Annotated in this window: 46 protein-coding genes, 1 tRNA gene and 1 pseudogene (1 of these 48 only partly in view); 35 read left to right on the top strand and 13 right to left on the bottom strand. The window is 71.9% G+C overall.

All coding sequences use genetic code 11. The features are described from left to right. The first annotated feature begins 625 nt into the window (after positions 1 to 625). The 5 genes from TU31_RS00100 to TU31_RS00120 all read left to right on the top strand — a co-directional run bounded on the left by TU31_RS00100 (position 626) and on the right by TU31_RS00120 (position 6054). A complete protein-coding gene (locus TU31_RS00100) occupies positions 626 to 1465 on the top strand; it encodes a response regulator transcription factor (protein ID WP_042146988.1) in 840 nt (279 codons plus the stop codon). 24 nt (positions 1466 to 1489) lie between these two features. Beyond that, positions 1490 to 2515 (top strand): LacI family DNA-binding transcriptional regulator, encoded by a 1026-nt coding sequence (locus TU31_RS00105; RefSeq protein WP_026169660.1) that lies wholly within the window; start codon positions 1490 to 1492, stop codon positions 2513 to 2515. A gap of 116 nt (positions 2516 to 2631) precedes the next feature. Next, positions 2632 to 3726, top strand: coding sequence for a S1C family serine protease (locus TU31_RS00110; protein ID WP_042146994.1), 1095 nt, complete (start codon positions 2632 to 2634; stop codon positions 3724 to 3726). 124 nt (positions 3727 to 3850) lie between these two features. Continuing rightward, the gene (locus TU31_RS00115; protein WP_042146996.1) at positions 3851 to 4588 is read left to right on the top strand and encodes a response regulator transcription factor; all 738 of its coding nucleotides are present in this window, start codon (positions 3851 to 3853) and stop codon (positions 4586 to 4588) included. After that, positions 4585 to 6054: a HAMP domain-containing sensor histidine kinase gene (locus TU31_RS00120; RefSeq protein WP_245698361.1), complete on the top strand. Its 1470-nt coding sequence runs from the start codon at positions 4585 to 4587 to the stop codon at positions 6052 to 6054. Before TU31_RS00115 ends, TU31_RS00120 begins: the two co-directional genes overlap by 4 nt. A gap of 119 nt (positions 6055 to 6173) precedes the next feature. Here the strand turns inward: TU31_RS00120 and TU31_RS00125 are convergent, their stop codons facing one another. After that, positions 6174 to 7562, bottom strand: coding sequence for an LmeA family phospholipid-binding protein (locus TU31_RS00125; RefSeq protein WP_042146998.1), 1389 nt, complete (start codon positions 7560 to 7562; stop codon positions 6174 to 6176). Positions 7563 to 7861: 299 nt separating this feature from the next. Between TU31_RS00125 and TU31_RS00130 the strand changes: the two genes are divergently transcribed. Beyond that, the gene (locus tag TU31_RS00130) at positions 7862 to 8719 is read left to right on the top strand and encodes an SDR family oxidoreductase (protein ID WP_042147000.1); all 858 of its coding nucleotides are present in this window, start codon (positions 7862 to 7864) and stop codon (positions 8717 to 8719) included. Here the strand turns inward: TU31_RS00130 and TU31_RS00135 are convergent. Then, positions 8698 to 9258: a DUF3995 domain-containing protein gene (locus TU31_RS00135; protein WP_107070592.1), complete on the bottom strand. Its 561-nt coding sequence runs from the start codon at positions 9256 to 9258 to the stop codon at positions 8698 to 8700. The genes TU31_RS00130 and TU31_RS00135 overlap by 22 nt on opposite strands. A gap of 159 nt (positions 9259 to 9417) precedes the next feature. On the opposite strand from TU31_RS00135, the gene TU31_RS00140 reads away from it, so the two are divergent. Then, positions 9418 to 10344, top strand: a complete 927-nt coding sequence (locus tag TU31_RS00140) for an aminoglycoside phosphotransferase family protein (RefSeq protein ID WP_042147006.1) — start codon at positions 9418 to 9420, stop codon at positions 10342 to 10344. Positions 10345 to 10388: 44 nt separating this feature from the next. On the opposite strand, the gene TU31_RS00145 is transcribed toward TU31_RS00140, so the two are convergent. Next, on the bottom strand, positions 10389 to 12197 hold the full coding sequence (locus tag TU31_RS00145; protein WP_042147009.1) for a bifunctional metallophosphatase/5'-nucleotidase: 1809 nt from the start codon (positions 12195 to 12197) through the stop codon (positions 10389 to 10391). 155 nt (positions 12198 to 12352) lie between these two features. Between TU31_RS00145 and mshD the strand changes: the two genes are divergently transcribed. Next, entirely contained in the window at positions 12353 to 13291 is a 939-nt protein-coding gene (gene mshD, locus TU31_RS00150) for a mycothiol synthase (RefSeq protein WP_181018499.1), read from the top strand. Between the two features lie 54 nt (positions 13292 to 13345). On the opposite strand, the gene TU31_RS00155 is transcribed toward mshD, so the two are convergent. Continuing rightward, the gene (locus TU31_RS00155) at positions 13346 to 14035 is read right to left on the bottom strand and encodes a GNAT family N-acetyltransferase (RefSeq protein WP_078885472.1); all 690 of its coding nucleotides are present in this window, start codon (positions 14033 to 14035) and stop codon (positions 13346 to 13348) included. Positions 14036 to 14140: 105 nt separating this feature from the next. Here TU31_RS00155 and TU31_RS40750 point away from each other — a divergent pair. The 9 genes and pseudogenes from TU31_RS40750 to TU31_RS37760 all read left to right on the top strand — a co-directional run. Next, a pseudogene (locus tag TU31_RS40750) lies at positions 14141 to 14651 on the top strand (ATP-binding cassette domain-containing protein); the annotation flags it as partial. 571 nt (positions 14652 to 15222) lie between these two features. Continuing rightward, positions 15223 to 16269, top strand: a complete 1047-nt coding sequence (locus tag TU31_RS00165; RefSeq protein ID WP_042147015.1) for an ABC transporter permease — start codon at positions 15223 to 15225, stop codon at positions 16267 to 16269. A 725-nt stretch (positions 16270 to 16994) separates the two neighbouring features. Next, complete coding sequence (locus TU31_RS00170) at positions 16995 to 19277, top strand: RNA degradosome polyphosphate kinase (RefSeq protein ID WP_042147018.1); 2283 nt, start codon at positions 16995 to 16997, stop codon at positions 19275 to 19277. After that, positions 19240 to 20556 carry a CHAD domain-containing protein gene (locus TU31_RS00175; RefSeq protein WP_042147021.1) on the top strand — a complete coding sequence of 439 codons (1317 nt, stop codon included), beginning with the start codon at positions 19240 to 19242 and terminating at the stop codon, positions 20554 to 20556. Before TU31_RS00170 ends, TU31_RS00175 begins: the two co-directional genes overlap by 38 nt. 86 nt (positions 20557 to 20642) lie before the next feature. After that, a complete protein-coding gene (locus TU31_RS00180) occupies positions 20643 to 21062 on the top strand; it encodes an NUDIX hydrolase (RefSeq protein WP_042147024.1) in 420 nt (139 codons plus the stop codon). A 568-nt stretch (positions 21063 to 21630) separates the two neighbouring features. Further along, positions 21631 to 24207, top strand: a complete 2577-nt coding sequence (locus TU31_RS39465; protein ID WP_158894173.1) for a DUF6603 domain-containing protein — start codon at positions 21631 to 21633, stop codon at positions 24205 to 24207. Between the two features lie 119 nt (positions 24208 to 24326). Then, positions 24327 to 26534 (top strand): hypothetical protein, encoded by a 2208-nt coding sequence (locus tag TU31_RS00195; protein ID WP_181018500.1) that lies wholly within the window; start codon positions 24327 to 24329, stop codon positions 26532 to 26534. Positions 26535 to 26574: 40 nt separating this feature from the next. Beyond that, the gene (locus TU31_RS39470; RefSeq protein ID WP_245698362.1) at positions 26575 to 30027 is read left to right on the top strand and encodes a hypothetical protein; all 3453 of its coding nucleotides are present in this window, start codon (positions 26575 to 26577) and stop codon (positions 30025 to 30027) included. Positions 30028 to 30102: 75 nt separating this feature from the next. Beyond that, complete coding sequence (locus TU31_RS37760) at positions 30103 to 31710, top strand: hypothetical protein (protein ID WP_063770764.1); 1608 nt, start codon at positions 30103 to 30105, stop codon at positions 31708 to 31710. Positions 31711 to 31782: 72 nt separating this feature from the next. On the opposite strand, the gene TU31_RS00210 is transcribed toward TU31_RS37760, so the two are convergent. Then, a complete protein-coding gene (locus tag TU31_RS00210) occupies positions 31783 to 32790 on the bottom strand; it encodes an aldo/keto reductase (RefSeq protein ID WP_042147032.1) in 1008 nt (335 codons plus the stop codon). Positions 32791 to 32988: 198 nt separating this feature from the next. Between TU31_RS00210 and TU31_RS00215 the strand changes: the two genes are divergently transcribed. Further along, complete coding sequence (locus TU31_RS00215; protein WP_042147035.1) at positions 32989 to 33855, top strand: helix-turn-helix transcriptional regulator; 867 nt, start codon at positions 32989 to 32991, stop codon at positions 33853 to 33855. 6 nt (positions 33856 to 33861) lie between these two features. Here TU31_RS00215 and TU31_RS00220 read toward each other — a convergent pair whose 3' ends face one another. Continuing rightward, on the bottom strand, positions 33862 to 34698 hold the full coding sequence (locus tag TU31_RS00220; RefSeq protein WP_042147039.1) for a class I SAM-dependent methyltransferase: 837 nt from the start codon (positions 34696 to 34698) through the stop codon (positions 33862 to 33864). A 352-nt stretch (positions 34699 to 35050) separates the two neighbouring features. Here TU31_RS00220 and mshA point away from each other — a divergent pair, with 352 nt between their 5' ends. After that, positions 35051 to 36421, top strand: a complete 1371-nt coding sequence (mshA, locus tag TU31_RS00225) for a D-inositol-3-phosphate glycosyltransferase (RefSeq protein WP_042147043.1) — start codon at positions 35051 to 35053, stop codon at positions 36419 to 36421. Further along, complete coding sequence (locus TU31_RS00230; protein WP_245698363.1) at positions 36414 to 36974, top strand: type III secretion system chaperone family protein; 561 nt, start codon at positions 36414 to 36416, stop codon at positions 36972 to 36974. Before mshA ends, TU31_RS00230 begins: the two co-directional genes overlap by 8 nt. Positions 36975 to 37129: 155 nt before the next feature. On the opposite strand, the gene TU31_RS00235 is transcribed toward TU31_RS00230, so the two are convergent. Continuing rightward, positions 37130 to 38506, bottom strand: a complete 1377-nt coding sequence (locus TU31_RS00235) for an MDR family MFS transporter (protein ID WP_078885474.1) — start codon at positions 38504 to 38506, stop codon at positions 37130 to 37132. 253 nt (positions 38507 to 38759) lie between these two features. Here TU31_RS00235 and TU31_RS00240 point away from each other — a divergent pair, with 253 nt between their 5' ends. From TU31_RS00240 to TU31_RS00250, 3 genes are all read left to right on the top strand, one after another. Then, positions 38760 to 39521: a phosphoglyceromutase gene (locus TU31_RS00240; protein WP_042149646.1), complete on the top strand. Its 762-nt coding sequence runs from the start codon at positions 38760 to 38762 to the stop codon at positions 39519 to 39521. A 133-nt stretch (positions 39522 to 39654) separates the two neighbouring features. Continuing rightward, positions 39655 to 40005, top strand: coding sequence for a hypothetical protein (locus tag TU31_RS00245; protein WP_042147045.1), 351 nt, complete (start codon positions 39655 to 39657; stop codon positions 40003 to 40005). A 62-nt stretch (positions 40006 to 40067) separates the two neighbouring features. Further along, complete coding sequence (locus TU31_RS00250; protein WP_042147049.1) at positions 40068 to 40316, top strand: SCO4226 family nickel-binding protein; 249 nt, start codon at positions 40068 to 40070, stop codon at positions 40314 to 40316. Positions 40317 to 40410: 94 nt separating this feature from the next. On the opposite strand, the gene TU31_RS38400 is transcribed toward TU31_RS00250, so the two are convergent. Then, positions 40411 to 40566: a hypothetical protein gene (locus TU31_RS38400; RefSeq protein ID WP_158894179.1), complete on the bottom strand. Its 156-nt coding sequence runs from the start codon at positions 40564 to 40566 to the stop codon at positions 40411 to 40413. A 135-nt stretch (positions 40567 to 40701) separates the two neighbouring features. After that, positions 40702 to 41379, bottom strand: a complete 678-nt coding sequence (gene phoU, locus TU31_RS00255; protein WP_042147051.1) for a phosphate signaling complex protein PhoU — start codon at positions 41377 to 41379, stop codon at positions 40702 to 40704. Positions 41380 to 41911: 532 nt separating this feature from the next. On the opposite strand from phoU, the gene phoR reads away from it, so the two are divergent. Both phoR and phoP read left to right on the top strand, forming a co-directional pair. After that, on the top strand, positions 41912 to 43180 hold the full coding sequence (gene phoR, locus TU31_RS00260; protein WP_042147054.1) for a two-component system sensor histidine kinase PhoR: 1269 nt from the start codon (positions 41912 to 41914) through the stop codon (positions 43178 to 43180). Between the two features lie 5 nt (positions 43181 to 43185). After that, positions 43186 to 43857, top strand: a complete 672-nt coding sequence (phoP, locus tag TU31_RS00265) for a two-component system response regulator PhoP (RefSeq protein WP_465270490.1) — start codon at positions 43186 to 43188, stop codon at positions 43855 to 43857. 125 nt (positions 43858 to 43982) lie between these two features. On the opposite strand, the gene TU31_RS00270 is transcribed toward phoP, so the two are convergent. Then, positions 43983 to 44624 carry a copper chaperone PCu(A)C domain-containing protein gene (locus tag TU31_RS00270; RefSeq protein WP_042147061.1) on the bottom strand — a complete coding sequence of 214 codons (642 nt, stop codon included), beginning with the start codon at positions 44622 to 44624 and terminating at the stop codon, positions 43983 to 43985. Positions 44625 to 45453: 829 nt separating this feature from the next. On the opposite strand from TU31_RS00270, the gene TU31_RS00275 reads away from it, so the two are divergent. From TU31_RS00275 to TU31_RS00305, 7 genes are all read left to right on the top strand, one after another. Next, entirely contained in the window at positions 45454 to 45936 is a 483-nt protein-coding gene (locus TU31_RS00275; RefSeq protein ID WP_003953493.1) for a CarD family transcriptional regulator, read from the top strand. Positions 45937 to 46351: 415 nt separating this feature from the next. Next, a complete protein-coding gene (ispD, locus tag TU31_RS00280) occupies positions 46352 to 47098 on the top strand; it encodes a 2-C-methyl-D-erythritol 4-phosphate cytidylyltransferase (RefSeq protein ID WP_042147066.1) in 747 nt (248 codons plus the stop codon). Further along, positions 47091 to 47615: a 2-C-methyl-D-erythritol 2,4-cyclodiphosphate synthase gene (gene ispF, locus TU31_RS00285; protein ID WP_042147069.1), complete on the top strand. Its 525-nt coding sequence runs from the start codon at positions 47091 to 47093 to the stop codon at positions 47613 to 47615. The genes ispD and ispF overlap by 8 nt, the downstream gene beginning before the upstream one ends. A 143-nt stretch (positions 47616 to 47758) precedes the next feature. Further along, positions 47759 to 48163: a PPOX class F420-dependent oxidoreductase gene (locus TU31_RS00290; protein WP_042147072.1), complete on the top strand. Its 405-nt coding sequence runs from the start codon at positions 47759 to 47761 to the stop codon at positions 48161 to 48163. Positions 48164 to 48285: 122 nt separating this feature from the next. After that, positions 48286 to 49680 (top strand): cysteine--tRNA ligase, encoded by a 1395-nt coding sequence (gene cysS, locus TU31_RS00295; protein ID WP_042147076.1) that lies wholly within the window; start codon positions 48286 to 48288, stop codon positions 49678 to 49680. Between the two features lie 128 nt (positions 49681 to 49808). Continuing rightward, positions 49809 to 50765 (top strand): 23S rRNA (guanosine(2251)-2'-O)-methyltransferase RlmB, encoded by a 957-nt coding sequence (rlmB, locus tag TU31_RS00300; RefSeq protein WP_042147078.1) that lies wholly within the window; start codon positions 49809 to 49811, stop codon positions 50763 to 50765. A gap of 154 nt (positions 50766 to 50919) precedes the next feature. Further along, positions 50920 to 52557 carry a DoxX family protein gene (locus tag TU31_RS00305; RefSeq protein WP_245698364.1) on the top strand — a complete coding sequence of 546 codons (1638 nt, stop codon included), beginning with the start codon at positions 50920 to 50922 and terminating at the stop codon, positions 52555 to 52557. Positions 52558 to 52854: 297 nt separating this feature from the next. Here the strand turns inward: TU31_RS00305 and TU31_RS00310 are convergent, their stop codons facing one another. The 3 genes from TU31_RS00310 to TU31_RS00320 all read right to left on the bottom strand — a co-directional run bounded on the left by TU31_RS00310 (position 52855) and on the right by TU31_RS00320 (position 55398). Beyond that, positions 52855 to 53583 carry a nucleotidyltransferase family protein gene (locus TU31_RS00310; RefSeq protein WP_042147081.1) on the bottom strand — a complete coding sequence of 243 codons (729 nt, stop codon included), beginning with the start codon at positions 53581 to 53583 and terminating at the stop codon, positions 52855 to 52857. Positions 53584 to 53613: 30 nt separating this feature from the next. Further along, positions 53614 to 54033, bottom strand: coding sequence for a hypothetical protein (locus TU31_RS00315; protein ID WP_042147085.1), 420 nt, complete (start codon positions 54031 to 54033; stop codon positions 53614 to 53616). Positions 54034 to 54261: 228 nt separating this feature from the next. Beyond that, positions 54262 to 55398: an ABC transporter ATP-binding protein gene (locus TU31_RS00320; protein ID WP_042147088.1), complete on the bottom strand. Its 1137-nt coding sequence runs from the start codon at positions 55396 to 55398 to the stop codon at positions 54262 to 54264. 176 nt (positions 55399 to 55574) lie between these two features. On the opposite strand from TU31_RS00320, the gene TU31_RS00325 reads away from it, so the two are divergent. The 3 genes from TU31_RS00325 to TU31_RS00335 form a co-directional block, all read left to right on the top strand. Beyond that, positions 55575 to 55648, top strand: a tRNA-Thr gene (locus tag TU31_RS00325). Positions 55649 to 55963: 315 nt separating this feature from the next. Continuing rightward, a complete protein-coding gene (locus tag TU31_RS00330) occupies positions 55964 to 56608 on the top strand; it encodes a class I SAM-dependent DNA methyltransferase (RefSeq protein WP_042149652.1) in 645 nt (214 codons plus the stop codon). Positions 56609 to 56643: 35 nt separating this feature from the next. Further along, positions 56644 to 57671 carry the beginning of a SpoIIE family protein phosphatase gene (locus TU31_RS00335; protein WP_042147090.1) on the top strand. 1048 nt of this gene lie beyond the right edge of the window, so only the first 1028 of its 2076 coding nucleotides appear in the window; the start codon lies at positions 56644 to 56646; its stop codon lies beyond the right edge, outside the window.

Below are 57671 nucleotides of genomic sequence, written 5' to 3' on the forward strand. Positions count from 1 at the left end.
GCCGCAGGCGCAACGGCGAGAAAGCCGAAAACGCGGGCCGAAGGCAAAGCGCAGCGCACGGCGGGGGCACCGCGCAGCGGGCAACAAACGGCGAGCAACACCCACGGCGGGACAGCCGAAAACGTGGGAAGCAGTCCACATCGTGGGATGGGGAGGTCACGAAATTCGTCACGTTCGGCCGCGTCGGCGCACCCCGGCGCGAGGGGCCCGGCCGGGTGCGGGCCAAGGTGCCCCTGGCCCCGTCAAATGGGGGCTGAGCGGCGTTGGGGGCGGCCCGTCCGTGGGGCCGTCGGGTGGTCAACGACGAGCCCTCTTGACCACTCGAAGTGATCGACGGAATACAAAAAGCTGCAAAAACCGCCTCGGGTCCGGAACCCAGGTGAGCTATTCTGCTGGGCAAGAAGGATCCGGGCAGCGTAGCCCCCGGGTCCTTTTGTGCTTTCAACCGCCTGATGCGCGGTGGGAAGGACCGTACGAAGCAGTGCCGCAGACTCCCCCGGCCAGCGCCGGGAGGTGCCCCCGTCGCAGGGACCGAGGAGGAACCAGACGTCATGGGCGAGCGAAGCAGGCAGGACCGCACGCAACCGAGGACACAGCACCCCGAGAACCGGGTAGGTGGTCGGACGTGAGTTCACTTCTGCTGCTGACCAACGCACTCCAGCCGTCGACGGAGGTGCTCCCGGCGCTCGGCCTGCTGCTGCACAGCGTGCGGGTGGCTCCCGCCGAGGGCCCGGCCCTGATCGACACCCCGGGGGCCGACGTCATACTGATCGACGGCCGCCGCGACCTGCCGCATGTGCGGTCCCTGTGCCAGCTGCTGCGGTCCACCGGGCCCGGCTGTCCGCTGGTCCTGGTGGTGACGGAGGGCGGGCTCGCCGCCGTCACCGCGGACTGGGGCGTCGACGATGTCCTGCTGGACACCGCGGGGCCCGCCGAGGTCGAGGCGCGGCTGCGGCTGGCGATGGGCCGCCAGCAGATCACCACCGACGACAGCCCGATGGAGATCCGCAACGGTGATCTCTCGGTGGACGAGGCGACGTACAGCGCGAAGCTGAAGGGGCGGGTCCTGGACCTGACCTTCAAGGAGTTCGAGCTGCTGAAGTACCTGGCGCAGCACCCCGGCCGGGTCTTCACCCGCGCCCAGCTCCTCCAGGAGGTCTGGGGTTATGACTACTTCGGTGGTACGCGGACGGTTGACGTCCATGTCCGGCGGCTGCGCGCCAAGCTCGGCCCCGAGCACGAGTCGCTGATCGGCACGGTCCGTAACGTCGGCTACCGCTTCGTGACGCCGGAGAAGGCGGAGCGGGCGGCGGAGGCCAAGGCCACGGAGGACGCGGCGAAGGCGGCGAAGTCCGGCCGTGGCGGGGAGCCGGCCCAGGGCCGTGGCGACGGGGACGGTGACGGCTCCGGGAAGGCCGTCGCCGCGGGCGCGGACTCCCCGGCCGCACGACCTGCCCGCCGGTAGCACCACCCGCGTAGACTGCCGCGCGTGGCCAAGGTGACGCGGGATGATGTGGCAAGACTGGCGGGTACGTCCACCGCCGTTGTCAGCTACGTCATCAACAACGGACCAAGGCCGGTCGCCCCGGCCACGCGCGAGCGGGTACTCGCCGCCATCAAGGAGCTCGGCTACCGGCCGGACCGCGTCGCCCAGGCGATGGCGTCCCGCCGTACCGATCTCATAGGTCTGATCGTGCCGGACACCCGGCAGCCGTTCTTCGCGGAGATGGCGCACGCCGTCGAACAGGCCGCCGCCGAGCGCGGGAAGATGGTGCTGGTCGGGAACGCCAACTATCTCGACGAGCGCGAGGTGCACTATCTGCGTGCGTTCCTCGGGATGCGGGTCTCGGGGCTGATCCTGATCAGCCAGGGGCCCAGTGAGCACGCCGCCGCCGAGATCGATGCGTGGGATGCGCGGGTGGTGCTGCTGCACCGGCGGCCGGACGCCATCGACGATGTCGCGGTGATGACGGACGACGTCTGGGGCGCGCAGCTGGCGACCCGGCATCTGCTGGAGCACGGCCATCCGTATGTCGCCTTCCTCGGCGGTACGGAGGAGACCCCGAAGTCCGGCGACCCGGTCACCGACCATGTCGAGGGCTGGCGGCGGGCCATGCTGGAGTCCGGGCGGTCGCCGGAGGGCTACTACTTCCAGTCCCCGTACAACCGCTATGACGCCTACCAGGTCGCGCTGAAGCTGCTGGCCGGTCCGGAGCGGCCGCCGGCCATCATGTGCGCGACGGACGACCAGGCCATCGGTGTCCTGCGGGCCGCCCGCGAGCTGCGTATCGATGTGCCCGGCGAGCTGGCGGTCGCGGGCTTCGACGATGTGAAGGAAGCCGCGCTGACCGATCCGCCACTGACCACGGTCGCTTCCGACCGGGAGGCGATGGCGCGGGCGGCGGTGGATCTGGTGCTGGACGACGGGCTGCGGGTGGTCGGCTCCCGGCGGGAGCGGCTGCGGCAGTTCCCGTCGCGGCTGGTGGTCCGGCGCTCCTGCGGCTGCGGCGGCTGAGCGAGCCGGGGAAGCGCCGCTGATCCGGCCGTCTTTATACCGGGCATACCCACTTCTGTCGGGTCTCTCAGGACGTTCTCAGGCAGCTCTCATGGAGCGGTCGCAGAGTCATCACCATGACCCAGAGCTACCGCCGAAGCGGCGATGAGATGCCCCAGCACCGGCCGTACGCGTACGGCGACGACGAGCAGAGCCACGGCCAGACGTACGGCCAGGGCCACGGCCATGAGACGTACGGGGGGACCGCGGGGAGCCCGGGTGCCTCGTACGCCGCCTTCGGTGAGCAGGCGGTTCCGCCGCCGCCCCCGTACGCACCCGAGCCGCGGCGGCGGGCCCGGCGGCCGGTCGCGCTGATCGTGGCGGTGGCGCTGGCCTCGGGTCTCCTCGGGGGTGGCGGCGGGGCGCTGATCGCCGGGGTCGTCAACCCGTCGGCGCAGAACACCTCCTCCACCCCGCTGGTCAACGCGGGCAAGACCAGCGGCAGCGGGGTCTCGGGGGTGGCCAAGGCGGTCAGCCCGGCGATCGTGGAGATCAAGGCGCGGACCGCCGGCGGCGAGTCCACCGGCTCCGGTGTGGTCGTCACCAGCGGCGGCGAGATCGTCACCAACAACCATGTGGTGGCCGGCGCGGACTCGGTCACCGTCACCTTCAGCGACGGTAGCCGGAAGACGGCCAAGGTCGTCGGCACCGACCCCGACAAGGACCTGGCACTGGTCAAGGTGCGCGGTGCCAAGGACCTCACCGCGGCCTCGCTCGGCGACTCCAGCAAGATCACGGTGGGCGACCAGGTGGTGGCGATCGGCTCGCCCGAGGGTCTCACCGGGTCCGTGACCAGCGGAATAGTCTCCGCCCTCGACCGGGATGTCACCGTTCCCAAGGAGGACGGCCAGGGGCAGGGGCAGCAGGGCAATCCGGGCGACCGCGGCGGCTGGCCGTTCGAGTTCGGCGGGAATCAGTACAACGGCGACACCGGCTCGTCGAAGACCTCGTACAAGGCCATCCAGACCGACGCCTCGCTCAACCCCGGCAACTCCGGTGGCGCCCTGATCAATATGCAGGGGCAGATCATCGGCATCAATTCCGCGATGTACTCACCGAGTTCGGCATCGAGCAGCAGCGCGGGCAGCGTCGGCCTCGGCTTCGCCATACCGATCAACACCGTCAAGGCCGATCTCGACGCCCTGCGCGGCGGCGGCAGCAGCGGCGTCTGACCGCCCGCCCGCCGCCCTGCCCCCGCCCGGCACGAGAGGCTGCGTCCCCCTCTCGGATCGCCCGTCGTCGTGCAAGGCTGAGCACCAGCCGTCCGCACACCCGAGGTCCGAGGTAACCACGCACATGAGCCCCGCCGAGCACGGTGACCACCCCGCCCGCATCCTGATCGTCGACGATGAGCCCGCGGTCCGTGAGGCCCTCCAGCGCTCGCTGGTCTTCGAGGGGTATGTGACCGAGCAGGCGGTCGACGGTCTGGACGCGGTCGAGAAGGTCGCCGCCTACGACCCGGAACTGATCGTGCTGGATGTCCTGATGCCCCGTATGGACGGGCTGACCGCCGCCCGCCGGCTGCGGGCGAGCGGGCTGACCGTGCCGATCCTGATGCTGACCGCCCGGGACACCGTCGGCGACCGGGTCACGGGGCTGGACGCCGGCGCCGACGACTATCTCGTCAAGCCCTTCGAGCTGGACGAGCTGCTCGCCCGGATCCGGGCCCTGCTGCGCCGCAGCTCGTACCCGTCGGCGGCCGGTGCGCCGCCCGAGGCGGGTGAGGTGCTGAGCTTCGCCGATCTGCGGATGGACCTGGCGACCCGTGAGGTGACCCGGGGCAGCCGGCAGGTCGAGCTGACCCGTACGGAGTTCACGCTGCTGGAGATGTTCCTCGCCCATCCGCGGCAGGTGCTCACCCGTGAGCAGATCCTGAAGGCCGTATGGGGCTTCGACTTCGAGCCCACCTCCAACTCCCTCGATGTGTATGTGATGTATCTGCGCCGCAAGACGGAAGCGGGCGGCGAGCCGCGGCTGGTGCACACCGTGCGGGGGGTCGGCTACGTCCTGCGGACGGACGGCGGGGCGGAATGAGCGCGGCGACCACGCACGGGGGAGTGGCGGCGGACGGTGCGCGCAGCCGGCTCGGCGCCCGGATCGCGCAACTGCCGCTGCGCTCGCGGCTGACCCTGCTCACGGCGGCCGCGGTGGCGGTGGCGGTGGCGGTCTCCGCGCTGGCCTGCTGGCTGCTCGCCCGCGCCCAGCTGCGTGACGAGGTGGACAGCTCGCTGCAGAACGTCAGTGTCCCCGCGGACTATCTCCAGCTGACCTACGCCAAGTGCCAGCCCACCGACCCGACCGAGAGCAAGAACGCCCCGCCCTCGTACTACAACGTCCAGATCGTCCAGGTCGACGGCTCACGCTGTATCGGCCCCAACTCCCAGCCGGTGCAGGTGCAGCGCGCCGATGTCGCGGTGGCGCAGGGCCTGGCGCGCGACACCCTGCATGACGCGGTCACCACCGGCGGCGCGGACGTCCGGGTGCTGACCAAGCACATCGGTGTCCAGGGCGTGCAGTTCGCGGTGTCCATCTCACGTCCGCTGACCGAGGTCGACAGCGCGCTGAACCGGCTGGCGCTGCTGCTGGTCGCCGTCGCGGGGCTGGGCGTCGTCGGCGCGGGTACCGCCGGTCTGGTCATCGCGCGCTCCGGCCTCAAGCCGGTGGACCGGCTGGCCGACGCGGTCGAACAGGTCGCCCGTACCGAGGACTTGACCATCCGCATCCCGGCCGAGGGCGAGGACGAGATCGCCCGGCTCTCCCGTTCCTTCAACTCCATGACCGCGGCGCTGGCCGCCTCCCGCGATCTGCAGCAGCAGCTGATCGCGGACGCGGGCCATGAGCTGCGGACGCCGCTGACCTCGCTGCGTACCAATATCGATCTGCTGGTGCGCAGCGAGCGGTCCGGCCGGCCGATCCCGCCCGCCGACAAGGAGGCGCTGCTGGCCTCGGTGAAGGCGCAGATGGGGGAGCTGGCGGAGCTGATCGGCGATCTGCAGGAGCTGTCGCGGCCGCCGGCGCCGGGGCAGAGCGCCGTCGCGGTGGTGGCGCTGCACGAGATCGTCGGGGCGGCGCTGGAGCGGGCCCGGCTGCGCGGCCCGTCGCTGACCATCGCGGCGGACCTGGACCCCTGGTTCGTCCGGGCCGAGCCGGCCCCGCTGGAGCGGGCGGTGGTGAACCTGCTGGACAACGCGGTGAAGTTCAGCCCGCCCGGCGGAACCGTCGAGGTGCGGCTGACCGGCGGCGAGCTGACCGTACGCGATCACGGCCCCGGCATTCCGCAGGACGAACTCCCGCATGTCTTCGAGCGGTTCTGGCGCTCACCGTCCGCCCGCAGCCTGCCCGGCAGTGGCCTGGGGCTGTCGATCGTGGCGCGGACGGCGGAGCAGGCGGGCGGTGCGGTGCGGCTGCGGTCCGCGGACGTCGGTGGCACCGAGGCGGTGCTGACACTGCCGGGCGCCGCGACCCCGCCGCCCGGGATGCCGGGGCCGCCGCCCCAGTAGCGGACCCGCCGAAATGCCCAGGGGCCGCGGCAGCGAACCCACCCCCTGCGGCGCCCGCCACCGCGGCCCCCGCCGCGCGTCCCCTGCTTCTCCGGCTGCTTCCCCGGCCGCTTCTCCGGCTACTTCTTCGCCGCGTCCCCGAACGGCAGCTCCGACCCCGTGATGTCGGCACGGATGCCGTCCTCCTCGACGGAGATGTTGCGCAGCCGGACGTTCCCGGGCGTCTTGGGAAGCTGGAAGGACAGCGAGAGCTGGTCCGCGAGCTGCGGCTTGGTGAGCCCGGTCAGCGCGCCGAGGATCTTCGGGTCGATGCCGACCTTCTCCAGCAGCCACGGGTGGTCGGCCACCACATCGACCAGATTCACCTTCATCAGCTTCTGGACGAAGCGCGGCGACCCGGTCAGCTCGTGCAGCTTCTCCTCGTTGCTCAGCGCTTCCTGGATGTACGGCTTGGGAATGCCGATCCGGTCCGCGATCGCCGGGACGCTCAGCATCGACTTGACCTTGGCGGCCTGCCGGCTGAGCTCGGCGGCGGTCTTGCGGGTCAGCCGCAGGCCCTCCTCCTTGCCGGTGCCGGGGCGGTAGACGGCGATATCGCCGATGTCCAGGCGCATCCGGCTGATGTCGGTGGAGACCCCCCGGTCTCCGGCCCGCCGGATGCGCGCCTCGGCCCGTACCCGCAATTCATGTCCGGCGATCGGCAGTTGACCGACCGCGCGCACCGCGTTGGGCCCCCGCTCGCTGAACTTCACCTGCGAGGCCCCCAGCTCGCGGTTCATGTCGTCGAAGGCGAGCAGCACGCTGCCGTTCATGGTGCCGATCGTGGCGCCCTTGATGGAGCTGGGCAGATCGCCTTCGATGCGCACGTCATTCGCGGTGGCCTCGAATTTCGCCAGCGAAACCCGGTCGGCGGCCAGGTCGGGAATCGTGACTTTCACCTGGTCGACGTGCTTGTCCATGACCTGGGTGAGGAACGGGAATCCCTTGATGTCGACCTCGGGAGTGGCGTTCAGATGCAGCGCGTCCTTCACCTTTTTCGCCGCCGCGTTCTGGACGTACAGCACCGCGAACCGGTCGAAGAGCGTCAGGAATGCCACCCCGACCAAAGCGGTGACCAGCAGCTTCAGCGTGATCGACATGGCGGCGAACTTGCTGAGGCCACGCTTCTTGCGGCGGTTCCTGCGGCGGTGGTTCGGCGGCTTCCAGGCCTCGCCGGTCTCCTCGTCCGAGCGCAGTCCGAGGCCCAGCGGGTCGTCGCTGTCGTCGCGCTCGTTGAGGTAGGTGCGCCGGCGCGGGGTGCCGTCGGCGTCGAACGAGCCGAATTCCGGCTCGGGTTCCGGCTCCGGCTCGGGGTCGGCCAGGGCCGCCAGGTCCGCGTAAGGGTTGATCGCGTCGAGCTTTCTGGTGTCGCCGGTGGGGTCGTCCTGGGCGCCCGGCGCGGGGTAATGCGAGGAGTGCGGCGCGGCGGGCGTGGGCGAGGGTGAAGATATGCGTGTGGGGGTTCGCATCCGCTCATCTCACCACGAGCGGGTCCCTCGAACGCAAGTCGTACCGGAAGTAAGTCGGATACATAACGGTTGTCCCGCCGCTCTTGGCAAAAAATTAGCTTGCACGGACAGCGACTTGAACTACCGTCACATCTCTTGGTGACCCGGGCGACAGTGCGCGGCCGGTCCGCGTCCATTGATCCATACCTGGACTCTCCGCGCCATTGCCCGGCTTATTCGTTTCCTTCCTCACATTCAGCTCATTCACCCAACAAACGGAAGACGGTTGTCATCCCATGAAGTCGCAGGAAGCTGCCCCCATGATCGTTGTGACCGGCGCAACCGGCAACATCGGACGCGTACTTGTCAGCCGGCTCCTCGCGGAGGGCGCCGCGGTCCGCGCGCTGACCCGCGATCCGGCACGCGCCGGGCTGCCCGCCGAGGCCGAGACCGTCCGCGCCGACCTCACCGGTGCGGACGCCCTCGAACCGCTGCTGGCCGGTGCCGAGGCACTGTTCCTCAATCTCGCGGCCGGCGGCGACCACGCCGCGGCGGCGCTGACCGAGGCCGCCGTCCGGGCCGGTGTCCGCCGGATCGTCCTCAACTCCTCGATGGCGGTCACCGATACGCCGGACGACGACGCGCACCACATCGCCCGCCTGCACGCCGGTCTGGAGCGCGCGGTGCGCGACTCCGGCCTGGAGTGGACCTTCGTCCGCGGCGGCAACTACGCCACCAACGCGCTCGCCTGGGCTCCGGCGATCCGCACGTCCGGTGTGGTCCGCGACGCGCACCCCGAGGCCCGTGGCGTCCCCGTGCACGAGGCCGACCTCGCGGATGTCGCGGCCACCGCCCTGCTGGACCGCAGCGGCGCGCACCTCGGCCAGGCGTATCTCGTCACCGGCCCGGCGGAGCTCACCGTGGCTCAGCAGGTCGCCGAGATCGGCCGGGCCACCGGCAAGGAGACCCGGGTCGAGCAGATCTCCGAGGAGGCGGCGGCCGAGGCGATGGCCGGGCCGCACTTCCCCAAGGAGGCCGCGCTGGAGCTGGTCCGGATGTTCGGCCGCACGGTCGAGGCGCCGGCCTTCCCCGTCTCGGACGCCGTCGAGCGGATCACCGGCCACCCGGCCCGGACGTTCGCCCAGTGGGCGCGGGATCACGCCGCCGACTTCTCCTGACCGGCCGGGCCGCCGGTGCCCCCGGCGGCCCGCAGGCTCCGCTGGTGGAGCACGGCCAGCGGCAGCATCAGCACCGCGCCCACGAAGAAGTACGTATTGATCGCCATGCCGGTCCAGAACTCCCCGGAAGACGGATCGGCCGGCTGCTCCGCCATCCCCAGCAGCCCGTACGGGGTGAGCCCGGTGGCCGTGGTGACGTTCTCCACCAGCCCCGGCACACCCCGTACGACCAGCAGCACCGCCCCGAACCAGAGCGGCAGCAGCACCATCCAGGGCGGGAGCCGGCGCCCCCAGGGCCGCACGGTCGCGAGCGCGAGGACCGCCCCGATCGCCGACATCGCCGTGATCAGCCCGTCGTAGGCGAGAAATCCCCACACCGGGACATGGCCCGCGCCGCCCATCACCGACCGGTAGTCGATCCCCATCCACAGGTGCCAGACGAACGACACCGCCAGCCACCCGAAGGCCGCATACGCCCAGAACACCGGCCGCCGGCGCACCGCTCGCGCCCCGGCCGTGCCACGCACAGAAGTCATCATGTCCTGGACGCTACGAACGCCCCGGCCCGACGGCGTCCTCCTGCGGACCCGCCCCCTTCCCCCGCCCGGCGGACCCCCCACTCCTCCTAAGGGCTGTCCCGAACCCACCCCGCCGAAAATCCTTTGCCGTCGCCCCGTTCGCCGCCCTACCGTCCGCGCATGCTGCCTCGCGTGGACACGGACGACGAGTGGGACGCGATCGTCCCCGACGAAACGGTGATGCGGCCGGGCGTCGCCGCGCTCTGCACCCGGCTCGGTCTCCGCGCCGACCCCCTCACCCGCTATCCGGCGGGCTCCCAGCCCGTCTACGCCGTCGGGAACCGCTACGTCCTCAAGCTCTTCCCCGCCGCCGCGGCCGACGACGGCGTGACCGAGGCCCGTGTCCTCGCCCACCTCCAGGGGCAACTCCCCGTCCCCACCCCGTACGTCCACGACGCCGGTACGTACGAGAACGGCTGGCGCTACGTCCTGATGTCCCGTCTGCGCGGCACCGACCTGGCCGTCACCTGGCCCCGCATACCCCGCGCCGACCAGGACCGGATCGCCACCGAGGCCGGGGAGACGCTGGCCGCCCTGCACGCCCTGGACCCGGCACCGCTCACCGGAATCCTCGGCCCCGACGACTGGGACGACTTCCTCGCCCGCCAACGCACCACCGCGGTCGACCGCCAGCGCGCCCACGGCCTCCCCGAAGCCTGGCTGGAACAGATCCCCGCCTTCCTCGCCTCCGCACCCGCTTCCGCCCCCGGGCCCGACGTCCTCCTCCACACCGAGTTCATGCGCCAGCACCTGACCGTCGACGCACACGACGACTGGCGGCTGACCGGCCTCCTCGACTTCGAACCCGCGATGATCGGGCAGCGCACCTACGACTTCGTCGCCGTGGGCCTCTACGTCTCCCGCGCCGACCCCCGCCTCCTGTCACGCATCTTCCGCGCCTACGGCGAGACCTTCACCCCCACCGAACTCCTCGCCCACACCCTCCTGCACGTCTACAGCAACCTCCCCCGCTACCTCAGCGAACTGCCCGCCCCACCCGAACCGACCCTGGAATCCCTCGCGGAGACGTGGTTCGGGGTGGGGTGAGGGCGGGGCGGGGCGGGCAGTTCCTACTTCCTACTTCCTGCTTCCTACTTCACCACCGTGATCCGATCAGCCTTCGGCGGTGTGAGGGGCTTGTCCGCCGAGGAGTGTGCCGTCAGGTACGCGGTGAAGGCGTCGAGGTCGGAGGGGCCGACGTACTTGTTCTTGGCGTCCTTGAAGGCGGGGAAGCCGTCACCGCCGCCGGCCAGGAACTCGTTCATCGCGACGCGGTAGGTCTTGGCCGGATCGAGGGGCTCCCCGTTCAGCTTCACCGAGTCCTTGACGACGCGGTCGGCGCCCGACTTGGTCATGTCCAGGGTGTAGGTCAGGCCCTTGGAGACCTGGAGGATCTTCGGGGAGGCCGCGTTGGGGCCGATGACCTGCTGCTGGAGGCCGCTGAGGAGCTGGGCGCCGGTGAGGTCGATGACGTTCATCATGTTGGTGAACGGCTGGACGGTGAACGCCTCCCCGTAGGTGACGACCCCGTCGCCCTCCGGGCCGGACGCCTTGAAGGCGAGGTCGGAGCGGATGCCGCCCGGGTTCATCAGGGCGAGCTGGGCGCCGCCCTTGCCGTCCGCCTTGGTGGCTTCGAGCTGGGCGTCGGAGATGACATCGCCGAGCGGTGACTCGGGGGCGTTGGCGCCGCGGCCCGCGATATCGGCGGAGATATGGCCGACGGGGCGGCCCGCGACCGGCGCGGCCAGCTTGTTCCAGCGGGTGATCAGCGACGTCATGTCCGCGGCCTTGGGCTGGGTCCGGTCGACGACGTGGTTGGCCGCGTGGGGCGCCTTGACGGTGGTCCGCACGATGTCGCGGGTGCGGCGGTCGTAGGTGAGCGTGGTGTCGGTGTAGAGCTTGCCGTACGAGGCGGCGGAGGTGACGGTGCGCGGCCGGCCGGACGGGTCCGGGATGGTGCAGGCGTAGGCCTGGTGGGTGTGGCCGGTGACCAGCGCGTCGACCTTCGAGGTGACGTGCTTGGCGATCTCGGTGATCGGACCGGAGATGCCGTCGCCGGGGCCGGGGCTGTCGCAGTTGTAGTTGTACGAGGTGGAGGCGGGCATTCCGCCCTCGTGGATCAGGGCCACGACCGACTTCACGCCCTGCCGGTTGAGGACCTTGGCGTACTTGTTGATCGTCTCGACCTCGTCATGGAACTTCAGGCCCTTGATGCCCTCGGCGTTGACGATGTCCGGGGTGCCCTCCAGCGTCACCCCGATGAAGCCGATCTTGACGCCCTTGTGCTTCCAGACGGAGTACGGCTTGAGCAGCGGCTTGCCGGTCTTCTCGTCCGTGACATTGGCGGTGAGGTACGGGAAGCCGGCGCCCCGGAACTTCTTGCCGTCCTCGTAGCAGCCGTCCTTCGGGTGACAGCCACCCTTCTGAAGGCGCGTCAGTTCTTTCCGGCCCTCGTCGAATTCATGGTTGCCGACGGAGGTGACATCGAGGCCCAGCTTGTTCATCGCCTCGACGGTCGGCTCGTCGTGGAACAGCCCGGACAGCAGCGGGCTGGCCCCGACCAGGTCACCGGCCGCGGCGGTCACCGAGTAGGGATGACCCTTACGGGCCGTCCGCAGCGACTGGGCGAGGTACTCGGCACCACCGGCCGGGACGCTCTTCTTGCTGCCGTCCGCCTGGAGCTCCTCGACCGTGCCGGAGGAGCCCTGCGGCGGTTCCAGGTTGCCGTGGAAGTCGTTGAAGGAAAGCAGCTGGACATCGACGGTGCGGCCGGTGCGAGCGCCGCGGCCGGTGTCGGCGCCGGCCGGCAGCGCGCCGGCGGCGAGTCCTGCGGCGGCCAGTACGGCGGCGCCGATCGTCAATCTTCGTACGGCGCGGCGCCGTTGCGGTGTCGCGGGCATGGGGTCCCCTCCTGGATGTTGCTGAGCGGACGGCAGCTTATTGTCGACGCGCGTAGTGCAACAGAGGTGTACGGGTGACGAGCTGGTTGCCGGGGAGGGCGGCGGAGGGCGGGTGGCACCCCTCCGGGAGCCCGGGGGAGTCGTACGCTTCACACATGAATGACGCTGCACAGGAGATGGGCCGGGCCGGCCGCAGGATCCAGGTGGTCGACGAGCTGGCGCCGGAAGCGGGCGCGGCCGTCCTCGAGCTGATCGAGCGGGCCGCGCGGACGGACGGGCAGCCCGCCGTGTCCGAGCAGGGGCGGCTCCAGCTGCGCGGGGGCCTGCGCGCCGGCGTGCGCCATGTGCTGGTGTACACGCACGGCGACGAGGGTGAGGAGCTGGTCGCCTACGGGCAGCTGGAGGACACCGACCCGGTGGAGGCACCGGCCGCCGAACTGGTGGTCCACCCGGGGCACCGGGGCCGCGGGCACGGCCGGGCGCTGGGCGGTGAGCTGCTGGAGCAGTCCGGGCGCCGGCTGCGGGTCTGGGCGCACGGCGGGCATCCGGCCGCCCGGCACCTCGCCCAGACCCTGGGGCTGACGATGTTCCGGGAGCTGCGGCAGATGCGGCGCTCGCTGACGGATCTGGAGCTGCCGGAGCCGGTGCTGCCGGAGGGCGTGTCCGTGCGGACCTTCCAGCCGGGCACCGATGACGCGGCCTGGCTGGAGGTGAACGCGGAGGCGTTCGCGCACCATCCGGAGCAGGGTTCGCTGATCCAGCGCGATCTGGACGACCGCAAGGCCGAGGCGTGGTTCGACCCCAAGGGCTTCTTCCTGGCGGAGAAGGAAGGGCGGCTGGTCGGCTTCCACTGGACCAAGGTGCACGCCGACGAGGGCCTGGGCGAGGTCTATGTGCTGGGCGTGCGGCCGGGTGCCCAGGGCGGCGGCCTGGGCAAGGCGCTGACCTCGATCGGGCTGCGCCATCTGGCCGGCCAGGGGCTGCCCACGGCGATGCTGTACGTGGACGCGGACAACAAGGCGGCGGTGACCGTGTACGAGCGGATGGGGTTCGCGACGCACGAGACGGATCTGATGTACCGGTCGGAGACCTGAGACCGGGCGCCGGAGCGTGCCGCGGGGCGGGCCCTCAGGGTCCGCCCCGTTTCGTCACCGCTGCCGGGCCCGCTCCTCCAGCCGGGCCCGCTCCTCCTGCCGGGCCCGCTTCACCGGCCGGGCCGGCTTCTCCCGCCGGGCGCGTTCCTCCTGCCGGTCCCGCCACTCGCGCGCCGGCATCGCGTAGATGACCTCGTCGCTCCACTCCCCGTCGAGGAACGCGCTCTCCCGCAGATGGCCCTCCCGGCGCATCCCCAGCCGTTCGAGCAGCCGGGCCGAGGCGGTGTTGCGGCCGTTCAACTCGGCCTGGATGCGGTGCAGTCGCAGCTCCTCGAAGCCCAGCTTCAGCAGTGCCCGGCTCGCCTCGGTGGCGTAGCCGTGGCCGGCGTGGTCGGGGTGGAAGACGTAGCCGATGCGGCCCTGGCGGTGTGCGCTGCTCCTCCAGACGAAGGTGACATCGCCGATCAGGGTGCCGCTGTCGCGGACGACGACGGCGAGCTGGAGGCCGTCGCCGGACTCGCGCAGCGTCGTGCGGGTGGACCTGGAGGCGACGAAGTCCCGGGACGCGGCCTCGTCGAAGGGCTCCGAGTAGAGGTAGCGGCTGACCTCGGGGCGGTGCCGGTAGGCGTGGATCGCCTCGAAGTCGTCGAGGGTGACGGGGCGCAGATCCAGCCGCTCGGTGCGTATCGGGTAGTCGGGGGTGTACGGCGACGGCGGTGTCGCGGGTGCGGAAGCGGTGGCCACCCGGGCAGCGTAGGCAGCTGAGGTTGACAGGTGCAGCCCACTTCCCCCACCCTTTCACTACTTAATTAGTGGAATGGCTCAGGGGGCGGGATGCGGTCGATGGCCATGGACCAGGGGGCCGGCCGGACCTCGGGGCGCACCGCCGTCGAGGCGGTCGGCCTCGGCAAGCGGTACCGCCGCCGCTGGGCGCTGCGCGACTGCACCTTCCGGTTGCCGGCCGGCCGTATCTGCGCGCTGGTCGGCCCCAACGGCGCCGGCAAGAGCACCCTGCTCTCGCTCGTCTCCGGGCTGACCCGCCCCCGCGAAGGGTCCGTACGGGTCTGGGGCGAGGCCCCGGCCGGCGCCTCGGCCCGCGTCCGGATCGCCCACCTCACCCAGGACAAGCCGCTCTACCCGCGGCTGACGGTCGCCGAGACCCTGCGGCTGGGCCGCGAGCTCAACCCCGGCCGCTGGAACGGGCGGTGCGCCGAAGGGATCGTCCGGGACGGCTGCCTCTCCCTCGACGCCCGGGTCGGCACCCTCTCCGGCGGGCAGCGCACCCGTCTCGCGCTCGCCCTCGCCTTCGCCAGGAGTCCTGAACTCCTGCTGCTCGATGAGCCGTTGGCTGGTCTCGATCCGCTCGTACGGCACCGGATCACCGCGCTGCTGCTGGCCCAGGCCGCCGAGCACGGCACCACCGTCGTGCTGTCGTCGGACCTGCTCGCCGAGCTCGACGGGGTCTGTGACTATCTGCTGGTGCTGGGCGGCGGCCGGGTGCGGCTCGCGGGTGAGGTCGATGACGTCATCGGGGCGCACGCCCTGGTGATGGGGCAGCGCCGGGGCGAGGCGCTGCCGCCCGAGATCGCCGCGCATCCGGTCGTCGAGGCGCAGCTGTCGGCTCGTCACTTCACCGCGGTCGTACGGCGCAAGGGCCCGGTGGCCGCCGGGCCCTGGGAGACCGCGGAGCCGTCCCTGGAGGAGCTGCTGCTCGCCTATCTGCGGGCGCCCGACGCGCCCGACCTGATCGCACCGAGCGCGGAACCGGTCTCCGCGCCCGTACGCCGCCGGCCCGGCAACAAGCCCGGCATCCCCGGCCTGCCGCGCAACGGGCCGCCCGGCCCGGCAGGCCTGCGGGGCGCCTGGAAAAGCCCGCCGGACAGCGCACCACGCACACGGCACATCCATCACAGCGGCAAGGGAGCGGCGGCATGACCACCACAGCACACCTCGGGGCGAACGGGGCCGGATCCGCCGCGAGCGACCGGGGCGGGGCCCGGGAGCCGGACGGCCGCGGCCGGCTGGGCGGTCTGGCCTGGCTGGTCTGGCGGCAGCACCGGCTGTTCTTCGGCGTGCTGCTCGCCGCCGTGGCCGGCGGCGCGGTCTGGTGCGCGGTGCTGCGCGGCCGGGCGGCCGGGTTCATCGCCGCCCACCACATCGACGGCTGCTCGCTGATCTCCCTGGTCCCGCGCTGTGACGGTACCCAGGAGGCGGTCACCACCTTCCGCAACACCTACGGCTCGGACCTGCAACTCGCCGAGATGGGGCTGCTGTTGCTGCCCGTGCTGATCGGCCTGTTCCTCGGCGCACCGCTGATCGCCCGCGAGCTGGAGGCCGGCACCGACAAGCTCGTACTGACCCAGTCGGTCGGCCCGCTGCGCTGGCTGGCGGCGAAGACCGCGCTGCCCGCGCTGGTCGTGCTGACCGCCACCACGGCGCTCTCGGCGGTGTTCGCCTGGCTGTGGCAGGTCATCGGTGACGAGGTCTCCGGCTCCTACTGGTACTCGACCCTCGGCTTCGCCGTACTGGGCCCGGTGCCGGTCGCCTACTCCCTGCTGGCCCTGGCGGTCGGCGTGCTGGCCGGTCTGCTGCTGCGCCGTACGGTGCTGACGATGGGCGTGACGCTGGGTGCCATGGTCCTGGTCCCGTTCGCGCTGAAGCAGCTCAGGCCGTATCTGATGCCGATTGAGAGCGCCGAGTTCGGGCCCAAGGAGTCGGCCCAGCTGCCCGACAACGCCTGGCTCGTGGGGCAGGGGTACTACACCCGCGCCGGAGACCATCTGTCCATGGAGGTCTGCGATTCCGCCCGCAACTACGAGTCCTGTCTGCGTGGCCACCATGCGGCCGGCCAGTACATGGACTACCAACCGGTGTCGCACCACTGGCCGCTGGCATGGATCGAGAGCGGCATCGTGCTCGCGCTGGCGGCCGTACTGACCGTGATCGCTTTCCGGGTGATGCGCCGCCGGCACGGCTGAAACTCCGCCGCGGTATTCCGGCGGCTTCCCTTCCCGGCGCTTTTGGGATTTCCCCTCCCGCCCCCTCGTCATGGAATTTTGTTGCACGGGAATTCCGGATCGGGCACGGAAAGGGCGGGAGGGGGGACGTGGGCGGGCGCGCCGGGGGCCGTCGCCGCGTACCGGCGGGGCACCGGCCCCGGCGCGAGGCCCGGCGCGAGGCCGGGCCCGACGGGCCCGGCCGCCACTGGCGACCCACCGGCCACGAAACCCCAGAAGCTCGCCGGCGGCCCGCCCCACCGGAATGCCGGGAATTGCGGAACCCCGGCGCTTCCCGGCGCATCTCGACAGTCATGGCCGCATTCCCCCCGTCCGCATTTTGCAAGATCGCCATCCCGGCAATTCCTTGATCGAAAAGCCGCATATTTCTCCCGGCTCTCCGGGCGTGTTACAAAGGCAGCTCAGGGGAAAGACAAGGGACGCGGCCCGCCGATCGGCCTCCGGCCCCGGCCTCCGAGCCCCGCCGCCCCCGGCGTGGCGCCGGGCCCCGGCCGACCCGAAAAACCCCTGGGAGTAGCACCCCGCTTGCCTGTCCGCCATATCCGCGTTACCGGCGATTCAAAGTCGCTTGCGAGCATCGCTGAATGCAGCCCGCTGTGCCGACCGTCCCGAACCCGAGGCTCCATCTCGCGCCGCCGCCACCTCCTGACGCGCCTGGAACCCCCGGAACGCGGAAGAATAAGGCCATGAACCAGCAGCCCAGCGCTCAGGCACAGATCCAGCCCGAGATGCCCACCACGAAGCCCCCGCAGGCCCCGGCCCCCTCGGCCCAGCCTTCCGTGGGCTCCATCGCTGCGCACCGCCCGAACGCGGTCCGGGGCACGGTGCCCGGCCTGGAGCCCGACCTCGACGCCGATCCGGATGCGTACGAGGACGAGGGCGTGGTGGGCGCGGACGGCGAGGAGCTGCCCAGCGGCCGGTTCCTGGACCGCGAGCGGAGCTGGCTGGCGTTCAACGAGCGGGTGCTGGAACTGGCCGAGGACCCGGCCACCCCGCTCCTCGAACGGGCTAATTTCCTGGCGATTTTCGCCAGCAATCTGGACGAGTTCTTCATGGTCCGGGTCGCGGGCCTGAAGCGGCGGATAGCCACCGGCGTCGCCACCCGCTCCGCGTCCGGGCTCCAGCCCCGTGAGGTGCTGGACCTCATCTGGACGCGCTCCCGCGAGCTCATGGCCCGGCATGCCGCCTGCTTCCAGCAGGACATCGCCCCCGAGCTCGCTGACCAGGGCATTCATCTGATCCGCTGGCCCGAGCTGACCGAGAAGGAGCAGGCCCGCCTGTTCACCCTCTTCCGCCAGCAGATCTTCCCGGTGCTCACGCCCCTGGCGGTGGACCCCGCGCACCCCTTCCCGTACATCTCCGGCCTCTCGCTGAATCTGGCCGTCGTCGTACGCAACCCGGTCAGCGGCCACGACCACTTCGCGCGGGTCAAGGTGCCGCCGCTGCTCTCCCGGTTCCTGGAGGCCTCCCCGCAGCGCTACGTCCCCATCGAGGACGTCATCGCCGCCCACCTGGAGGAGCTGTTCCCGGGCATGGAGGTGCGCGCGCACCACATGTTCCGGGTCACCCGCAACGAGGACCTGGAGGTCGAGGAGGACGACGCGGAGAACCTCCTCCAGGCGCTGGAGAAGGAGCTGATGCGGCGGCGCTTCGGACCGCCGGTCCGTCTGGAGGTCGAGGAGTCCATCGACCCGGCCGTGCTCGATCTGCTCGTCCAGGAACTGAAGATCTCCGACGCCGAGGTCTACCCGCTGCCCGGTCCGCTGGACCTGACCGGCCTCTTCGGCATCGGCGCCCTGGACCGGCCCGAGCTGAAGTACCCCAAGTTCGTGGCCGGCACCCACCGTGACCTCGCCGAGGTGGAGTCCGCGTCCGCACCGGACATCTTCGCCGCCCTGCGCGCCCGCGACGTCCTGCTGCACCACCCCTACGACTCCTTCTCCACCTCCGTCCAGGCATTCCTGGAGCAGGCCGCCGCCGACCCGGACGTGCTCGCGATCAAGCAGACGCTCTATCGCACCTCCGGTGACTCGCCGATCGTGGACGCCCTGATAGACGCCGCGGAATCCGGCAAGCAGGTGCTCGTCCTCGTCGAGATCAAGGCCCGCTTCGACGAGCAGGCCAACATCAAGTGGGCGCGGAAGCTGGAGGAGGCCGGCTGCCATGTCGTCTACGGCCTGGTCGGCCTCAAGACGCACTGCAAGCTCTCGCTCGTGGTCCGCCAGGAAGGCGAGATGCTGCGCCGCTACTCCCATGTGGGGACCGGCAATTACCACCCCAAGACGGCCCGGCTCTACGAGGACCTCGGGCTGCTGACGGCCGACCCCCAGGTGGGCGCCGATCTCTCCGACCTCTTCAACCGGCTCTCCGGCTACTCCCGCCGCGAGACCTACCGCCGCCTCCTGGTCGCCCCCAAGTCCCTGCGGGACGGCCTGATCCAGCGGATCAACAAGGAGATCGAGAACCAGCGCACGGGCCGCGACGCCTACATCCGCATCAAGGTCAACTCGATGGTCGACGAGGCCGTCATCGACGCGCTCTACCGCGCCTCCCAGGCCGGGGTGCCGGTCGACATCTGGGTCCGCGGCATCTGCGCGCTCCGGCCGGGCGTCACCGGCCTGAGCGAAACCATCCGGGTCCGCAGCATCCTCGGCCGCTTCCTCGAACACTCCCGGATCTTCGTCTTCGGCAACGGCGGGGAGCCCGAGGTGTGGCTGGGCAGCGCCGACATGATGCACCGGAATCTGGACCGCCGGATCGAGGCGCTGGTGCGGGTCGCCGACCCGGCGCACCGCGCCTCCCTCAGCCGGCTGCTGGAGCGGGGGACGTCGGACGCCACCTCGTCCTGGCACCTGGGCCCGGACGGGGACTGGACCCGGCAGGCGGTGGACGCGGACGGCGCGCCGCTGCGCAACGTACAGGAAATGCTCATTGACGCCCGGAGGCGCCGGCGTGGCCCAGCGACATGACCAGTCGACCGGAGGGCCGGCGGGTCTCCTCGGATTCGGACACGAGCCCGGCCGGGCGCCCGGAGCCCGTGCCGCGGTGGTGGACGGGCCGTACGGGGGGAACGACGGCATGTACGGTCCGGACGACACCGCGTACGGCCCCGTGACGGCCGCCCGCACCGGCGACGACGGCACCGGCCACGGCACCCCCGACCTCGGTGCCGAGCTCGCCTCCCACACGGCCGATGAGGTGCTCGCCGACTACCTGCACCAGCAGTCCGCGGACTTCCTGCGCAGTCTGCGGCTGCACCGGGAGAGCGGTTCGGACGCCGAGGGCGCCGGTGAGGCCGCCCGGCAGCTGCGCCGCGCCGCCCGCCGGATCAGCGCCACCCTGTACACCTTCCGGCCGCTGACCGAGGAGGACTGGGCCGACCAGCTCCGCTCCGAACTGGGCTGGCTGTCCGGCACCCTGGCCCGCGAGCAGGCCTGCGCGGCCCGCCGCGAACGGCTGATGACGGCCCTCCAGCGGCTGACCGGCCGGGGCCCGGAGCGCAGCGACCGCGGCGACCGGACCGGCCGGGGAGAACGGGCCAAACGCGCCGACCGCACACCCACGGCCCAGGCCACCTCCTCCACCGGAGCCTCCTCGGCCGCCTCCTCCGCTTCGGCCTCCGACCCGGACCCCGACGGCGCACTGTCGGCCGGTGCGGCGCGCGCCGGGGCGCTGCTGGACCGCCAGCTCACCCTCGCCCGCACCCGCGCCCACTCCGCCGCGCTCCAGGCCCTGGGCTCGTCCCGCTTCCACGCCGTCGCCGACTCCGTGGCGGTGCTCGCCTCCGAGGCGCCGCTGGCCGGTACGACCGCCGAGCTCCCGGCCGACGAGGCGCTCGCGCCGCTCGCCGAACAGGCGCACCGGCGGCTCGCGGACGCGGTCGCCGCTCTGCCGCTGTCCCGCGCGGGCTACCCGTACAACGCCGCGGCCCTCGCCGCCGACCAGCGCCAGGACGCGCCCTGGCACCAGGTCCGGGTGCTGGTGCGGCTGAGCCGCTACGCCCGGGAGGTGATCGCACCGGAGGCCGACGACCTCCGGCTCGCCGAGGCCGGCCGGGCCCTGGAGTGGCACCGGGACGCCGCGGAGGCCGCCGCCGCGGCCGCCGCCGCGGCCCGCACCCCCCGCATCGCCCCGGCCACCGCCTACGCCCTGGGGGTGCTGCACGCCGACCAGCGCCACGAGGTGGAGGCGGCCCGCTTCGCCTTCGGCCGCGTCTGGCTGCCCCGGACACCGGACCGTAAAGGCTGAGGAGGCGACGCGGGACATGAACGCGCGGACGGGGCGCGGCCGGGCTGAGAGGGTGGCCCCATGACCGCACGGAAAGGGGGGCCGAGGTGACGTCCCCCCAGAAGCCGGTACGGGCCGCGGGCTGCGTCCTGTGGCGCCGCGCCTCCACCGAGGACGGGCTGGAGATCGCCCTCGTCCACCGCCCCAAGTACGACGACTGGTCGCACCCCAAAGGCAAGCTGAAGCGCGGCGAGAACGCACTGGCCGGCGCGGTGCGCGAGGTGGCCGAGGAAACCGGCATGGACTGCCGCCCCGGCGCCCCCCTGCCCACCTCCTACTACTACGCCAACGGCCGCCCCAAACAGGTCCGTTACTGGGCCGCCGAGGCCCTCGCCGGCGCCTTCACCCCGAGCACCGAGGTAGACCGCCTCGAATGGCTCTCCCCTACGGAGGCCCGCACCCGCCTCACCCAGGAACGCGACCGGCCGCTGGTGGATGCGTTGTTGGCGGCGTTGCATCTGGCGTGAGGCCTGAGCCGGCGCCCCGTCCTCATGGCGCGAAGCCCTCGAAATGGCCGACTCCGCCGCCGACCCGGCGCCTCCTTGCCATGCGTCACGTCGAGGAGTCGTGCGACGCGTGGGCCCGCTTCCTGGGCGACTGCACAGGTACCGCGAGCGCCCGCGGTGACGAGCACTTCGCCGCCCTGTGGGAGGGACTCCGCCCGCATCGTCAGCTTCCCGCCGTGCGTCAACTGTCCGATCGGGCACGGGAAGTGGCGCGGCGCAAGGCTGCGTAGGCCCCACGCGCCGGACGCCGCTGAGGCGCGTACGGGTCATGGGTCACCTCGGCCACGAGGGCATACAGCGGACCGAGCGGCGAAGCCGCGCCACCCCAACCCTCCGTAATCATCACCCCACGTTCAGTGATTTTGCGCCGCGGGAGGGGCCTTCCGGCCAAGTCGGGCCGGTGAGGTTGTGTCGCCTGCCGCATGCCGGACACAGTGGGCGGGGTTCCGCGCCGGGTATGTGTGTTTCCTGCCGCTGGGGCCTTGTCTGGTCTGTCTATCCCTTCTGTGTGGTTCGGGGGCTGGAAGCTGTGACGGTACGTGTGGGCGAGATCCGGGAGATCCTGGAGCGGGCGGCGCCGGGGGAAGCCATGGAGATTCCGGCGTCCTTTCTGGGTGACGGTGATGTGAGCCTGGTGTTCCACGGCGGTGTGCTGTGTGTGGACGACGCGAGGTGTGATCCCGAGGAGCTGTGGGTCACCGGACGGACCGTCACCACTGCGGCCCCGCTGCCGGTTCCGGTGCGGATGGCGTTCACGGGGGAGGGCAAGGGGGAGGGGGATGGCGAGCGGGTGACCGGGGTGCTGGCCGTCGCCGATCTGGGCGGTGGCCGGGCGCTGGTGCTCGTCGACGGGGTGCCGGACGGTGCCGAACTCCCGCCGGGGGCCTGGGTGGTGAGGGAGGGCCGGGTCCTTCCGCTGACCGGCAGGCGGGCGGTGCCGGAGGTCGATCCGGAGCGGCTGGACGGTTTGGGGCGGCCGCTGCCGCCGGTTCGGCTCCGGGCCGCCGGCGAGCGGGAACGGGACCGTGCGCCAAGGGCGTTGCTGACCGAGCACGGCATCCTCACGCCCCGCCCTCCGGCGCGCCGCCGGCAGGGCGTGCGGCTGCTCGACTCCCCGGCGGTGCGCGGCTGGTCGCCGATCGGTACGCCCGGCGGTGAGAACGGGCTGAGCGTCGACTATGTGAACCCGCCGCTGCGGATCGCCGGGGCGCTGACCGCGCTGCCGGCCGCCCCGCCGTACAAGACCGTGGTCGGCGGGGTGCTGCTGGTGGACACCGGCGCGTTCAACGGCTCCGCCATGGGGGCGTACGTGGTGCCCGACGGCAGCGGGGCCCAGCCGTCCCTGTTCGCGTACGGATCGCTGGGCAGCGAGACCGGGTTCGGCCCGCCGCTGTTCCAGGTGCGCGGTATCTCCGCCGGGTTCGGCTGGAACAGCCGGGTGCGGGTGCCGTCGGCCGACGCGCTGGGCAGCTTCCCGTTCCTGATCGCGCTCGACAACCCGGGCGAGATCGGCGCGGATGACGAAGAGGTCGATCCGCTCAAGGTGCTGAGCGAGCTGATCGGCGGCTCCAACCCGTGGGTGCGGCCGCAGGAGGGCGATCTGTGGTTCGCCGCCGGGCTGGCCTTCGACTGCTTCGAGACCCTGCGCGGCCGTGCGATGGCGCTGGTGCAGACCGGCTCGGACCTGACGATCAGCCTGCTCGGGGTGGCCGGTGCCCAGCTGCCCACCAAGAGCGACAAGAAGATCGCCCGGGTGGAGATCGGCATCGAGGCGACCCTGCGGCCCACCGCGGGGGAGCTGAGCATCAGCGCCGGCTTCACCGAGAAGACCTTCCTCATCGACCCGAACTGCAAGCTCCGCGGCGGCGTCGGGATGAAGTTCTGGTTCGGGGAGCATGCGCAGGCCGGTGACTTCGCGCTGATCCTCGGTGCGCTGCCGCGCGGACGGGAGCTGCCGGCCCGCTATCCCAAGCAGCAGCCCGCCGGGATCACCTGGGGCGTCGGCTCCACGGTCAACATCACCGGCAGTGCGTATGCCGCGTTCACCCCGAAGTCGCTGATGGCCGGCGGCGGCCTGGACGTGACCTTCCAGTCGGGGATGCTGCGGGCCTGGCTCAGCGCAAAGTTCGACGCGCTGCTGGAGTGGAATCCGTTCTACTTCGATGTGGGTCTGGGGATCAGGGTCGGGGTCTCCGCCACCATCAAGGTGTGGTTCGTCAAGGTCAGGATCTCCATCGAGGTGGGGGTCAGCCTGCGGGTGTGGGGGCCCGCGGTCGGCGGCGAGGCCACCGTCCATCTGTGGTTCATCTCCTTCACCATCGGCTTCGGGGCCGGGCGCCGCAGTGGGGAACCCGCCCTGGGCTGGGGCGGCTTCCAGGGCATGCTGCCGCCGCCGGAGAACATGGTCCGTACGACCCCGGTCACCGGCTACAGCGGTGAGGGCGCCCCGGCCCTGCGCGCGGGGGCCAGGCCGTGGCTCGTCGACAGCGGCGGTTTCACCTTCACCGCCGACACCCAGGCACCGGTCAGCAGGCTGTACCTGGACCGCGACAGCACCACCCCGGTCGAGACCGACGAGACGCTGGACATCCTCCCCATGCGGCTCAGGGACCGGCAGAGCGAGCTGCGGGTGTGGCTGAGCTACGACGGCGGCGCGGACAGCCTGACGGACTGGTCCCGTACGGTCCTGCGCGGCAGTGTGCCCAACGGCCTGTGGGGCGAGCAGGCGGACGCCCCCGGGGACGGGCTGCTCCCGGGGCGGATCCTCGGGGTCCGGCTGGTGTCGCCGCCGGTGGACCACGGCACCTCCACCGGCTTCATCGATGAGAAGGGCCTCTCCTTCGACCCCATCGCGCCCGACGGCAACCTGCCGCTGTCCGCGGACGAGGAGGCGCCGGGGCCCGTGCCGCAGCGGCCCGGCGGGGTCATCGGCACGATCGCGCGCGGTATCGACGCCCCCGGCACCCGCACCCACCGCGCCGCGCTGGCCGACGCGCTGACCGGGCTCGGCGCGGGGGCCGGACCCCTCGACGACGACCTGAGCGGGTACGCCCACGCCGCGGGCACGGCCTTCACGGCCGAACCGATGGTGGTGCCGGCCGGCTGAGCCGGTCGGCCCCTGTGGAGGGGCCCGCTCCGCCGTCGGTCCGTACGGATGGACCCGCCCCTATGGAGGGACCGTCCCGCCTCCCGTCCCCGCCCCGCGCCCCGTCGAAAGGCACCCCCGTGACCACCACCCCCGATTCCGCCCCCCGCCCCCGTACCAGCGCCCCCGCCGCCCGGCACCGCACCCGGTTCTTCGACCACCGCATCCCCTCCCTCTACGCGGGCCGGTACCGGATCGACAACCGGCAGATCCTCCGGGGCGTCGACGGCGCCGACCGCACCATCGACGCCACTCCGCAGCCGTTCGACGTCATCCAGCCGCGTTTCGCCATCGACCCGTCCGGCATCAACGCACGCTTCCCGGTGCCGGACGCCGTCGGCAAGTACAGCCAGACCCTTCCGCATCTCAATCTCGACGCCCCCGGTCTGCCGTGGAGCCGCCGGCTCGGACCGGGCCACGGCGGTGAAGTGCCGTGGATGGCCCTGCTGTTGTTCCGGGAGGACGAGCTCCCCGAGGACCGCGATGCCGTCGGCACCGTCGCCGCCGGGACCGTACGGGAGTTCCTCGACGGCGGGCTGGGACCCGGCAAGGTGCCCCGGCTGTCCCCGGAGAGCATCCGGCCCGAGGAGTACGACGAGTACTGCGCGACGGTCCTGGTCCCCGCGGCGCTCTTCGACGCGCTCGCACCGCTGCCCGTGGAGATGGGCTACCTCGCCCACGTCCGGGAGGGCGGCCCGCCCGACGCCACCCTTGCCGGGGACGACCCGGAACCGGACGAGAAGGAGCTCAACGCGGTCGTCGTGGCCAACCGGTTCCCCGCCGCCACCGGCGGTCGGCACGTCCTGCACCTGGTCTCCCTCGAAGGGTTCGACACGTACCTGACCGCCCCGGCTCCGGCCGAAGGCGTCCGGCTGGCGTCCCTCACCTGCTGGTCCTTCACCAGCGAGCCGGATTCCGGTACCGGCTTCGGCGATGTCTGCCAGCATCTGGCCACCACCGACGGCAGCACCCCGCGCCCCGGCGCGGAACTGCGGCTGCGGGTACCGGCCGACGCACCGGACCGGCCGACGGCCCCGCAGCAAGAGGCCCTCGACCGGATGGCGGGCGGCGCCGTCGCCCTGCCGCAGCGTCTGGAGACCGGGGAGCGCACCGTCGCCTTCCACCGCGGCCCGCTGACCGCCCGCCCCGCCCCCGAGCTGCCCGGCCCGGCGGCGACCCGGCTGGAATCGTCCGGCGAAGCGCTGATCTACCTGGAGAAGTACGGGGTCTTCGACACCGCCTATGCCGCCGCCTTCACCGCCGGACGGGTCCTCGCACTGTCCGACGACCGCTTCCGCAGCGCGCTGATGGCGTTCCGGTCCGCCGCCCGCAGCGCCGTGCGCCGTCTGGCCTCCCATCCCCAACTGGCCGGGCGGGAGGCGGTGTCCGCCCGTCAGCTGACCGCGCCGCTGGCGTATGAATCCTTCGACCGGATGCTGCTGGACGGCGACGGCGCCCGCTTCACCCGGGCGGTGGACCGGGCCGGGCCGGAGCTGCGGGCCGGGCGTCGCCGGACCGTCGCCACCGGCGTCCGCCGCACCCCCGCGGATCCGCGGACCCTGCTGGCCGTCCCGGGCGTCGCCGAGGCCCTGACCCGGGTCGCGGAGGACGAGTTCACGATCGTGACCGACTGGCTCGACCGGCTGCGGCGGCTGGAGATGCTCGGGCTGGAGCATCTGGTCCCCGACGACCGGGCGCTGCCGCCGGAGAGCATCCGGTTCGCCTACGCCGACCCCTGCTGGATCCGGGCCGCGGTGGACGGGGCCCTCAGCATCGGCGTCGGCCACGCCCTGGACGCCGACCTCAACGCACTGGCCACCCGCGGCGGACCGGTCCCGGCCTGCGCAGTGCTGCTGCACTCCCAGCTGGTCCCGAACTGGCCGCAGACCATCATCACCGCCTACGCGAACGGCACGGCCGTCGAACCACTGCGCAGCGCCATCTACGGAACCGAGATCCAACTGCTGCTCTACCCGCGGCTGATCGACCGTTTCGAGCTGGCCGAACCGCCGCGCGGCATCTGCTTCGGCATCGGTGACGTCGGCACCATCGAACTCCGCGAGATCAGCGGAGACCGCATCGGCTACCCCAAGGGCGAGTTCCCGCGCCCGGCCGGCTTCGGCCGCTTTCTGCGCCCCGGCAAGCACGACGTCCTCAACGTCGACGGCAGCGGCGACGCCCTGGTCCCGGCCCTGTCACAGGCGCACGGCGTACCGCGGATCTCGTCCGCCCAGTTCGCCCTCCAGCTGATCAACGCCCCGCAGGTGCAGACCTTCTCCCGGCCGTGACCGCCACCCGCTGAGCGACGAACGAAAGGACCAACGGACCATGTCCGTGGACACCACCCTGGTCGTACCGGTCGAGGTCGCCGCCCTGGCCGTCAACCGGCAGACCCGCGACACCGGCAACGAGCATGTGATCAACCGCTGGATCACCAACTACAGGGACATCGGTGACGGCGTCCCGCCCGAGCCGGAGCCCTTCGCCGGTGCCGAGGAGTGGACCGGCCGCGAGGACCGGCTCGGCGTCTACCTCCAGTGGGAACTCCCCGCCGCGCTCACCCGCGGCCGGCACGACGAGGAGGAAGGCGTCGGGGACTTCCCGCTGGTCCCCAACCGGTGGCTGGTCGTCCGCCACACCGACGGCGACCGCGCCCTGACGGCCTGGGTCGTCGAGAGCGACTATCTCGACCCGATGGACGGCACCGTCTCCTTCCAGGACCCGGACAGCGCCGAACCGGCCGCCACACTGATCGGCAAGTGCCATGAACTCACCGGCCCCTGGCGCGAACCGGCCGCCCGGCACGCGCCGTTCCTCACCGCGATCGGCCCCGGTCTGCTGACCTTCTCGGTCTTCCAGCCGTACAACACGAACGTGTTCTCCCTGCACGACACGCTGGAGGGCGTACCGGACCAGGAGCGGCTGAGCTACTTCGTCGCCGGGTGGTACGCCGATCCGGACAGCGACATCCTGGCCGACGCGGACGACCTCACGGCCCTCCTGGACCGCCTGCAGTGGACCCGGCCCGCCGGTTCCGGCAGCGGCATCCGCACCTCCGTCTACACCGGGACCGTGCTCGGCCTGGACTGGGACCTCACCGGCCCGGTCCCGGAATCCGACTGCCCGCACCGCGACGACGTCACCCCCATCGTCGCCAACAGCGTCGCCGAGGCGGCCGCCGAGCTGAGCGCCCAGGCCGACGGCGAAGCGGCCTTCGGCGCCCAGGACGCGGAGCTGTTCCGCGCCTTCCTCCTCGGCGGCGTCGACGCCCTGGACGAACGCGACCGTCCCGAGGCCGACATCCTCACCGACCGCCGCGCCCACGACACCGCCTTCGGCCCGGTCCCGGGCGGCTACCGCTGGTTCATCGGCGAACGCGGCGACGACCCCGGCCGGGCTGCCGCCCCGCCCGCCGCCCGCGCGGCCGAGCAGGACACCGTCGCCGAACTCAACCGCAAACAGGCCGAGCACGACGCCACCGAAGCCGCGCTGGACGCCGCCCGGGAACGCCTCTACCACCTGTGGTGGCTCAGCCAACTGCCCCGCCAGTCCGACGAGTTCCGCGACCGCATCGAGGACGAACTCGACCCCACGTACGCCGGGGGCGCCGCCGGTCAGGTCACCGCCCTCGCCCGGCGGCTCGGCGAGCAGCGCCGCACGGTGCCCTGGGGCAGGACCGAAGCGGAACTGGCCGCGCGCACCGCCGAGCTCTACCCCGCCCACGGGCCGCGCGCCGCCCGCCGGCTGATCCGCGTCCCCGCCCAGGACTACGACTACTGCGCCGACCCGGTCCTCGCGCTCGACGGCGCCCACCTCCACGCCCCGCTCACCCGGGACACCGCCCTGCCGTGCCGCACCCCCGAACGGCTGGTCACCCGTGCCTCGGGCATCACCACCGCCGATGTCGCCGGCGTCGCCCGGCAGATCGACCTCACCCACCAGCCCGCCTGCTTCCCGGCCCTGCTCAGCGAGTTCCTCATCCTCGACCGCGCCCTGAAGACCGGCGCGATCCGCGAGGTCACCGGCACCCTGCCGGAATTCGGCACCACCGCATGGCGGATGCCGTGGCAGCCGCTCTACCTGCTGTGGAAGGCCGAATATTTCCCGCTGCCCTTCCGCGAGGGCGACACCGACCACTGGGCGTTCATCGAGCGCTCCCGCTACCAGTGGCAGGGCACCGGCGAACCCGGCACCCCCCTGATCGTCTCCGGACGGCAGATGCTCGCCCCCGCCGCCGGGCACTCCCTCGACGGCGCCCTGGCGAGCTACGCCCGCCTCCGCACCGACATCCCCGACGGCACGATGCGGCGGCTGCGCACCGGAGCCCGGGAACGGGACCTGCTCTCCCAGACCCTCGACGGCTTCGGCGCCGCCCTCGCCCAGCGGCAGCCGCTCTCCGGCCTCCAGCCCACCGGCGAGCCCGCCGACCTCATCGGTAACGGCGACTACCCGCCACCGGACCCCGGCGGGCTGCCCGCCAGCGACTGGGACGAATGGCCCCCGTCGACGTTCCAGGAACTGCGCGCCGGCCAGCTGGCGTTCCTCGATCTGGCCGTCGTCGACCGCTTCGGACGCGCCGTCAACCTGATCGACAACCCCAGCCACTTCCGGCCCGAGATGTCCCGCACCATGCGACCGGCCCACCCGGTCAGCGGCTACGACAGCGACCGCCTCGTCGAACTCGGCCCGCGACTGCTCCAGCCCGCCCGTCTGCGCTTCGACTTCCTCTCCGCCGACGGGGACGACGACGGGGACGGCGATGTCGACCTGACCCCTGGCGCCAACCCCGTCTGCGCCTGGCTGCTGCACAACCGCCTGGACCGCTCCCTGGTCGTCCACGCGGCCGACGGCGCCGCCCTCGGCGAACTGCGGGTGACGCTCAACGCCGCCGGGCGCCACGAGGTCTCCTGGTCGGTGCTGCCCGGCTCGGACGTCACCGACTTCGACCAGCTGCGGGACCGTTCGCGGCACGCATACGACCTGCTGGACGCCGTCCGGAGCCGTGGCCCGGAGACCTTCGACGCGTTCCGGGCCACGGTCGACCGGACCCTGGAGACCATCGACCCGGAGGGCCCCGCCGACCCGGGCCTCGGCTTCTTCCTCGGCAGGCCGCTCGCCCTGGTCCGCACCCGGCTCACCATGGACCTGCACGGCCCGCTGCGTACCGACGTCAGCTGGCAGGCCCTGTTCGAACCGCCGCAGCCGGAACTGCCGGACTACCCCTGGGCGATCCGCCTCGGCGAGGCCACACAGACCGACGACGGCCTCGTCGGTTACGTCCTCGACGACGACTACGACCACTTCGAGACGGTGATCGACCCGGCCGCCGGCAATGGCGGCTATCTGCGGCCGATCGGCGACAACCCCAGCCTGCACCTGAACTTCGGCGACCACCGCACCGCCGTCGCCACCGTGCTGCTGGATCCCCGCGCCGCCGTGCACGCCACCACCGACATCCTCGCCACCCGGCGCGTCTTCGTCCCGCAGGAATTCACCGACCCGGCCATCGCCCGGATGGCGGTGAATTTCCGTACCGGACCCCTGCTCGCCGCCACCACCGGGCTGCGCGGTGCCCGGGACGAGGTCGCGGAAACCGTGCTCATGCCCACCCCGGCCGGTGTCGTCGGCACCTGGACCTGGACCGAGCAGCGCGGCCGCGCCTGGGAGAAACTCCCGGTCCTCAGCCAGGACCAGTACGACCTGCCGCTGGCCCCGCCCGAACTCCGCTCCGGCTTCCTCACTCTCGACGACGCCGCCGCGCACAGCCGCACCGACCGCTGAGACCGCCCTACTCCGGCCGCGCCGCTCCTCCCCGGCAGAGGGCGGCGCGGCCCCTGATGGTTGAAGGAGCACCCCATGACCCTGGTTTCCCCGACCCGCAGTACCGAGACCGCCGCCAACGAACCCCTGCTGGCGTACACCGTCAGCACCAGCCCGGACCCGTTGAAGGCCTCGCCGGAGAACCCTCAGGCGCCCGAGGAGAAGGGGGAGCTCCAGATCGTCGGGTCACGGCACAGCGGTACCCCGGCGGACGTGCAATGGATCAAGGTCAAGGTCCCGGCCGGGCCGATGTCGCCGGACCTCGCCACGGACCTCGCCAAGATCACCCCGCGGATCAGCCTGCCCGGCTGGTCGGTACGGCTGGATTCCGCCGCAAAGGAATTCGTCTTCTCCCCGTCTGCCAGCCATGCGCCGATCGGCGCGGACACCGGATTCACCATTCAGCTCTCCGACATCCCGGTCAACCGGAAGGTCGGCACCTCGCCGATCACCATCACCGAGAGTTCCCGCACCGGTTCGAGCGCCTTCCAGCCCCGGTCCACCACATTCAACGTGGGCAAATTCCCCGCGGACTTCTATCTCCGCAACCTCATCTGCACGCCCCTCGTCATCGACAACGGCGGCGAGGTGACGCTGACATGGGAGCGCTCCGCCAACGCCACCTATGAATTGCTCTACGGCGACACCAATCTGGATGTCACCAAGGACACCAGCAAGAAGATCACCAACGTGAAGTCGGACACCACGTTCTATCTGCGGGGTACCACCGGCGACGCCTCGAACCCCGTGGTGCGGATCCTCTCCGCCCAGGTATCCGTCAAAAAGCCGGACCTGGAAATCGGCAACCTCATCGTGCACGGCACCACCCGGCTCAACGGCGCCGCCACCACCAAGAACCTCACGGTGGACGGCACCGCCAACCTCACCGGTGCCACCACCACCAAGGACCTCACGGTCAACACCGCGAACACCCTGCATGTCCGGACCATTGAAGGCAGCGGTGCTTACGGGTCGCTCGCGATCGGGGGGCGGCTGACGCTCTCCACCGAGGGACGCGAGGTCAATGTCGCGAGCAAATTCACCGTGGCCGGCACCACCCAGCTCAACGGCGCCACGACCACCAAGAACCTCACCGTCGATCCCGGGGCCGACGGTTATCTCTGGCTCAAGACGGGCCGGCTCGACACCGCCGCGGGAACAAACCTCAACGCCTACGGCACTGTCGGCATCTTCAAGAACGGCTCACAGACGCTCCATTCCAACTACATTTCGAGCGGCTACCGAGAGACCACCTACCGCGCGAACGGCGCCGGATTCCTCACTGTCGTGATGACGTGTCTGTACTTCACCTCCAACAGCGGCTGGCGCGAGCTCAACGCGTACTTCACCGCGTCGGCGACCACGGCCGGCGTGACCCATACCATCTCCGTACCGCAGGTGGCCTACAGCGGTTCGCCGCAGCCGAAAAACCAGATGTCCGTTCCCGTGGCCAAGGGCGACACCGTCAAGGTGTCCCTCGCCAACACCAAGCTCCCCGGCGGCGAGGGGAACGGCTACTTCTCCGTGTACTGGACCCCGCTCGGCGGCGGCCCCAACCTGACTCAGGTGGCGGCCGCCGATATTCCGGAGACGGCGGAGGAAGAGGTCCTGGAGACCTTTTACTCGGAGGAGGAGGTGGGGTGACGGGACGGGACCCGGCAGCCCGGAGGCCGGCCCCGGCCTCCCGGGGGCCGGCCTCCGCGTGGGCCCGGCCCCTCACCGCCTCCGCAACGACGCATCCGCGATCGCCGGCGGTGTGTAGTAGCTGTCCTCCCGGTTGAGGTCGGTGCCCGGCGGGACGATGGCGTCGATCCGGTCCAGGACGTCCGTGCCGAGGGTCACCTCGGACCCCTCCAGCATGCTGTCCAGCTGGTCGAGCGTGCGCGGGCCGATGATCACGGACGTCACGGCGGGGTGGCTCCGTACGAACGCGGCCGCCAGATGCGGCAGCGGCAGCCCCGCCTCCGCCGCGACCTCGGACAGGGCGCGGACCGCCTCGGCCTTCCGGGCGTTCCCGGGGAGCGAGAGATCGAACTTCCGGCTCTCCATACCGGCCCGTGAACTGGCCGACAGATCACGGCCGGACAGCCAGCCGGCGCTGAGCGGGCCCCAGGTCAGCACGCCCATGCCGTAGCGCTGCGCGGTCGGCAGCACCGCGTTCTCCACCCCGCGCGCCAGCATCGAGTACGGCGGCTGCTCGGTGCGGAAGCGGAGGTGGCCGCGGCGCTCGGCGGTCCACTGGGCCTCGACGATCTGCTCGGCGGGGAAGGTGGAGGAGCCGATCGCCCGCACCTTCCCGGCGCGGACGAGGTCCGAGAGCGCGGAGAGTGTCTCGTCGATATCGGTCGTCGGGTCGGGGCGGTGCATCTGGTAGAGGTCGATGTAGTCGGTGCCCAGACGGCGCAGGCTGTCCTCCACCGCCCGCACGATCCAACGCCGGGAGCTGCCGCCGTGGTTGGCGTCCGGACCCATGGAGCTGACGGCCTTCGTGGCCAGGACGACGTCCTCGCGGCGGCCCTTGAGCGCCTTGCCGACGATCTCCTCGGACTCACCGGCGGCGTACACGTCCGCGGTGTCCACGAAGTTGATCCCGGCATCCAGCGCACGGTGCACGATCCGTACGCAGTCGTCGTGATCGGTGTTGCCCCAGGCGCCGAGCATCATCGCGCCGAGCGCGTACTCGCTGACCGAGATACCGGTGCCGCCGAGGATCCTGCGCTGCATGAGGTGCTCCTTCTGCGAGTCTGCGAGTTTTCAGGGGGCGCCCCGAAGGGCGTCTCCGGGGCGTGCCGGAGTGTGCCTCGGGGGCGCCCCGGAGGCGTCCGGGCACCACCTTGCTGTCCGTACGGGGAGCGGACCAGGCCCGTCGCAACCTGGGACGGCGGGAACCACCCAACCGGCCGTGCGTCGCATACTGGACCGATGCTGTATGCGGAAATCGAGATCAGCGCGTTCCTCAAGGCGCGCCGCGCGGCGCTCGACCCGGCCGACCTGGGCCTGCCCGGCGGCGTGAACCGGCGCCGGGTGCGCGGGCTGCGGCGCGAGGAGGTCGCCCAGCTCGCCGGCATCAGCGTCGACTACTACACCCGGATCGAGCAGGGCCGGGCGCCCGCCATCTCCGACTCCGTCCTGGATGCCATCGCGCGGGCGCTGCGGCTGTCGGGTGGCGAAGTGACCTATCTGCGCAATATCGCGGTACCCCGGCGCCCCGGCGCGGACTGCTGCGCCGCCGGCCCCGCGCCCGGACGGACCGTACGCCCCGAGATCCAGCAGGTCCTGGACGCGATGGCGGACACCGTCCCGGCCATGGTCGTCGGCCGCGGACTGGACATCCTGGCCTGGAACACGCTGGGCGGCCGGATCGCCTTCGACCTGGAGGCGCTCGCCCCGGACCGGCGGAACACCGCACTGCTGGTCTTCCTCGACCCGGCGGCCCGCGCCCTGCACCCGGAGTGGGAGGACAAGGCCGTGGAGGTCGTCGGCAATCTGCGCGCCGACAGCGGCCGGCACCCGGACGACCCGCGGATCTGCGAGGTGGTCAATGAACTCCTCGCCCACAGCCCGGACTTCCGGCGGATCTGGGAGACGCAGTCGGTGCACGAGTGTCTGCGCGGCACCAAGCGGATTCTGCATCCCCGGGTGGGCGAGCTCGTCGTCACCTTCGAGAGCTTCCGGCTGGGCACCGACCCGGACCAGGCGCTGGTGACGTACACGGCCCCGGGTGGCTCGGAGACGGAGCGGCGTATCCGGGAGCTGGGGGCGCTCAGCGACCCGGTGCTGACCGCGTAGCCGGGCTCACCCCCTAGGGGCCAGCGCCTCCCACCGCACGGTGACCTCGCCCTGGCGGCGGCGCCGCGGGTCGCCGGTCAGCGGCCAGTCGGTGGCGAGCGCCGCCACGGCCGCCCGCCAGCGCTGGCGGGCGCCCAGCGCGCCCAGCGGCGCGGCGGTGGCCCAGGCACGGTCGAAGTCCCGCAGGAAGGCATGGACCGGCTCGCCCGGCACATTGCGGTGGATCAGCGCCTTCGGGAGGCGTTCCGCCAGGTCGGAGGGGGTTTGGAGGGCGCTGAGGCGGGCCGCGAAGGTCACCGTGCGCGGCCCCTCGGGGCCCAGCGCCACCCAGACGTGCCGCCGCCCGATCTCGTCGCAGGTGCCCTCGACCAGCAGCCCGCCGGGCGCCAGCCGTGCACACAGCCGCCGCCACACGGCGGCCACCTCGGCCTCGTCGTACTGCCGCAGTACATTCGCCGCCCGGATGAGGACCGGCGCCCGCGTCCGCTGACCCGGCAGCGGCACCTCGAAACCACCGTGGAGGAAGTCCAGCCCAGGCCGCTCATAGGTCCGCGCGGCCGCCACCCGCGCCGGGTCGATCTCGATGCCGACGACCCGGGCGTCCGGCCGGACCGTCCGCAGGCGGCCCAGCAGCTCCACCGCGGTCCAGGGCGCGGCCCCGTAGCCGAGGTCGACGGCGACGGGGTCGGCGGCGCGGCGCAGCACGGCGCCGTGTTCCGCGGCGATCCAGCGGTCCATGCGGCGCAGCCGGTTGGGGTTGGTGGTCCCGCGGGTGGCGTTGCCGACGGGGCGGGACGGTGCGGTCGCCGGGGCGGCGGCGGGGACGGAGGGGCGGCGGGCCATGCCATCGAGAGTATGGGGTGGGTGCGGGTGCGCCGCCCGCCGAGGTTCCGCCGGGACCGGTCGGCGGCCTGACGGGGACCCCCCTGGCCGCGCCGGGGACCGCCGGAGTGAGCCGACGTGCCACCGGAACGCCGAGGCCCCACCGGGCCGCGCCGAGGCCCCACCTGGCCGCGCCGAGGCCCCACCCGGCCGCGCCCAGGCCCCCATGGGCCCGCCGAGCTCCCGCCCGTCCCCGCTCGGTCACGCTTTGGCAAAGTACGCGGAGCGCGTGCCGAACGGAAATGGATGGCCGCGGTCGGTTGTTGGACGGGGTCGGAGGCGCGCCGCCGCCTCGCCTAGGAGGTAGCTCGACGTGAGCCAATACGTGTCCCGGCTCCGCAGTCGTCCCCATGGCCAGTTCCCGGGCCAGGCCAGGCTGCGGCTGCCCGGCGGCCCCCGCCGTCCGCGGCGGGTGGCGATGCTCAGCGTGCACACCTCCCCGCTGCATCAGCCCGGCACCGGCGACGCCGGCGGCATGAACGTCTACATCGTCGAGCTGGCCAGGAAGCTCGCCTCGATCAACATCGAGGTGGAGATCTTCACCCGCGCCACCACCGGCACCCTCCCGCCCGCCGTCGAGCTGGCCCCCGGCGTCCTCGTACGGCATGTGGACGCCGGCCCGTACGAGGGCCTGGCGAAGGAGGAGCTGCCCGCCCAGCTGTGCGCCTTCACCCATGGCGTGATGCAGGCCTGGGCCGGTCACCGCCCCGGCTACTACGACCTGGTGCACTCCCACTACTGGCTCTCCGGCCACGTCGGCTGGCTGGCCGGTGAGCGCTGGGGCGTCCCGCTGGTGCACGCCATGCACACCATGGCCAAGGTCAAGAACGCCGCGCTGGCCGTGGGTGACACCCCCGAGCCGGCCGCCCGGGTCATCGGCGAGACGCAGATCGTCCGGGCCGCTGACCGGCTGATAGCCAACACCGCCGAGGAGGCGGACGAGCTCGCCCGGCATTACGAGGCCGAGCCCGGCAAGATCGCGGTGGTGCACCCCGGCGTCAACCTCGACCGCTTCCGGCCCACCGGCGGCGATGTCGCCGAGAGCCGGGCCGCCGCCCGCGCCCGCCTCGGCCTGCCGCAGGACGCGGTCATTCCGCTCTTCGCCGGCCGGATACAGCCGCTGAAGGCCCCCGACATCCTGCTGCGTGCGGCCGCCGCCCTGCTGGACGGGGACCCCTCGCTGCGCTCCCGTCTGGTGGTGCCCGTGGTCGGCGGGCCCAGCGGCAGCGGTCTGGCCAAGCCCGAGGGCCTCCAGAAGCTGGCCGCCCGGCTCGGCATCGCGGATCTGGTGCAGTTCCGCCCGCCGGTCGGCCAGGAACAGCTCGCCGACTGGTACCGCGCCGCCTCCGTGCTGGTCATGCCCTCGTACAGCGAATCGTTCGGACTGGTCGCCATCGAGGCCCAGGCCTGTGGCACCCCGGTCATCGCGGCCGCGGTCGGCGGACTGCCGGTGGCGGTGCGCGACGGCGTCAGCGGCTTCCTCGTCGCCGGCCATGACCCGGCCGACTACGCCCGCGCACTCGCCCGCTTCGTCGCGGACCCGGCCCTGCCCACCCGGATGGGCACCGACGCGGCCCGGCACGCCCAGTCCTTCGGCTGGGACACCGCCGCCGCGGCGACCGGTGACGTCTACACCGCCGCCATGCAGGAGCACCGCCGTCACCTACGATCGCTCCATGGGTGACACGGGCGAGGAGCACGGCGTGAGCAAGGCGACGGGGCAGGCCGGGCCGGCCGCGCCCCCGGAGGCGACCGCGGGGACCGTGATCGAGCAGACGCTGAACGACGCCGGCCTCGACTGGGAATCCCCCTCCGACGGCACCTACGTCATCAAGCTCCCCGGCACCCGCAAGCTCTCCACGACCTGCTCGCTGATCGTCGGCCGGCACTCGCTCTCCATCAACGCCTTCGTCGTCCGCCGCCCCGACGAGAACCACGAGGCCGTGCACCGCTGGCTCCTCGAACGCAACACCCGTCTCTACGGCGTCGGTTACGCGATCGACAAGCTCGGCGACATCTACCTCGTGGGCAAGCTCCCGCTGGCCGCCGTCACCCCCGACGAACTCGACCGCATCCTCGGCACGGTCCTGGAGAACGCCGACGGCAGCTTCAACACCCTGCTGGAGATGGGCTTCGCCACGGCGATCCGCAAGGAGTACGCCTGGCGGGTGTCCCGCGGCGAGTCCACCCGCAACCTCGACGCCTTCGCGCATCTGACGCAGCGGCCCTCCGCATAGCCGTACGGCGAAGGGCCCGGCCGGGGGAGCGGCCCGTACCCCGGTGCCCACGCCACGACCCGGACCCGGTGACCACGCCCACGGTCCGGGCCCCGCGCCCACGCCACGACCCGGACCCCGCGCCTCCACGCCACAGCCCGGGCCGCCCGCCCCCGTCACGCCACCGGCTCGCCCGCCCCCACCGGCGCCCCGGCCTCCCGTGTGCGCCCGGAAGGCTGCACCGGCTCCGACGACTCCTGCGTGCCCACGGCGGGCTGACCCGCGGCCACCGCCCCCGTGCCCTCCTCCTCCGGCAGGCTCCGGAGCAGGAGCCCGTAGCCCACCGCCGCCACGGTGCCCACGGCCGCGCAGCCCGCCCACAGGACATCCGCCCCGTACCGGTCGATCACCACGCCGCCGAGCAGCGGGGCCGCCAGGGAGGCGACGGACCAGGACAAGGAGTACATGCCCTGGTAGCGGCCGCGGCCGTGCAGCGGGGACAGACGCACCACCAGGCCCATCTGGGTAGGGGAGTTGATGATCTCGCCGAGGGTCCAGACGGTGACGGCGACCGCGTACATGGCGACCGAGCCGGCCAGCGCGGTCAGCCCGAAGCCGTAGCCGGCGAGCAGGGCGGAGCCGATGAGCAGCATGGCCGGGCTGCGGTGTTCGATGAAGCGCGTCACCGGAATCTGAAGCAGTACGACGAGGACGCCGTTGACCGCGATGACCATGCCGAACTCGGCGCTGGAGAAGCCGTCCTGACCCATCGACACGGGCATCGAGACATAGGCCTGCTGGAAGAGCAGCGCGAGCAGCAGGTTGAGGCCGACGACGATCATGAACCGGCCGTCGCGCAGGACGGTCCCCATGGAGACCGGGGCGGGGGCCGGACCGGTGGCCTCGTCGTCCGGGCCGCCCGGGGCGCTCGGGGCGGGGCGCGATTCCGGGAGCTTCCAGAAGACCACCAGCGCACAGGCCAGCACGAGCGTGGCCTCGCCCAGGAAGAGGGCCAGGTAGCCGTGCTGGGCGATGAGTCCGGCGGCGGTGGAGGAGATGGCGAAGCCGAGGTTGATCGCCCAGTAGTTCAGGGAGAAGGCGCGGACGCGGTCCTCGGGGGCGACGATGTCCGCCATCATCGCCTGGACGGCGGGGCGGGAGGCGTTGGTCGCCATGCCGACCAGGCCCGCCACCACCGCGATGGCGACCGGGTCCGTCATGAAGCCGAGCAGCATGACGGACGCCGCCGTCGACAGCTGCGCGATCAGCATGGTGGGCCGCCGGCCGAGCCGGTCGGTCATCACCCCGGCACCCACGGACGAGATCACCCCGCCCAGGCCGTACAGCGCCGCCACCAGTCCCGCGTACGAGGCCGAGTACCCGCGCTCGACGGTCAGATAGAGCGCGAGGAAGGTGGCGACGAAGGCGCCCAGCCGGTTGATCAAGGTGCTGGTCCACAGCCACCAGAACTGCCGGGGGAGGCCGGAGACGCTCTCCACGGCGGCCCGTCGGAAACCGGACCGCCTGGTGGGGCCAGGCGTGGATGCGGACATGACATTTCCCCCGTCGAATGGTGAAGCGGTGCGTGGCAGGGCTGCGGGCGGGTCCGGCCGCGGCGGGCGCCGGAAGGCCGGGCGGCGGGCACGGAAGAGGCGACTGGTGTAAGTGGTGAACGGTGCATCCGCACCCTACTGAGCGCCTGGCCCGACCCGCCACTCAATTGACGGGAAGCGTCAAACGTCGTCGCGGATCCCAGCTCCTGGACCCGCGCAGGGCCCGGTCCGGATGTCGATTACGCTCGACGCCATGGCCGACGCACCGTACAAGCTGATCCTCCTCCGCCACGGCGAGAGCGAGTGGAACGCGAAGAACCTGTTCACCGGCTGGGTGGACGTCAATCTCAACGAGAAGGGCGAGAAGGAGGCAGTCCGCGGCGGAGAGCTGCTCAAGGACGCCGGCCTGCTCCCCGACGTAGTGCACACCTCCCTCCAGAAGCGCGCCATCCGCACCGCGCAGCTGGCCCTGGAGTCCGCCGACCGGCACTGGATCCCGGTCCACCGCAGCTGGCGGCTGAACGAGCGCCACTACGGTGCGCTCCAGGGCAAGGACAAGGCACAGACGCTGGCCGAGTTCGGCGAGGAGCAGTTCATGCTCTGGCGCCGCTCGTACGACACCCCGCCGCCCGCCCTGGAGGACGGCGCCGAGTTCTCCCAGTCGGACGACCCGCGCTACGCGTCGATCCCGCCGGAGCTGCGCCCGAAGACCGAGTGCCTCAAGGACGTCGTCGTCCGCATGCTGCCGTACTGGTACGACGGCATCGTCCCGGACCTCCTCGCCGGCCGCACGGTCCTGGTCGCCGCGCACGGCAACAGCCTCCGCGCCCTGGTCAAGCACCTCGACGGCATCTCCGACGAGAACATCGCCGGCCTGAACATCCCCACCGGCATCCCGCTCGCCTACGAGCTGGACGCCGACTTCCGCCCGGTCAAGCCCGGCGGCACCTACCTCGACCCGGAGGCCGCCAAGGCCGCCATCGAGGCAGTGAAGAACCAGGGCAAGAAGAAGTAGCCCACGCAAGCGCAGTCCGCACCGCGTGCGGAGCAAGGCCCCCGGTCCACGGCCCTACGCCGTCGGCCGGGGTCTTTTGCGCTCGGCGCACCGTCCATCTGGGCAGGTCAGAGTTCTACGAGGGGGAGGCGCAGTGCCGCTTACCGTCCACTGGGGGGACCTGTGGGTGCCGGCTTCGATGATGGTCCTGAGCGTCTTCCTCAGCCTGGGAGCCCGTGCGTGGCGGCGCAGACGGCAGGCCGCGGCGAGGTGGCGTTCACGGACTCACTGGGAGTGGCTGCCCTTCCTGTTCGGGCTGGTCGTGGCGATCGGGGAGCTCTCGCGTCTCCTCGACCTGCCCGACCCCGGGGCCACGATCTCCGAGGTGGTCTCTCGCGCCCTCGCCCTGACCACGGTCTTCCTGGCCTTCCGGGCGGTGTTCCTCCTCGTTCTGCGCGGCACCCGGGTTCTGTTCCGGCGGCGCCCGACGGCCAGCCGTAGCTGAGTGCAAGGGCAGCATGCAGCATGGAAGAGGGGGTGTCGTCTGCAATCTGGAGGATGAGCCCGATGCCCAAGTTCATGGACATCCATCACGGTATGAAGGGCCTCACGCCCGATGAGTTCAAAGCCGCGCATCAGGCCGATCTCGCTATCCAGAGCGAGGAGGGCGTGACCTTCGAGAACGCCTGGGCCGACACCGAATCCGGCGATGTCTTCTGTCTGTCCGAGGCGCCCTCGGCGGGGGCCGTGCAACGCATCCACGAGCGCGCCGGCCACAAGGCGGACGAGATCCATCCGCTGGCGATCATGCTGTGACGACGGCGGAATGACGGGAATGCGGGACGGCCCCGGCCGGGGGTCGTGAAGACCGACCGGCCGGGGCCGCCGTGGCGCTGTGCCGTCGAGGTCGCTAGCAGCCGCCGCCGCACTGGCACGGTCCGCCCGACTGGCAGCCGCAGCTACAGCCGGGGCCGCAGCCACAGGCGCCGAGCAGCGGGAGCCGCGGGCGGTCGACGGCCGTCGGGGCCTCGGCCGCGGGGTTGGGGGAGTCCGCCATGGGTGCCATGCATTGCCTCCTAGGGGTCACCTGCTGCCCATTGCAAGCCCGGGTGACGAGGCGCGTCAACGGCGCGTGGAAGCACACGTCAACGGCGCACGGTGGCTCATGGGGCGGACTCGCGCCCTCCGCCCGCCGGTGCTGTCAGGTCCCCTCCACCGCCGTGGGCGGGGCGATCTCGTCGGCGTGCTCGCCGGTGACCAGGTAGACGACCCGCTTGGCCACGGACACCGCGTGGTCCGCGAAGCGCTCGTAGTAGCGGCCCAGCAGGGTCACGTCCACGGCCGTCTCGATGCCGTGCTTCCAGCGGTCGTCCATCAGGTGCTGGAAGAGCGTGCGGTGCAGCATGTCCATCGCGTCGTCGTCCTGCTCCAGCTGGAGCGCGAGGTCGACGTCCTTGGTGATGATGACCTCGGCGGACTTGGCCATCAGGCGCTGCGCCAGCTGCCCCATCTCCAAAATGGTGGCGTGCAGATCGCGCGGAACGGCCGACTCCGGGAAGCGCAGCCGGGCCAGCTTGGCCACATGCTGGGCCAGGTCGCCGGAGCGCTCCAGGTCGGCGCTCATCCGCAGCGAGGTGACGACGATCCGCAGGTCGGTGGCGACCGGCTGCTGCCGCGCCAGCAGGGCGATCGCACGGGCCTCCAGGTCGCGCTGGAGATCGTCGACCTTCTCGTCGGCGGCGATGACGTTCTCGGCCAGCTTGAGGTCCGCGTCGAGTATCGCCGTGGTGGCGCGACCGATCGCGGAGCCGACGAGCCGGGCCATCTCGACCAGGCCCTCGCCGATCGAATCCAGCTCCTCGTGGTACGCGTCCCGCATCAGTGACCTTCTCTCGCTTCGATGTGGTGGTGTGGCGTGGGAGGTGGAACGGGGTGCAGGGTGACCTGTGCCCACGCTCTCACGGCCGGTGCCCGTGCGGCGCGGATCCCGGAGGAGCGCTCCGCGGAGCCGGTACTCCGCGGTGCCGTGCTCCGGAGGGGCGCCCGCCCGCGGTCGCTCAGGGTGTCCGGTCGCGGGTCGGAGCGGAACCGGTCCGGCACCCGCACCCTCACCTTGCGGGCGCCGCGCGACCTGCGGTGCCACCGGGGGTGAACCGGCGCCGACGTGAAGGTGAACTCTGGGCGACGCAACCCCTGCCCCGAGGCCGGCCGGGCGGTTCACCTGGCCGTGCGCCGGAGCGACGGGGCGTACGCGCCGGTTTCCCTAGGGTCATCCGGCGGGCGGGCACACGCTCCGTACCGGCCTCCGGAGTGAACCGGTGTGGACGCCACGGTGAACTCTGGGCGACGGCTGTTCGTGCGGGGCCTCGCACGGCTGGGGAAGTGTCCGACCCGGCGCATAACCTGGAGTCATGAACGTGGATGCGGCCGTCGCCGCAGTGGCAGCGATCGCCGGATTGTGCACCGGCGTCTTCGCCATGCTGGCGTTCCGCTGGAGCGAGCGCGACCAGGCCAAGCCCACTCGCAGCTCGCTGCATATGGAAGCCGCGCTGCCGCCCGGCGTCGACACCGTGCTCTCGGTGCTCCGCTCCTCCGCCGTGGTGCTCGACGAGGCCGACGCCGTCGTCAAGGCCAGCTCCGCCGCGTACGCCCTCGGGCTGGTCCGCGGCGGCAAGCTCGCCGTCGAGCCGATGATGCAGATGGCCCGCGACACCCGCAGGGACGGGGAGATACGCCAGGTCGAGCTGGATCTCCCGCGCCGCGGCACCGGCCGCGGCGAGGCCCTCGCGGTCTCCGCCAGAGTCGCCCCGCTCGGCTCCCGGCTCGTCCTGCTGCTGGTCGAGGACCTCACCGAGGCCCGCCGCATAGAGGCCGTCCGCCGCGACTTCGTGGCCAACGTCAGCCATGAGCTCAAGACGCCGGTCGGCGCCCTGTCGCTGCTCTCCGAGGCCGTGATGGACGCCAGCGACGACCCCGAGGCCGTCGAGCGCTTCGCCGGCCGGATGCAGAACGAGGCCACCCGCCTGACCAGCCTCGTCCAGGAGCTCATCGATCTCTCCCGGGTGCAGAACGACGACCCGCTGGAGGACGCCGAGCCGGTCCGGGTCGACGAGCTGGTCGCCGAGGCGATGGACCGCTGCCGCCAGCAGGCCGGCGCGAAGCAGATCACCATGGCCGCCGGCGGGACCGCCGACCTCAGCGTCTGGGGAAACCGCGGCCAGCTCGCGGCGGCCCTGGGCAACCTCGTCGAGAACGCCGTCAACTACTCCCCGGCGCGCACCCGCGTGGGGATCGCCGGACGCCGTGTCTCCGCGCCCGGCGGCGACCTGATCGAGATCGCGGTGACCGACCAGGGCATCGGGATATCCGAGAAGGACCGCGACCGCGTCTTCGAGCGGTTCTACCGCGTCGACCCGGCGCGCTCGCGCGCCACCGGCGGGACCGGCCTCGGCCTCGCCATCGTCAAGCACGTGGCCGCCTCGCACGGCGGGGAGGTCACGGTATGGAGCGCCGAGGGTCAAGGCTCCACCTTCACCCTGCGTCTCCCGGAAGCCGGGGCCGTACGCGACCGCGAACGGCCCGCCGACCTCTCCGCGGAGGGCCTCGACGAAGAGGACCGCCCGTACGAGACCTTCAACGATCCGCTCCCTGCTCACCCAGCCCCGGAGGTCCTTCCGTGACCCGAGTGCTTGTCGTCGAGGACGAGGAATCGTTCAGCGATGCACTGTCGTACATGCTTCGCAAGGAGGGCTTCGAGGTCGCCATCGCGGCTACGGGCCCTGACGGACTGGACGAGTTCGAGCGCAACGGCGCCGATCTCGTGCTGCTGGACCTGATGCTGCCCGGCCTGCCCGGCACCGAGGTCTGCCGCCAGCTGCGCGGCCGCTCCAATGTCCCGGTCATCATGGTGACCGCCAAGGACAGCGAGATCGACAAGGTCGTCGGCCTGGAAATAGGAGCCGACGACTACGTCACCAAGCCCTTCTCCTCCCGCGAACTGGTCGCCCGTATCCGCGCCGTGCTGCGCCGCCGCGGCGAGCCGGAGGAGGTCGCCCCGCAGGCCCTGGAGGCCGGCCCGGTCCGGATGGACGTGGACCGCCATGTCGTCACGGTCGCCGGCGGCAAGGTCGATCTGCCCCTGAAGGAGTTCGACCTCCTGGAGATGCTGCTGCGCAACGCCGGCCGGGTGCTGACCCGTATGCAGCTCATCGACCGGGTCTGGGGCGCCGACTACGTGGGCGACACCAAGACCCTGGACGTGCACGTCAAGCGGCTGCGGGCCAAGATCGAGCCCGACCCGGGCGCACCGCGCTACCTCGTCACGGTCCGCGGCCTGGGCTACAAGTTCGAGCCGTGAGCCGGCCCGTGCAGAGGTGAGCCGCGCCGCGCGGCTGCGCCACTACGCGCCAGGGGCGCCCCTCCGGATCGGACGGGCGCCCCTGACGCGTAGTGATGACGGCCTGCCGCCGTCGTGCGGCCGGCTCAGTCCTCGGCGTGGTCCGCCGCGGCGGACGGCTTGCCGGAACCGGACGGGGACGCCGATCCCGACGGCTTGCCCGAGGGCTTGCCGGAACCGGACGGCGACGGCGAGCCGGACGGCGACGGCACCTTCGAGGGCCCGTAGCCCTCGAAGTAGTTCTTCGCCGGGACGACGTAGGCGTTGATCCGCACCTGCCCGGTGGAGCTGAACTTGAAGGTCAGCGGCTGCGCGTTGCCGTCCTGGACGGCCTCGCGGCCACTGGCGAGGACGGCCGAGGGATTGCCCTCGCCGCCGATCACGACGGAGCCGCCGGCGGGCACGGTGACCGGGCCGGAGCCGTGGTCGGCCGGCGCGAGCTTGGCCGTCTGGCCGGTGCCGTCGACGGAGATCGCGGTCAGCTTCTGGTCCTTGGCGCCGCTGTTGAACACCGTCGCGGAGACCACGGCCGGTCCCTTGGCGTCCACCTCGGGCTGGGTGATCACGTTGGCGTTCTGGATCTTGATGTCGCCCACGGAGGTCGCGGCGTTGTCCGGCTTGACCGCAAGCGTCTGGGCGTCGTTCCCGGCCCCGCACGCGGACAGCGTGGCGATCGAGAGCGAAAGGACGGTGGCGGCGAGGACGCCGCGTCGAAGGCTGCGGCTCACGGCGGCGGCATCTCCTTGACGAGCTACGGCGGCCGAACGTTCGTGCCCGGTCGCGGATGGACGGCTGGGGCGGCCCTCGTACACGTCATGACGACGGGTGCGTAAAGCCGCCCTAAGGGTGTGTCAGCGCCGCTAGGTTACCGAGCCGCCCTCGCGCCGCCGCACCCGACCCGCCCCCAGCGCGATCAGCGGCCTGCCACCGCCGTCCGGGCCCCGTTTCCACCGCCCTCGACACGCGGCCCCGAACGGGAACCGAGGGCGGCCGGAGCGCCCCGGGAAGCGACGGGAGAACGCACCGGGAAACGGGCGGCCGCACACGGGACACGGAACGGCCCGCGGAACCTCCCACGGAACGGTTCGCGGATCAGGCGGAGTCGAGAACGTTCTCAAGAACGGGCATGAATTTTCGGCAAGCGGCCGTTCGGGTGGTGAGCGGCTGGTTTCCTTCCTGGGAAAAGCAGTATTCGCAGGGAATGTGAAGGGCTCGCGGAATTGATCACACTCTTCGCCCGCCGGTTCGTGATCAATTCCAGAATCCGTCCCAAGTGGTCCCTGAGCAGCCGAACGGAGTACCGGAACTCGCTCGTGTGGATCCGTGCAAACCGGGACGTTCGGCCTGTTGATCATCGCCTTCCCGGTGTGTGACGGGCATGTTTCCGCTCACCCGTGCAGCCCCTCCGACCTGCGAATTCCCGTCTCCCGAGACACCTCGCAGCACGTTCCGGTCGCTGTTGTCAAGCCCCGAGATATGCCCTGACCTGCGAAAACGCCATTCAGAACGGCCCGTTCCCGTGTTAGCATGGATAGCCACGGAAGGGGTACCTGTCACATGACGTTCAAGGTTGGCGACACCGTGGTCTATCCCCATCACGGGGCCGCGCTGATCGAGGCCATCGAAACTCGCCAGATCAAAGGCGTGGACAAGACCTACTTGGTGCTGAAGGTCGCCCAGGGCGACTTGACTGTTCGTGTGCCAGCGGACAATGCGGAGTTCGTCGGCGTACGCGACGTGGTTGGTCAGGACGGGCTGGACCGGGTCTTCGAGGTGCTTCGCGCACCGTATGCCGAAGAGCCCACGAACTGGTCCCGTCGCTACAAGGCAAATCTTGAGAAGCTCGCCTCCGGCGATGTGATCAAGGTTGCCGAAGTGGTGCGTGACCTGTGGCGGCGTGAGCGCGAGCGCGGCCTCTCCGCCGGTGAGAAGAGGATGCTCGCGAAGGCGCGCCAGATCCTGGTGAGCGAGCTCGCCCTCGCGGAGAACACCAACGAGGACAAGGCCGAGGCCCTGCTCGACGAGGTACTCGCGTCCTGACGACGCTGATGCGTTGGCCTTGCCCGGCGTTGGCGCCATCCAACGGCAGGTAAATCCAACGCCAGGAAATCCCACCCAAGGAAATCCTACGCAGCGACGACGTAGCAATGCCGCGGTGCCCGAGTGACGACCGATTCCCCGAGGGGAGCGGTCCGTTGCCGGGCGCTGCGGCATATCTGCGGGTGTTGCGACGGATCCGCGGGGGGCGACCAGCTGGTCCCGGCGAGGACCACCGCCCCCCTGTGACGTGCCGGGCCCGGGCAGCTGGCTCGACCGATGTCACGGAAGGGTCCGGTCAAGGCGTCGCGCCCGGCACTCCCCCCGTAGGGGGCACGCCCAGGCCATACCCACCTCGTCCGAGGAAACAAACCTGTCTGCGTCAATTCCGGGCTCGCCCCGGACTCCGGAGCCATCGATGTCAGATCCCTCCCGTCCCCTCCGCACCGCCGCGGTGATTCCCGCCGCCGGCCGTGGTGTCCGGCTCGGTCCCGGCACCCCCAAGGCACTGCGCACCCTGGGCGGCACCCCGATGCTGGTGCACGCCGTCCGCGCGATGGCCGCCTCCCGCGCCGTCTCCGTGATCGTGGTCGTCGCCCCGCCCGACGGCGCCGCCGAGGTCAGCCGCCTGCTCGATGAGCATCCGCTGCCGGAGCGCACCGACCTGCGGGTCGTCCCCGGTGGCGGGACCCGTCAGGAGTCCGTCCAGCTCGGTCTGGCGGCGCTCCCGGACACCGTCGACGTGGTGCTGGTGCATGACGCCGCGCGGCCGCTGGTCCCGGTCGACACGGTCGACGCGGTGGTGGCCGCCGTCCGCGCCGGTGCGCCCGCCGTCGTCCCGGCGCTGCCGCTGGCCGACACCGTCAAGCAGGTCGATCCGCAGCCGCAGGGCGCCCCCGAGCCGGTGGTCGGCACCCCCGAGCGGGCGCTGCTGCGCGCCGTACAGACCCCGCAGGGCTTCGATCTGGCGACCCTGCGCAAGGCGCATGACACCGTCGTCGAGGGCGAGGGCGCCACCGACGACGCCGGGCTGGTCGAACGGCTCGGATCGCCGGTCGTGGTCGTTCCCGGCCACGAGGAGGCGTTCAAGGTGACCCGGCCGCTGGACCTGGTCCTGGCCGAGGCCGTACTCGCCCGCAGGAGGGCCACCGATGGCTATGTCTGAGCCGATTCCCGCCGGGGCCCCTGCCGTCCCGCTGCTCCCGCTCGTCGGCATCGGCACGGATGTGCACGCCTTCGAGCAGGGCCGTGAGCTGTGGTGCGCCGGGCTGCTCTGGGACGCCGCGGAGAGCGACGGCTACGGCCTGGCCGGCCACAGCGACGGCGATGTGGCCGCCCATGCCGCCTGTGACGCGCTGTTCTCGGCGGCCGGTGTCGGCGACCTGGGGGCGCACTTCGGGACCAGCCGCCCCGAGTGGTCCGGCGCGTCCGGGGTGACGCTGCTGGCCGAGGCCGCGCGGATCGTGCGGGCCGAGGGCTTCACCATCGGCAATGTCGCGGTGCAGGTCATCGGCGTCCGCCCGAAGGTCGGCAAGCGCCGCGACGAGGCCCAGAAGGCGCTGTCGGCGGCCGTCGGGGCGCCGGTCTCGGTCTCCGGCACGACCTCGGACGGGCTGGGCCTGACGGGCCGCGCCGAGGGCCTGGCCGCCGTCGCCACGGCGATCGTCTTCCGTACGGCCTGACCGGGTTCCGCAGGGCCCGGACCGGCGGACGCGGCGCCCGGCATTCCCCCGTATGGCGCGGGAATGCCGGGCGCCGCGCGGGTGTTGGGGGGACCATCGGAGTACGTGTCCCTCGGTATGGCCGCCCGCAGGAAGGACCCCTCGTGACTGCCACCCTGTCCGACGATCTCAAGCAGCTCCTCGACACCCCGGTCTTCGTGACCGTGGCGACCGTCCAGCCCGACGGCAGCCCCCAGGTCTCCCCGGTCTGGGTGAAGCGCGACGGTGACGATCTGCTGATCTCGACGACCGTCGGCCGCCGCAAGGAGCGCAACCTCCGCCGCGACGCCCGGGTCTCCGTCGTCGTCCAGCCCTTCGACGCGCCCTATACGTACGCCGAGGTCCGTGGCTCCGCCTCGCTCAGCACCGAGGGCGGGCCGGAGCTGATCGACGAGCTGTCGCGGAAGTACACCGGCAAGCCGTACGCGGAGTTCAACCCGGCGTCGGCCGACGACGCCGAGCGGGTCGTGGTGCGGATCACCCCGCGCAAGGTGGTGGGCAGCATCTGACCAGGCCGCGGGCCCGCTCCGGGCGGGTGACACTTCCGGCGAATCGGACGGTTGTGACGGATCTGTTTCCCCGGGGCCCAATGGGTCGCGGGGCACTGCCTCGTTCCGACTACCCTGGTTCCGTGACGATTCGCCTGTACGACACCAGCGCCCGGCAGATTCGCGACTTCACCCCGCTCGTGCCGGGCTGTGTCTCGATCTACCTGTGTGGCGCGACCGTGCAGGCCGCCCCGCACATCGGGCACATCAGGTCGGGACTGAACTTCGACATCATGCGCCGCTGGTTCGACTACCGCGGCTACGACGTGACGTTCGTGCGCAATGTCACGGACATCGACGACAAGATCATCAAGAAGGCGGCCGAGCAGGACCGACCCTGGTGGTCGATCGGCTACGAGAACGAGGTCGCCTTCAACACGGCCTACGACGCCCTCGGCTGCCTGCGTCCCACGTACGAGCCGCGCGCCACCGGCCACATCCCCGAGATGATCGAGATGATGCGCGGCCTGATCGAGCGGGGCCACGCCTACGCCGCCGACGGCAACGTCTACTTCGACGTGAAGTCCTTCCCGGAGTATCTCCAGCTGTCCAACCAGGAGTTGGACAACCTCCGCCAGCCGTCCGGCGAGGGCGAGACCGGCAAGCGGGACCCGCGCGACTTCGCGATGTGGAAGGCGGCCAGGGAGGGCGAACCCAGCTGGGAGACCCCCTGGGGCCGCGGCCGGCCCGGCTGGCACCTGGAGTGCTCGGCGATGGCCCACAAGTACCTGGGCTCCGCCTTCGACATCCACGGCGGCGGCGTCGACCTCGTCTTCCCGCACCACGAGAACGAGATCGCGCAGGCCAAGGCCTACGGCGACGACTTCGCCGCGTACTGGACCCACAACGCCTGGGTGACCATGAGCGGCGAGAAGATGTCCAAGTCGCTGGGCAACTCCCTGCTGGTCGCCGAGATGGTCAAGCGCTGGCGCCCGATCGTGCTGCGCTACTACCTGGGCACCCCGCACTACCGCTCGATGATCGAGTACAGCGAGGAAGCACTGCGCGAGGCCGAGTCCGCGTTCGCGCGGATCGAGGGCTTCGTCCAGCGCGCGGTCGAGAAGGCCGGTGTCGTCGAGCCCGCGCTTGAGGTGCCGCCGGCCTTCGCCGAGGCGATGGACGACGACCTGGGCGTCCCGCAGGCGCTGGCGATCGTGCACACCACCGTCCGCCAGGGCAACTCCGCGCTGCTCGCCGACGACAAGGAATCGGCGGTGGCCCGGCTCGCCGAGCTGCGGGCGATGCTCGGGGTGCTCGGCCTGGACCCGCTCGACGAGCGCTGGGCCGGCGGCGGCACGGACCGCGGCGACGACCTCCACGGTGTGGTCGACTCCCTGGTCCGCCTGGTCCTCGACCAGCGCCAGGCCGCCCGCTCCCGCAAGGACTACGCCACCGCCGACGCCATCCGCGACCAGCTCCAGCAGTCCGGACTCGCCATCGAGGACACCCCCTCGGGCCCGCGCTGGTCGCTGTCCTGACCCCCCTCCCGCCCGTCACCGGCCACCCGGATTCGACCGTCCCGGTGGCCGCGGGCGACACTCATTCCATACGTACGTCCCCACTCCACGTCGCGAGACGTCGAGAGCAGTGAAGAAACAGGTGACCCATGGCCGGCAACAGCCAGCGCAGGAACCGCCGCACGTCCAACAAGAAGGGCGCGCAGGTCGGCAGCGGCGGCAAGCGGCGCCGGGGCCTGGAGGGCAAGGGCCCGACCCCGCCCGCCTCCGCACGCAAGGGACACGTCAAGAACCGCCTTGCCAACGCCCAGGCGAAGCAGGCCGCGGCGCGCCGCCCGGCCCCGCGGCGCGGCGGCGCCAAGGGCACCGCGGAGCTGGTCGTCGGCCGTAACCCGGTCTTCGAGGCGCTGCGCGACGGCGTGCCCGCGACGAACCTCTACGTCCAGCAGTTCATCGACACCGACGAGCGGGTGCGCGCCGCACTCCAGCTCGCCTCGGAGCGCGGCGACATCAATCTGATGGAGGCGCCGCGCCCCGAGCTGGACCGGATGACCAACGGCCTCAACCACCAGGGCCTGGTCCTCCAGGTCCCGCCGTACGACTACGCGCACCCCGAGGACCTGGCCGCGGCCGCCTTCGACAACGGTGACGACCCGCTGATCGTCGCGCTCGACGGCGTCACCGACCCGCGCAACCTCGGCGCCGTGGTCCGCTCCGTGTGTGCCTTCGGCGGCCACGGCGTGGTCGTGCCGGAGCGCCGGGCGGCCGGGATGACGGCCGGTGCGTGGAAGACCTCGGCGGGCACCGCGGCCCGTACGCCGGTCGCCCGCGCCACCAACCTGACCCGGACCCTGGAGTCGTACCAGAAGGCCGGTCTGACGGTCGTCGGGCTGGCCGCGGACGGCGAGCTGGAGCTCCAGGACGTCGAGGCGCTGGACGGCCCGGTCGTGATCGTCGTCGGCAGCGAGGGCAAGGGCCTGTCGCGGCTGGTCGGCGAGACCTGTGACGTCCGGGTGCGCATCCCGATGCCGGGTGGCGCGGAGTCGCTGAACGCCGGTGTCGCGGCCGGTGTCGTCCTGTGGGAGGCGGCCCGCCGCCGCGGCTGAGTCCGGTGCCCCGGGGCGCCCGGCACACCGCCGCGCCACCCCGGGGCAAGGCCTGACCCTCCGTACGTCTTCGCCGGATCCCGCGATCTTTTGACGGGTCTCGGACAGATCGACCCGGTCAAGGCAGTGTCTTTCACGCGAGTCACTCGGTTAGATGAGCGTGGACACCAGAACACCCCGCACGCCTACGGGGGGACGCTCGCCGGGCTTCGATGACGAGCCGGGCCTGAGCTCGGTCAAGGTGCCGTGCGATCCCGCGCAGGTCATCGTCAACCACGCCAGTTTCCGCGTACAGCTCGCCGCGCCCGCGGCGGGCAGCGCCATGGCCGACACCGCGCACATCCCCGCCGTCCGGGGCTCGGCCGCCGGTGCCAGACGCCGGGCGCCCGTGGTGTGGAGCGGCCGCACCGCACCGGGCGGCACGGCCGGCGCCACCACCCAACTCCTGCACGCGGTACGCGACGCGGGCATCGGCCTCGACGGACCGGGCGAGGACGTCGGCACGACCCAGGTCCTGCCCCGGGTCCGCCTCGACGACGCGCCCCCCGCCCAGACCGTGATCGGCCAGCGCGGCCCCGCCCAAAACGACACCAAGCTGCTGCGCGGCGTACGCCCCGTGGGCAGCGCGTACGCCGACACCTACCGCGACACCCCCTACCGGAACTCCTCGTACGGCAGCCGGGGCCCGCTCGACGACGGCTACGAGGACGACCGGTTCGAGGCGCCGGACGGCTACGACCCCGGCGGCCGGCGGCGCGGCGCCGACTCCGTGCGGCATGCGTACTACCCCGGCCGCCGGATGAACCTCGGCGTCGTCCTGCTGCCGCTGCGCATCTTCCTCGGCCTGATCTCCGTCTACGCCGGGATGGGCAAGCTCTGCGACCCCGTCTACTTCGACGGCGGCGAGCGGGGCTCGATGGTCAAGTGGCTGATGTCGCTCGACCCTTGGGCGCTGGCGGTGCCGCTGCGCGACTTCGCGGTCTCGCACCCTGTGGGCGCCGGGCTGACCGTCGCCTTCCTCCAGGTCGTCGTCGGTGTGCTGACCATCTGCGGACTGTGGCAGCGGGTGGCCGCCTCGATCGGCGCGCTGCTGTCCGCGGCGCTGCTGATGACCGTCAGCTGGCGCACCGTCCCCGCTTACGACGCCCCCGACATCATCTACCTCGCCGCCTGGAGCCCGCTGATCATCGCGGGCGCCCCGGTCTACTCCATGGACGGACGGCTGGCCGGTGAGGCCTGGCGGCGGCTCGGCCCCCGCGTCGAGGTGGCCGACCTGCGGCGCCGGGTGCTGCGCCGCGGCGCCGTGATGACCGCGGTGGTGGCCGGACTGACCCTGCTCATCGGCTCGCTGCTCGGCGGCGCCGTACGGTCCGCGACGGTCGCGCCCGTACCGCGGCCCGGCGAGCCCGCGATCAACAACCTGCCCGGCTCCCCGCTGCCCCGCCCCGGCAAGCGCGCCACCCGGCCCGGCCACCGGCACACCGGCAGCGCCGCACCGCGCCCCGGCACGCCCTCCGCGGGCGCCTCGCACAAGGCCCGCAAGCCGGGCACACCGGCCGCCTCGGCCCCCGGCACCGGACGGTCGACGGGCAGCAGCAGCGGCCTCTCGGAGCAGCCGGGCGCGACCACCAGCGCACCGCAGCAGACCGTGCCGACGCGGCGGGCCCCGGTACCGAGCCGGGTGCCGCCCTCGGCGGGCGGCACCGGCGGCGGCACCACCGGCAGCAGCGGCAGCAGCAGCGACTCCGGTGGCGACTCCGGCCGCGACGCCCTGGGCGGCCTCCTGGGCTGACCCGCCGCGCCCCCGCACCGTCCCCGATCGCCCCGATCTCCCCGTACGGCTCCTCTGCACCGGCCGTCACGGGGAGGGAGGGGCGGTCGGGGACAGTTGTGTGGGGGGAGGGCGGAGGACGGCCGTGGGACGTCGTGAGCGGCCGAGACGGCCGGTGCGATGGCCTGTAGCGGCGTGGCGGTGGGGGTGGTGGCCCCGGTGGCGGCGCGGTCGCCGTGGTGGCGGGCTCCCGGGGACCGGGCCGCCCGTACGGCTACCCGGTCCCCGGGGGCCCGCCACGGCCCCGCGTCGGCCCGCTCAACGCCCTTGGGCGCTCAGCTCCTTGGCGGCCTCGGTGAGGTCCTTGGCGGTGTCGATGGCGCGCCAGTAGGCGCCCTGGGGGAGCGGGAAGCCGGCCAGCCGGCGTTCGCGGGCGAGGCGCGGGAAGGTGGTGCGCTCATGGTCGCCGCGGTCGGGGAGCAGCCCGGTGAAGGCGGCGGAGAAGACATAGACGCCGGCGTTGATGAGATACGGCGAGGGCGGCGACTCGATGAAGTCCAGCACATGCCCGAACGCGTCGGTCTCCACGGCGCCCCAGGGGATGCGGGGGCGGGCCAGCGCGAGGGTGGCCTCGGCGGCGCGCTCGTGGTGGAAGGCGGCCATCTCACGGAGCGGGAAGCGGGTCCAGATGTCGCCGTTGGTGGCGTACCAGGGCTCGTCCGGGCGGGGCAGCGACCGGGCCGCGTACTTGAGGCCGCCGCCGCGGCCCAGCGGTTCGGTCTCGACAACGGTCGTGACGCGCAACGGGAGTTCGGCCCGGTCCAGCCAGTCCTGGAGTACTCCGGCGAGGTGCCCGCAGGAGATGACCGCGTCCGTGACGCCTTCCTCGGCCAGCCAGTTCAGCTGGTGGCCGATGATCGGGGTCCCGGTGCCGGGAATCTCGACCATCGGCTTGGGTCGGTCGTCGGTGTACGGGCGGAGACGTGAGCCCTGGCCGCCGGCCAGGACCACGGCCTGCGTGGGATAAGGATGCGGGGCACCTGTCATGGATCGCACCCTATGCGGTGCGAGCGGGGGTCACTGGGCGGCGGCGACGCCGGTGGCGAAGGAGGTGTCGCAGACCGGGCGGGAGAAGGCCTGAGCGCGGTGTGCGGCGCCGTACTTGGCGACCGCGGCACGGCCGAGGTCACGGGCGATGGAGACGCAGTGCTTGGCCAGCGAGGGCCGCTTGGTGGTCGCCTCCTGGAGGTGGGTCAGGGCGACGCCCGGGTCCTTCTCCTGGAGCTCGACCAGGAGGCGCTTGCGCAGGGCCTCCTCGGGGGCGCGGGCGGCGGTCTTGGTGACGGCCCTCCCGGCGGCCGCGGTCAGTACCTGGGAGTCGGTGGCCGTCGACGACGCCCACGGGACGGCGGTGACGGCGAGGGTCCCGGACAGCACCAGGACGACGGGGAGGACGAGGGCGAGAGTTCTGCCGATGCGGCGGGCTGCGGAGTTCACGGTCGCGATCGTAGCGAGGAGTGATGATTTGGCGACATTTGGTCACCTTATCGGGGGACGCAATGGCTCGTCGGTGCGGTTGTGGGGTTGACGCACTGGTGCGGAAAGTCGGGTTATGTCCCTATGGTGCCGACTTGGCGGCGGGGGTGCGGGAGTTGTTGCCGGCGAACGCCGCGGCGGCGGCCCCGGGGTGCCCGGGACCGCCGCCACGCTCGCTCTCCGCCCGTATCAGTCGGTGAGGCGCTCCCCGGACGACGTCGAGAAGACATGCGTCTCGCCCGCCCGCGGCACGACGTGCAGCCGGCTGCCCTTCTCCGGGACCTGGCGGCCGTTGACCCGTACGACGAGATCCTTGACCTCGCCGCCGACCTCTGCGGTGCCGTACACATAGCCGTCGGCGCCGAGTTCCTCGACGACATTGACCGTGATGGCCAGACCGGCCGGCGCGTCCGCGGACTCCTTGGACAGCGACTTCGCGGCGGCACCGTTCTGCTCGACGATGTCGAAGTGCTCGGGGCGCACGCCCACGGTCACCGTCCGGTCGCCCTTGTCGGCCGCCGAGGCCAGCGCCTCACGGGGGACCGGGACGACGCTGTTGCCGAACTTCACGCCGCCGTCGGTGATCGGCACCTCGACGAGGTTCATCGCGGGCGAGCCGATGAAGCCCGCCACGAACAGGTTCGCCGGCCGGTCGTACATGTTCCGCGGCGAATCGATCTGCTGGAGCAGACCGTCCTTGAGTACGGCGACCCGGTCGCCCATCGTCATCGCCTCGACCTGGTCGTGCGTGACGTACACCGTCGTGATCCCGAGCCGGCGCTGAAGCCCCGCGATCTGCGTACGGGTCTGGACGCGCAGCTTGGCGTCCAGGTTGGACAGCGGCTCGTCCATCAGGAAGACCTGCGGCTCCCGGACGATCGCCCGGCCCATCGCGACCCGCTGCCGCTGACCGCCGGACAGCGCCTTGGGCTTGCGCGACAGGTACTCCGTGAGGTCCAGGATCTTCGCCGCGTCCTCGACCTTCTGTCGGATCTCGGCCTTCGGCACACCGGCGATCTTGAGCGCGAAGCCCATGTTGTCGGCGACCGTCATGTGCGGATACAGCGCGTAGTTCTGGAACACCATGGCGATGTCCCGGTCCTTGGGCGGAAGGTGGGTGACATCGCGGTCCCCGATACGGATGGCGCCTCCGTCGACGTCCTCCAGCCCCGCGAGCATCCGCAGCGAGGTGGACTTGCCGCATCCGGAGGGGCCGACCAGAACAAGGAATTCGCCGTCTTCGATGGCGATGTCCAGTTTGTCGACGGCGGGCTTGTCGGAACCCGGGTAGATCCGGGTTGCCTGGTCATACGTGACCGTAGCCATGGTGAAAATCCCTTCACCGGCAGGAACGTGCCGGACGATCCGAGTAAAAGGAGTGGTGTAGTCCACTGATATGGACTCTCCGTGACGCTACCCGCGGCGGGCCCCGATGTCAGTAGCCCGGCAGTCACGAAATGGGAACCGGCATCCGGCGCGCCTGGGTACACTGCTTCACGCACGCCTCCTTAGCTCAGCTGGCCAGAGCACCGCTCTTGTAAAGCGAAGGTCGTCGGTTCGAATCCGACAGGGGGCTCTGAGTGTGAACGCGGTGGGCTGTGGCTTGGCTACGCAGCGGTGTTCTTGTCGGCCCCGGGCTTTGTGTCCGGGGCCGTTTGCGTGTGAGGCGGGCGTGGGCGGGCGGGGAGTGAAGTCCGGTGCTGCTGTGGGTTCTGCGGTGTTGTTCGGTGTGCTGGTCGTTGTTGCTCGGTGGGGGCGGTGTGGGGCGGGCCGTGGCGGATGGGAGGGGGATGGCGGATATAATTGAGTGAATGCACATAAAGAGGTGCAATTGGTGAGTAAGGGATTCGCCGAGGCGGAATACGAGAGCGGCGAGGCCGGTGCTGAGGGCATGCGGCTCGACCGTGAGGGGCAGGCCGAGGCGTTCGACGCGATCGGTGACCGCTATGACGAGGCGTTTCCTTACAAGAAGGGGCAGCTGGCGGCCGCTGAGTGGCTGATCAGGTCGCTGGCCGGCGGATCACGGGTGCTGGATCTGGGCTGTGGCACCGGGCTGCCGACCGCCCGGCAGCTGGTGGACGCGGGGTTCGAGGTGGTCGGCGTCGATCTGTCCCGCGGGATGGTGGCGCTCGCCCGGGAGTATGTGCCCGGGGCGACGTTTCACCGGCTGGACATCGCCGACCTCGGGCCCGGCGGTCCTCATGACCTGGGTCGCTTCGATGCCGTCGCGGCCTTCTTCTCGCTGCTGATGCTGCCGCGGGGGGAGATCCCCGTCGTGCTGCGGATGGTCCACGACCTGCTGCTGCCCGGTGGTCTTTTCACCCTCTCGATGGTGGAGGCCGACGTGGACTACTTCACGATCCCGTTCCTCGGCCATGCCATCCGGGTGTCCGGCTACCTGCGGGACGACTTGCGCGAGGTTGTCGAGCAGGCGGGCTTCGCGGTCGTCGAGGAGTCCTCGTACACCTACGCGCCGGAGATCTCGGACGTGCCGCCCGAGGAGCAGATCTTTCTCAACTGCGTGCGACGCGGCTGAGACCGCGCCGCGCGGTCCCGGGCACCTCCGGACGGATGAGACAAGTGATGGAGCCGCACCCCCGAGCCGATACGAACACCGCCCCGTCGGCCCAGCAGCCGGGCGAGGCGGCGCGGCGGACACCGCCGTCCCGGCCGTCGTCGCCCGGAAGCGGCCGTTCCGGCGAGGTGCCCGTGGGAGCGCCGGAGGGCCTGGTGGCCCCCGGCCGCGGTGCGGCTCGCGTGGTGCCGGCCGTCGGAGCTTCTGCGGAGGGTGGCGGAGCTTCTGCGGAAGGCGGTCGGGACGAGACGGAGGGTGGTCGGGACGAGGCGGAGGGGGGCCGGGACGAGGCGGAGCGAGGCGCGGACCCGGAGCGTGGCCCGGGCGCCTCGGAGGCGGAGGGTGGTCCCGGCGCCTCGGAAGCGGAGCATGGCCCCGAGGCGCAGTCGGAGCGGCTTCGGTTTCTTGACCTCGCGGCGCGGCGGATCGCCCGGGGTGTCGACCTGGACGACGTGCTGCGGGGGCTTTACGAGACGGCGGTCCCCGCGTTCGCCGACGCGGTGCTGGTGCATCTGCGGGAGCCGCTGCCGACCGGGGAGGGGCGGCCGGCCGAGCCCCTGGTGCTGCGGCTGCACAGCTTCGCTCAGGGGCCGGGGGACGCGGTCACCGCGGCGCCTGCGGGGGCCGCCGGGCCCGTGCGTCCGACGGTCACCGGCCCGTTTGCCGAGCTGCTGCTGGCCCGGCGGCCCGTGTTCGGTGACGTGCCGGAGATCGAGTCCGTGGTGACCGAGCTGCTGGAGCCCGTGGTGGGCGTGCCGACGACGCCGGCACCGGGCCGGCGGCTGATCATCGCTCCGCTGTACGGCCGGCGTCATCTGCTGGGTACCGTCGCCCTGTTGCGCGCGGCCGGCCGGCCCGCCTTCACGGCGGACGACCTGCTCGTCGCCGCCCAGCTCGCCACGCACACCGCCCTCGGTGTCGACGCGTCGATGCCCTACGGACACGAGGCCTCGGTCGCGGACGCCCTCCAGCTCAGGATGCTGCCGTCGTCGCTCCCCGAGACCACCGGGGTCCGGCTGGCGAG

The organism is Streptomyces lydicamycinicus, assembly GCF_000829715.2.
Lineage (GTDB): Bacteria > Actinomycetota > Actinomycetes > Streptomycetales > Streptomycetaceae > Streptomyces > Streptomyces lydicamycinicus.

What these genes read in the sequence shown, in the direction of transcription:
- TU31_RS00110 (WP_042146994.1), top strand. Translation starts at nt 2,632, where the DNA reads ATGACCCAGAGCTACCGCCGAAGCGGCGATGAGATGCCCCAGCACCGG.
- TU31_RS00115 (WP_042146996.1), top strand. Translation starts at nt 3,851, where the DNA reads ATGAGCCCCGCCGAGCACGGTGACCACCCCGCCCGCATCCTGATCGTC.
- TU31_RS00120 (WP_245698361.1), top strand. Translation starts at nt 4,585, where the DNA reads ATGAGCGCGGCGACCACGCACGGGGGAGTGGCGGCGGACGGTGCGCGC.
- TU31_RS00125 (WP_042146998.1), bottom strand. Translation starts at nt 7,562, where the DNA reads ATGCGAACCCCCACACGCATATCTTCACCCTCGCCCACGCCCGCCGCG.
- TU31_RS00130 (WP_042147000.1), top strand. Translation starts at nt 7,862, where the DNA reads ATGATCGTTGTGACCGGCGCAACCGGCAACATCGGACGCGTACTTGTC.
- TU31_RS00135 (WP_107070592.1), bottom strand. Translation starts at nt 9,258, where the DNA reads ATGATGACTTCTGTGCGTGGCACGGCCGGGGCGCGAGCGGTGCGCCGG.
- TU31_RS00140 (WP_042147006.1), top strand. Translation starts at nt 9,418, where the DNA reads ATGCTGCCTCGCGTGGACACGGACGACGAGTGGGACGCGATCGTCCCC.
- TU31_RS00145 (WP_042147009.1), bottom strand. Translation starts at nt 12,197, where the DNA reads ATGCCCGCGACACCGCAACGGCGCCGCGCCGTACGAAGATTGACGATC.
- mshD (WP_181018499.1), top strand. Translation starts at nt 12,353, where the DNA reads ATGAATGACGCTGCACAGGAGATGGGCCGGGCCGGCCGCAGGATCCAG.
- TU31_RS00165 (WP_042147015.1), top strand. Translation starts at nt 15,223, where the DNA reads ATGACCACCACAGCACACCTCGGGGCGAACGGGGCCGGATCCGCCGCG.
- TU31_RS00170 (WP_042147018.1), top strand. Translation starts at nt 16,995, where the DNA reads ATGAACCAGCAGCCCAGCGCTCAGGCACAGATCCAGCCCGAGATGCCC.
- TU31_RS39470 (WP_245698362.1), top strand. Translation starts at nt 26,575, where the DNA reads ATGTCCGTGGACACCACCCTGGTCGTACCGGTCGAGGTCGCCGCCCTG.
- TU31_RS37760 (WP_063770764.1), top strand. Translation starts at nt 30,103, where the DNA reads ATGACCCTGGTTTCCCCGACCCGCAGTACCGAGACCGCCGCCAACGAA.
- TU31_RS00210 (WP_042147032.1), bottom strand. Translation starts at nt 32,790, where the DNA reads ATGCAGCGCAGGATCCTCGGCGGCACCGGTATCTCGGTCAGCGAGTAC.
- TU31_RS00215 (WP_042147035.1), top strand. Translation starts at nt 32,989, where the DNA reads ATGCTGTATGCGGAAATCGAGATCAGCGCGTTCCTCAAGGCGCGCCGC.
- TU31_RS00220 (WP_042147039.1), bottom strand. Translation starts at nt 34,698, where the DNA reads ATGGCCCGCCGCCCCTCCGTCCCCGCCGCCGCCCCGGCGACCGCACCG.
- TU31_RS00230 (WP_245698363.1), top strand. Translation starts at nt 36,414, where the DNA reads ATGGGTGACACGGGCGAGGAGCACGGCGTGAGCAAGGCGACGGGGCAG.
- TU31_RS00235 (WP_078885474.1), bottom strand. Translation starts at nt 38,506, where the DNA reads ATGTCCGCATCCACGCCTGGCCCCACCAGGCGGTCCGGTTTCCGACGG.
- TU31_RS00240 (WP_042149646.1), top strand. Translation starts at nt 38,760, where the DNA reads ATGGCCGACGCACCGTACAAGCTGATCCTCCTCCGCCACGGCGAGAGC.
- TU31_RS00250 (WP_042147049.1), top strand. Translation starts at nt 40,068, where the DNA reads ATGCCCAAGTTCATGGACATCCATCACGGTATGAAGGGCCTCACGCCC.
- TU31_RS38400 (WP_158894179.1), bottom strand. Translation starts at nt 40,566, where the DNA reads ATGGCACCCATGGCGGACTCCCCCAACCCCGCGGCCGAGGCCCCGACG.
- phoU (WP_042147051.1), bottom strand. Translation starts at nt 41,379, where the DNA reads ATGCGGGACGCGTACCACGAGGAGCTGGATTCGATCGGCGAGGGCCTG.
- phoR (WP_042147054.1), top strand. Translation starts at nt 41,912, where the DNA reads ATGAACGTGGATGCGGCCGTCGCCGCAGTGGCAGCGATCGCCGGATTG.
- TU31_RS00275 (WP_003953493.1), top strand. Translation starts at nt 45,454, where the DNA reads ATGACGTTCAAGGTTGGCGACACCGTGGTCTATCCCCATCACGGGGCC.
- ispD (WP_042147066.1), top strand. Translation starts at nt 46,352, where the DNA reads ATGTCAGATCCCTCCCGTCCCCTCCGCACCGCCGCGGTGATTCCCGCC.
- ispF (WP_042147069.1), top strand. Translation starts at nt 47,091, where the DNA reads ATGTCTGAGCCGATTCCCGCCGGGGCCCCTGCCGTCCCGCTGCTCCCG.
- rlmB (WP_042147078.1), top strand. Translation starts at nt 49,809, where the DNA reads ATGGCCGGCAACAGCCAGCGCAGGAACCGCCGCACGTCCAACAAGAAG.
- TU31_RS00305 (WP_245698364.1), top strand. Translation starts at nt 50,920, where the DNA reads ATGAGCGTGGACACCAGAACACCCCGCACGCCTACGGGGGGACGCTCG.
- TU31_RS00310 (WP_042147081.1), bottom strand. Translation starts at nt 53,583, where the DNA reads ATGACAGGTGCCCCGCATCCTTATCCCACGCAGGCCGTGGTCCTGGCC.
- TU31_RS00320 (WP_042147088.1), bottom strand. Translation starts at nt 55,398, where the DNA reads ATGGCTACGGTCACGTATGACCAGGCAACCCGGATCTACCCGGGTTCC.
- TU31_RS00330 (WP_042149652.1), top strand. Translation starts at nt 55,964, where the DNA reads ATGCGGCTCGACCGTGAGGGGCAGGCCGAGGCGTTCGACGCGATCGGT.